We start from the raw sequence: 56,611 nt of genomic DNA, 5'->3' as shown, positions 1-56,611 counted from the left end.
GACCAGCGCCCAGCCGCTGGCCGAGATCCGCGAGCCGCGCGCCTATCTGCTCACCGTCGGCAAGCGCTTGCTGAGCAACCTGCACCAGCGACGCAGCGTCGAGCGCGCCTACCTCGAGGCGCTGGCGCAGTTGCCCGAGCACAACCTGCCGTCGCCCGAGCAACGCTGGATTCTGCTGGAAACCCTGCAAGCGCTCGATGAACTGCTCGATGGCCTCAAGCCGCCGGTGCGCCAGGCCTTTCTGCATAGCCAGCTGGAGGGGCTGGGGTATGAGCAGATCGCCGAGCGCCTGGGTGTTTCGCTGCGGACCGTCAAGCGCTACATGGCCCAGGCCTACGAGCACTGCCTGCTCGCAGAGCTGCTGTGAGCGGGCCATCGGCGCACACGCGCGAGGTGGTGCGCGCCGCCGCTCGCTGGTTGGCCCTGGTGGAGTCTGGTCAAGCGAGCCCCGGCGATCTCGATCGATTGGCGCAATGGCGCGCCAGCGATCCGCTGCATGAGCAGGCCTGGCAGAAAGCGCAGGTGCTGCGCCAGCGCTTCGCCCAGCTACCCAACGCCGTGGCCATGGCGACCCTCGATCGTGGCCAGGCCAGCCGCCGCGCGCTGCTCAAGCAGGCCTTGGCGATCGCCGCCGTGGCGCCCAGCGCCTGGCTGCTGAGCCAGCAGGTGCCGCTGCAGGCCTGGACCGCCGATGTGCATACCGCGGTCGGCGAGCGGCGTCAGTGGACGCTGGCCGATGGCACGCACGTGCAGCTCAACACCGACAGCGCCGTCGATATCGACCTTGCGGCTCGGCAGGTGAAGCTGATCCGTGGCGAGTTGGCCATCAGCATGGCGCAAGGGCTGACGATGACCGTGCAGGTTCCTGAAGGTCACGTGTCGCTGCGCGGTGCTGAGGTGTGCCTACGGCTGCGCGATTCAACCTGTCAGGTCTCGGTCATCCGCGGCGCGGCGACCTTGCAACCGCTGCGCGGCAGCGCGAGGGAGCTTGCAGGTGGCCAGCAGGCCAGCCTCGGCGCCATGGCGGCAGGGCCGGTCAGCGCCACCGATGACCTGCTGCTGGGCTGGCGCGACGGCGTGCTGCGTGTCAATGACCGGCCACTGGACGACCTGCTGCGCGAGCTGCGTCGTTATCGGCCCGGGATACTGCGATGGCCACCCGAGCTTGCGCGCCTGCGCGTTACCGGCACCTTCCGTCTGGACGACACCGACCGCGTACTGGATTTGCTGGCAGCCAGCCTGCCGCTGCAGGTGCAGCGCCGTACGCGATACTGGGTCACGCTGGTCGTGCGCGATAATCACGCGTGAGCCTGTCCCCTTTTCTGGCCTCGCCGGTCATTACCGGTAGAAGACAATAAAGGGAGCGTTCTCGATGCCTGCTGTATCGCCTTTTAACACCCGCCGGTTGCGGTCTACCGGCTTGGCCATGAGCCTTTGGCTTGCGGCGATCCCCGGCGCCGTCAATGCCGTGGAGGCCACGCGCAATTACCAGATACCCGCCGGCAGCCTGGGCGCGGCACTGACCCGTTTTGCCGATCAGGCCGGCGTCAGCCTGTCACTGGATCCGGCACTGCTCGGCAATCGGCAGAGCGCCGGCCTTGCAGGTGACTACAGCGTCGATCAGGGCTTCATGCAGCTGCTGCGCGGCAGCGGTCTGCAATTGCAGGCGGTAGGCGAGGGTGCCTTCACCTTGGTGCCGTCTGCGCAGGGGCAGGGCGTGCTGGAGATCGCCCCGACCAGCATCGTCGGCGCTCAGGCCATTGCTGGCGAGAGTTCGCCCTACGCGGGCGGGCAGGTCGCCCGCAGGGGCGCCCAAGGTCTGTTGGGCGCTCGCGATTTCATGGACACGCCCCTGAGCATGACCAGCTATACCCACGAACTGGTCAAGAACCAGCAGGCCCGAACCCTCGGCGACCTGGTCGCCAGCGACCCGTCGGTGCGCGCCACCAACCCCGCAGGCGGGCGCTTCGAGCAATTCACCATTCGCGGCTTCAGCCTGTTCAACAGCGATGTGTCCTACAACGGCCTCTACGGAATCCTGCCGACCTATTCCATCGACATGGAAATGGCGGAGCGCGTCGACATCCTCAAGGGCCCTAGCCAGTTGATCAACGGCATCTCGCCGCGTGGCAGCGTGGGTGGTGCGATCAACGTCGTGCCCAAGCGCGCCGAAGCACGTCCTGTCACCGAATTCACCGGCAGTTATGCCTCGGACGGCCAGGTAGGCGGTGCGGTGGATGTCGGGCGACGCTTTGGCGATCAGCAGCAGTTCGGCGTGCGCCTGAATGCAGTCAAGCAAGCCGGTGACACTGAGTGGGACCACCAGCGTGTGGAGCGTGAAATGGCCGTGCTGGGCCTGGATTTTCGCGGCGAGCGCCTGCGGCTGTCGGCTGACCTGGGCCACACTGAGCGCGACACCGATGCGCCTCAGGAGCGCGTCCTGGTAGGGGCCAATGCCAAGGTGCCAAAGGCCGACGATGTGCGCCACAACTATGCCCAACCCTGGAGCAAGGCACGCACCAACGACACCTTCGGCGCGTTGAATGCCGAGTACGACCTCAGTGATTCGCTGATGGCCTATGGCGCCGTGGGTGCGCGCGAGAGCAACCACGATTTTCTGCGTCACAATGTCTCGATCAGCAACGACGCCGGCGATTTCACCGTGCAACCTCGTGACTTCACCCGCGATGAATCGGTGCGCACGGCCATGGCCGGTCTGCGCCACTGGTTCAGCACCGGGCCGGTCAGCCATGAGCTGAACCTGGCCGCCAGCTATTTCTACATGGACTTCACCAACGGCGGTGCGCGCTATGCGTCGGCACCGAGCAATCTTTACAACCCGGTGGTTACACCGACGCCCGGCAGGCCAACCCGCCTGGACCCTAAGGTCTACACCGAGAACCGGTTCTCCGGCGTCGCCCTGGCCGATACCCTGGGCTTTTACGACGATCGCCTGCTGCTGACCCTCGGCGCGCGCTGGCAGCGGGTTCAGGTCGATGACTGGAGCGATGGGGTAAAGGGCGAAACCGCCTACGACGAAGAAAAGCTGTCGCCTTCAGCCGGTGTGCTGCTCAAGGTCACCGATCAGCTGTCGCTGTACGCCAACTACATGGAGGGTTTGAGCCAGGGTAAGATCGCACCCTCGACCTCGATCAACGAAGACCAGATCTTCGCCCCGTTCATCAGCCGCCAAGTCGAGGTAGGCGCCAAGTATGACCTGGGCCGGCTGGCCTTCACCGCCAGTGCCTTCCGCATTCGCCAGCCCGCTTATGAAACCAACCCGCTGACGCGCATCTTCGGTCCCAACGGCAAGCGCGACAATCGCGGTGTCGAACTCAGTGTGTTCGGTGAGCCGCTCGATGGCGTGCGCCTGCTCGGCGGCGTGATGTACATCCACAGCGAGCTGACCGATACCGTCAACGGCGCCTATGACGGCAACCGAGCGCCCGCCACGCCGGAATACAACGTCAACCTCGGCGCCGAATGGGATATCCCAGGGGTCAACGGCCTGACCCTGACCGCGCGCGGCATTCATTCCAGCTCGCAGTACCTGGACCAGAACAACAGCAAGCAGATCGACGGCTGGGAACGCTTCGACCTGGGCGCGCGTTACGCCTTCAAGGTCGATGCTACCGATGTCACCGTGCGCGCCAGTGTCGAGAACGTGATGAATGAGCGCTACTGGGCATCGGCTGGCGCATCGGATGACAGCGAGCCGGGGCTGACCTTATCGACCCCGCGCACCTATCTGTTGTCGGCGACGCTTGGCTTCTGAGTCTCGGGCGGCGCGCTGGGGCCACGGCTAGCGACTCAGATCGGCCTACGGCAAGCCATTGCGGCCATGGGCCAGATAGCCTGGTCTGAGGCTAAGGCGCTCGTAGTAGGCCGTGACCGCCGGTAGGCGCGGTTGCTCGAAGGGCGTGGCGAACCAGCGCTGGACCGACAGGCCGATAGGGATATCGGCCAGGGTGAAACGTTCACCGGCCACGAATGCGCCGGTGCGCGTCAGTTGCTGCTCCAGCATCGCCATATGGCGTGCCCATGAATTGAGGGCCAGAAACGCCGGGGTCTCGGTCGACGCATAGCCCTGACCCCAGTCCTCGCGTTGGTAGGCAATGTCGAACTGGGTGCAGGCCCACAACACCTTGCGCACGTTGATTGAAGAAGCCCTGCCCAGTATGCGTAACATGCCGTCGTCCATGCCCAAGTGAGCGCTGATCGTCGATCAGACGATTGCCGCCAGTCAAGCAGGCCGCGCCGGTGAGCGACGATACCCTGGCACGCCGTTCAGGCGCTTGCCTGACGACGCGTAACTTGGCACCCTTGGCCCGCATCGATCCTCTGTGCCGTCATAAAAGGAAGCGCACCGTTGAGTTGGGATAAAGTCGGCAAATTCTCGGTAGCCCTGGTGCTTGGCCTGGTGCTGGTGCTGGTGGCGTACCTGCTGCTCAGAAATCCGCCACGTCTCGAGGCGACCCTCAACTATGCCTACCTGACCTATCCCAGCCAGTTCAGCGAACGTATCAGCAAAGCCAATGACCAGCTCAAGTACGAGCAACTGCAGCCGCGCGTCAATCGCATTGGCGAAGGTGTGCTGAGCCAGTATCAGGTCGACAAGCTCATCGAGCTGGCCCAGGCCCCGTACGTGCAGCTGTTTGCCAAGCCGTTCGAAGCCGGGTTGGTCGACCACCGCACGGGGCTGGTGATCGATCTGCACAACCGTGGCGACAGCGAGGTGCGCGAGGTCAAGGTCCGGCTGCCGGCCAAGGGCCTGGTGCAGGTGCGCGATGCGGCAGGCAATGACACGCTGTATGAAGCGGCCACCGCCCAGGTAGAGATCGCTGCCATCGAACCGGGCGCCGCGTGCAAGATCTGGGTGTATTTCGACGCCGATTATTCGCAGATCCGCCAAGGGGGCATCAGTGTCAATTTCGCCGGGGGCGAGGCGCAGTTGCAGGTCTACCGCGAATTCATCGGCTTCCCGGCAATGGTGGCGCGCTACAGCCACGAACTGGTGGCCCTGCTCGGGCTGGCGCTGCTGGCCTTGCTGATACTGGGGTTTGCCTGCCTGCGCCGGCGGCGGGTGCCAGCGCACTAGGCCTCGGTCAGGCCGGCACCATCGCAAAGCCCACGCCGAAACGGTTCCAGGCATTGATGGTGGCGATGGCCAGCGTCAGGTTGGCCACCTCGGCCGGCTCGAAGTGCGCGTGCAGGGCTTGGTAATCGGCCTCTGGCGCGCCGCGCTCGGGCAGGCGCGTCAGGCATTCGACCCAGGCCAGTGCCGCACGCTCCCGCGGCGTGAAGTAGGCGGTCTCCTGCCATACCGACAAGGTCTGCAGGCGTGCTTCGGTCTCGCCGGCCTTGCGTGCATCGTTGGCGTGCATGTTCACGCAATAGGCGCAGCCGTTGATCTGCGAGGCGCGCAGACGGATCAGCTCCAGTAGCGAAGTCTCCAGGCCACTGTTGGCCAGCGCCTGTTCCAGGCCGATCATGGCCTTGTAGGCCTGCGGCGAGTGTTTGGCCCATTCGATCCGGTCGTGCATGAGGTGCTCCAGGGTGCGTGGTGAAGGTGTCGCTACCTTACGCCCGGCAGCGCCCAGGCTCGATAGCCAATCGGGCAGTTTGCCGGGAGGCCAATTGCCCAGTGGGCCGGCCACTGACCTGCATCCAATCTCTTCATTTCTACCCTGGCTGGCTGGACGGGATAATGGCCCGATCTTGGGTGGAGTGGCGTTGTGTGATGAGAGGGGCAATCAATCTGCTGCTGGTGCTGATGCTGGCAGTCAACCTGCGGCCGCTGTTGACCAGCGTCGGCCCGTTACTCGAGCCAATGCGCGCCAGCACCGGCCTGGGTTATCAGCAAGCGGCCTTGCTGACCGCCTTGCCGGTGCTGTGCATGGGGCTGGTACCCTTGCTGCAGCCTTGGCTGCGCCGCTGGATCAGCGAACATGGCGGCATGCTGGGCGGGCTCGGCGCGATCGCCCTGGCTTGCCTGTGGCGTCTGCAGCTCGATAGCGCCTGGGCGCTGATCGCCAGCGCGGTGCTGGGCGGGCTTGGCGTCGCGGTGGTGCAAGGCATGATGCCAGGGCTGGTCAATCGCTGGTTTCCCAAGCGTCTGGCGCCAAGCATGGGCCTGTACTCAGCGGCATTGATGAGCGGCGGCGGCTTGGCGGCAGTGCTCGGGCCGCGAATCAGCGAGCATGTTGGCCAATGGCAGGCAGGCTTGGGGGTGTGGGCCGCGCCGGCGCTACTGGCGGTGCTCGCCTGGGCCGCGTTGCGTCCTCGCCACTCGGTAGCGTCACTTGGCGGTGGCGGCGGGGGGCATTGGTTTGGCACCCGTCGCGCCTGGTTGCTGGCGGTGTACTTCGGCCTGATCAATGGCGGCTACACCAGCATGGTTGCGTGGTTGCCGGCCTACCACCTTGAGCATGGCGGTACGGCGCAGGGCGGTGGTGACTTGGTCGGGGTGATGACCCTGTTGCAGATCACCGGCGCCCTGGGCCTGCCGCTGCTATTGCGCCGCTTTGCCGATCGGCGCCCAGGCCTTTGGTTGGCGCTGACGGTCCAGCTGGTGGGCTTTGCGGGGTTGCTGCTGGCGCCCGCGCAGGCCATCGAACTGTGGGTCGGCATGATCGGCTTCGGCCTGGGCGCCTGCTTCAGCCTGAGCCTGACCTTGACCCTGGAGCACCTCAAAAGCCCTGGCGAAGCCGGCAGCCTGGCGGCCTTCGTTCAGGGTATCGGGTTCATCATCACCGGCATCGTGCCGTACATCACGGGGTGGTTGCGCGACAGCAGTGGCGATTTCCAGGCTTCCTGGATGCTATTGACCGCCACCGTGCTGGCCATGTGGCTGGTGACCGCCTGCTTCGCGCCGCGCGGCTATGCCACCGCCATTGCGCGGCCGGCCGCCGGTGGCCAGGCGGCGCGGCTCAACTGAGCTGCTGCAAGGTGTCGCGCACCCGATCCAGCGCCGGGTCGATATCCAACAGCTCGATGGCACCAAAGCCCATCAACAACCCTGGCCGCAGTGGCGCTTCGCTGAAGAACGGCGCCAGTGAGTACAGGCCGACTTCGACCTTGCGCGCCAGGCTGATCAGCAGCTCGACGTCCACCCCGGGGCGAGCCAAGGCGCTCAGATGAAATCCGGCGCTGGCGGGCACGGCGCTGAACCACGGCGCCAGGTCGCCGTCCAGGCGGGTCAGGATGCGCTCGCGGCGGGCGCTGTAGATGTCGTGGCAGCGGCGAATGTGCTTGTTCAGATGGCCTTCGCCAATGAACCGCGCCAAGGCCCATTGCAGCAAGGGCGGGCTGTGCCAGTCGCTCAGGTGCTTGGCCACGCACGCCGCACCCAGCACTGCTGCAGGGAGCACCGCGTACCCCAGGCGCAGCTCCGGCAGCAGGGTCTTGGAGAAGGTCCCGACATAGGCGACCAGGCCGTGCCGATCAAGGCGCTGCAAGGCGTCTGGCGCTGGGCCTTGGTAGCGAAATTCGCAGTCATAGTCGTCTTCGATGATCAGCGCACCAAGCTCGGCGGCACGCGCCAGCAGGGCATGGCGGCGCGCCTCGCTCATCGGCATACCCAATGGAAACTGATGCGAAGGTGTCACGTAGATCAGCTGTGTGCCATCGGCAATGGCGTCGACGCACAGGCCTTCGCCGTCTACCGGAATGGACTGCAGCGTGGCGCCCAGCGCCAGAAACAGCTGGCGTGCAGGTGGGTAGCCTGGGTCTTCCATGGCCACCTGGCAGCCGGGTTCGACCAGCACCCGAGCAATCAGGTCGAGCGCCTGCTGGGCACCATTGCACACCAGCACATCGGCAGCGCTGCAGCGCACGCCCCGGCTGTAGGCAATGTGATGGCTGATGGCTTCGCGCAGCTCGTGCAGGCCCTGGGCGGCAAAATGCCGCTCTGGGTGGCGCTGGCTGCGGCGCAGGGCGTAGTTCAGGCAACTGCGCCATTGATCGAACGGAAACTGCGACTTGATCGAGGCGCCGCCGACGAAGTCATGGCGCGAGGGCGCCTGCGTGGCACGTGCCGCCAACACCGTGGCACGCTGCTGCCAGCGTTCGAGCGCGGCGGCTGCGGCCAGGGGTACTGCTGGTTCGGCGGGGTTCTGCAAGGGCTGGCGCGAGGCAATGAAGGTGCCGCGACCGACCACGGCGCTGAGCAGGTTGTCGTAGCTCAGCCGCGAATAGGCCTCGGCGACGGTCTTGCGCGATACGCCCAATTGTTCGGCCAGCAGCCGGCTCGGCGGCAGTTGCGTACCGGCCGCCAGGTGACCGCTGTCGATGCCCGCGCGCAGCTGCTGATAGAGCTGGTCGGCCAGGCCCTTGCGGCCTTCGAGGCGAATGTGCAGTTCCATGGTCATCGTCCGCAACACGAAACGGCTGAGGATAACGGATCAGAACCGCGCCGTGCTCACCGTGATGTAGCCCTTGGCGGCGAGGTCGATCCGGACGACGGTCTCATCGGCCGGGACCTTGCGCTTTTGCTTGATGCACACGCCCTTGACGCCAATGGCGCGCATGCGGTGGGCGATGGCGCGGCCGGTGGGGTCAAAGAAGATTTCGCTGGCAAGCAGTTCGATGCGCTCGACCAGCTGACGGGTGCGTTCATCGGTGGCGCAGAAGAACAGTACACCTGACAGGTGGGGGTCGTCGTCCGGGTTACTGACTTGGTGAGCCAGCAGTTCGCGCAGGGTGCTGCGCAGTTCGGCGGTGGTGCGGGTATCTGGGTGCATACGCAGCCTCCTGGGATCGCAGGCTTCGATCTTGTTTCCAGGGGCCCTTGGCGACAAGTAAGACACTTCCTAACAAGCTATAGGATTCTTCCGAATCCCATACTGCTTTGCCGTGTATCCAGCCTGACTATTTACGCTCAGGTGGTTGATCCAGGGCTGCGTCGACAATCTCGATCCAGTGCCGCACCGGCAAGCGTGCGGCAGCGCCCAAGTGCGCCTGGCAACCGATATTGGCCGTGGCGATGAGCTGCGCAGCGCCGCTTTCCAGCGCCTGCAGGCGGTCGGCACGCAGTCGCCGCGACAGCGCAGGCTGGGTCAGCGAATAGGTGCCGGCCGATCCGCAGCATAGGTGGCCATCGGCCACTGGGGCAAGGCTGAAGCCCAGGCGCAGCAACAAGGCCTCCACCTGCCCCCCGAGCTTGAGCGCATGCTGCAGCGTACAGGGGCAATGAAACGCCAGGCGCTGCTCAGCGCACACCGCCAATGGCTCGACAGGTTCGGCGCGTAGCACTTCCACCAGATCGCGCGACAGTGCGCTGACCCGTGCCGCTTTGGCGGCGTAGTGCGGATCGTGTTGCAGCAGATGCCCGTAGTCGCGCACGAAGGCCCCGCAGCCACTGGCGGTCTGCACGATGGCCTCGGCCCCGGCCTCGACAGCCGGCCACCAGGCATCGATGTTGCGCCTGGCGCGCCGCAGCCCTTGCTGCTGGGCATCGAGGTGATAGTCCAGGGCGCCGCAGCAGCCGGCCGCAGGAGCCGGCTCGACACTGATGCCCAGGCGGTCCAGAACCCGCGCGGTGGCGGCATTGGTATTGGGCGAGAGAGCTGCCTGCACGCAACCTTCGAGCAACAGGATGCGCCGGGCGTGACGCGGTGGCGGACGGATTCCGGCGATGCTTGCTGGCGCCGGCAGTTTGCGCTCGAGCGGCGCCGGCAATAGTGGCCGCAGCACCTCGCCGACACGGCACAGCGCCTTGACCAAGGCAGGGCGTGGCAGCACTGCGCGCAGGCCTTGGCGCAGCAGGCGCTGGCCGAGCGGGCGCGGAACCTGTGCATCGACCACGGCGCGACCGATGTCCAGCAGATCATGGTACTTGACCCCGGATGGACAGGTGCTCTCGCAGCTGCGACAGCTCAGGCAGCGATCCAGATGCAATTGGGTACTGGCGGTTACCGGCGCGCCTTCGAGCACTTGCTTGATCAGGTAGATCCGCCCTCGCGGCCCGTCCAGCTCGTCGCCCAGCAGTTGGTAGGTCGGGCAGGTGGCGGTGCAGAAGCCGCAGTGCACGCAGCTGCGCAGGATGCTTTGGGCTTCATCACCGCGGGCCAGGCGCTTGCTGCTGTCGCTTAGATGAGTTTGCATGAGCGCGGCCTCAAAGGTCTGGGTAAAGTCGGCCAGGGTTGAAGATGCCCTGGGGGTCGAGTTGACGCTTGAGCGCGCGGTGATAGCGCAACAGTGCCACCGGCAGGGCTGGCATGCTCAGGTCGCTGGCTGCGTAGCAGGTCGCGTGACCGCCGAGCAGGGCAACCTGTTCGCGAATCGCTTGCGCGGATGCGGTGGATTTCAGCCAGCGCTGGGCGCCGGCCCAGTCCACTAACTGCCGACCCGCTAGCGCGGGTTCGCCACTGGCGGTCGGCAGTGACAGCCGCCACAATGGTGCCGGGTCTTCGAAAAAGGCCAGGCGCTGCTCGCGCAGATCGCGCCAGTAGGCGTTGTCGAGGAACTCGCCGCCCAGACGCTGGCGTGCTGACTGCACCGAGCCCGGACCGCCTTCCAGGCGCAGGTGCAAGGCCTCGCCGTCATGACAGGCAGCGCTGATCGGCAAGGGCTGCTGACCCCAAGCGCGCAACTGCTCGAGCGCCTCGGCGCGCGCCAACGGCAGGCGCAGGCTCAAGCATTCGCGCGGCCGTGGCAGCACCTTGAGCGACACCTCGGTCAGCACCCCCAGGCAACCGAAGCTGCCGGCCATCAGGCGCGCAACGTCGTAGCCGGCGACGTTCTTCATCACCTCACCGCCAAAGCGCAGCAGCTTGCCGTGCCCGGTGATCATGCGTATCCCCAGCACGTAGTCGCGTACCGCGCCCGTCCAAGGCCGCCTGGGCCCAGACAAGCCAGCCGCCACCATGCCGCCGACGGTCGCCGCAGGCCCAAGGTGTGGCGGCTCGCAAGCCAGCATCTGCCCGGCCTCGTGCAAGATGGCCTCGACTTCCACGAGCGCTGTGCCGGCCCGAGCGGTGATTACCAACTCGGTCGGATCATAACTGACGACCCCTCGATGGATACGGGTATCGAGCGCCTCGCCTGACACCGTGCGGCCCAACATGGCTTTGCTGCCACTGCCCTGGATGCGCAGTGGTGTCGTGCTGTGCAGGGCCTGGGTGACCTGCTCGAGTAAAGCCTGGCTGGCATCTCGATCGAGGCTCATCAGAAGCGCTCCAATTCAGGAAACGGCAGTTGGCCTCGGTGCACATGCAGCGCGCCGTATTCCGCGCAGCGTTGCAGGGTCGGAATGTGCTTGCCAGGGTTGAGCAGGCCTTGCGGGTCGAATGCCGCCTTGATGGCGTGGAACAAGGTGATTTCATCACCGTTGAACTGAGCGCACATCTGATTGATCTTCTCGCGGCCTACGCCATGTTCCCCGGTGATGCTGCCGCCCACTGCCACGCACAATTCGAGAATTTGCCCACCGATGGCCTCGGCACGCTCGAGTTCACCCGGTACGTTGGCGTCGAACAGTATCAACGGGTGCATGTTGCCGTCACCGGCATGGAACACGTTGGCCACCTGCAAGCCGTACTGCTCGCTCAGTGCGCCGATGCCCTCGAGCACTTGGGGCAGGGCCCGGCGCGGGATGGTGCCGTCCATGCAGTAGTAGTCCGGGGTCAGGCGCCCGACCGCCGGGAAGGCGTTCTTGCGCCCGGCCCAGAAGCGCGCCCGCTCGGCTTCGTCACAGGCCTGGCGGACTTCCACGGCGCCGGCCTGACGCAGCACGGCGGCGACCCGCTGACAGTCGTCCTGCACGTCCGCTTCCACGCCGTCCAGCTCGCACAGCAGGATCGCCGCCGCTTGCAGCGGGTAGCCGGCATGGATGAAGTCCTCGGCCGCGCGGATCGCCAGGTTGTCCATCATTTCCAGGCCCGCGGGAATGATGCCGGCGGCAATGATCTGGGCAACCGCGCGCCCGGCGTCTTCGACGCAGGCGAAACTGGCCAGCAATACCCGCGCCACGGGCGGCTTGGGCAGCAATTTCACCGTCACCTCGGTGACGATGCCCAGCAGCCCTTCGGAGCCGGTGAACAGCGCCAGCAGGTCGAAGCCGGGGCTGTCCAAGGCATCGCTGCCCAGGGTCAGGCGTTCGCCTTCGATGGTCAGAACCTCCACCTTCAGCAGGTTGTGCACGGTCAGGCCGTATTTCAGGCAGTGCACGCCGCCGGCGTTTTCGGCGACATTGCCGCCGATCGAGCAAGCGATTTGCGAAGAAGGGTCGGGTGCGTAATACAGGCCGTGAGGCGCCGCCGCCTGGGAAATCGCCAGGTTGCGCACACCCGGTTGAACGCGGGCGTAACGCCCCTGCGCGTTGACCTCCAGGATCCGGTTCAAGCGCGCCAGGACCAGCAGTACGCCCTTGGCCAGCGGCAGCGCGCCGCCAGACAGCCCGGTGCCGGCGCCCCGTGCGACCACGGGCACCCCGTACTGATGGCAAAGCTTCAGCACGCCCTGGACCTGTTCGAGGCGCTCGGGCAGCACGGCCAGCAACGGCTGGGTACGGTAGGCCGACAGGCCGTCGCACTCATAGGGCGCGAGGTCCTCGCTGCGGTGCAGTATCGTCAGGTCCGGCATGGCCGCCTGTAGCGCCTGCAGTAATGCCGGAGGGTCGACGGTAGGCAGGGCGCCGTCGATACGCTCGTCATGAAGGATGTTCATCGGGCTCACTCGGCAGCATGGGTAGGGTACCGACGCCTTGCGCCGGCACCGTCAGTGCATCATTGGGCCAGATGGCGGATCATCGCGACGGTCAGATACAAGCGCGGCGCGATGCTGTTCAGCTCGATGTATTCATCGTCGCCGTGCAGCCCGGCGCCAACTACGCCCAAGGTTTCCAGGACGGCGGGTTTGTCGCTGCCTGGCACGTAGGCATAGCCTGCGTCTGTGCCGAAACGCATGGCGATCGGCTCGATCTTGTGATCGATCTGTCCATACAGCTGCTGCGCGGTTTCAGCCAGTTTCGCCGAGGCGGGGTTGCGTGCCAGCGGCGGGCGACCTTTTTCGACCACGACCGAAGCCTGGGTATCGGCGACCAGCTGGTTTTTCACCAGACGCTGGGCATCGGCTTGTACCCGCTCGGTTTCGCTCAGGTCCGAATAACGCATGTCCGCCTCAGCAGTGGCCAGTGCCGGGATGATATTGGCTTTTTCGCCTGCCTTGGCCAAGGTCCAGTTCACCGTGGTGCCCTTGCCGGCATCGCCCAGGTCCTTGAGCTGCAACAGCTGATGCGCCAGTTCGGTCAAGGCGTTGCGGCCCTCATCGGGGGCAGAACCTGCGTGGGATGCGCGGCCTTTCACCTCAAGCTTGAGGCGGTTGATGCCGTTGGTGGCAACCGTTACCGCGTCTTTGTCTGGCGGCTCGTAGGAGAACACGTAGTCGTGTTTGCGGGCGAGGTCCGCGATCACCTGCCGGGAACCCGCCGAGCCCATTTCCTCGTCCGGGTTGAACAGCACGGTAAGGGTGCGGTAGCCCTTGAATTGCTGGGCGTCGAGCAGCTTCAGTGCATGCAGGATCATCGCCACGCCGCCTTTGGCGTCTGCCACGCCCGGCCCATAGGCGCGCGCGCCGTCCACGCGAAACGGCCGTTTGGCGACCGTGCCCGGCACGAACACCGTGTCGTAATGCACCATGAGCAGAAAATCCTTGCTGCCTGTGCCCTTCAAGGTACCGATGATGTTGTCGCCCACCGAAGGCGTGGCCGGTTGCGTATGGACCTGCGCGCCCAAGGCCTTGAGCCGTTGCACCAGCTCGGCGCTCACTTGCTTGAGGCCGGGTTCGGTACCGGTGCCTGTGTCGACCGATACCAGCGTTTCGAGGGTTTTCAGGTACGCGGGTTGCTCAGCCTTGGCTTGGCCGAGCAAGTCCGTGGCGCTGACGTCGGCGGCGCTGGCTTGGGTGCAGGCGAGCAATAGCGCCAAAGCGATGGCGTGGGGAGGGCGGGGCAATGGCATCAGGGCTTCCTTGTTGTTGTCTCAAGCCTTTGAGACTAGCCACTGAGCGAAATCCTGCCCGGATTAAAGCAGCAGATGCGACCGCGCCACCGCCGTGCAAACCGGTGGCGCGGGGAAAACGAGCTTCAGTGATGAGCGACAGGGTCGTCCTGGGACAGGATGGCCCGGGCCAGTTCTTCGTCGCTGGCCTGCAGGCCTGGATTGTCCTGGCGTGCCTGTTGCAGCGCCGATTCTACGTAGGCACCGCGAATGGCACCGCCGCTGGCGACGAAGGCAGACAGCTCGTCCTGGGCGGGGATAATTCGTTTGTCATCCTTGAAGGTCGAATACAGCGAGGCGGAAACACCTGCCGAGGTGGCAACGTCGCCCGCATCGACGCGGGCCAATGCCGCACCGGCCGGGAGCAGAAGCAGCAGAGCGGGGGCGATGAATAGGTGGCGCATGTCGTTTTCTCCAGTAGCGTGCAGCACAAAGGAAAAGAAACCACTCAACGCATCAGATGGGCAGTTGCTGGCGGTAGTTCCCTGGGCCGACGCACGTACAGGCCCGTCGCTCAGCTGGCGCGGCCCATGAATGCCAGAATGCGCTCGCGCAGCCACCGCTCGGCGGGGTCATTGTCATGGGCGCCGCTCCATACCATCGACAGTTCAGCTTCGGTGATCGCGAAGGGCGCGGGGTCGGCGCGCAGGTAGCCGTCGTCGGCCAGGGCGCAGGCAGCGTAGTCCGGCACTGTCGCGATCAGCTCGGAGTTACGCAGCAGGGCGCGCAGGCTGCCAAACTGCGGCACTGCCAGCACCACCTTGCGGCAACGGCCGATGCGCGCCAGGTCCAGGTCGATGTTGCCGCTCATGTCACCGGAGAACGACACCATCACATGCGGCCGTGCGCAGTACTCGTCGAGGCTCAGCGGGCCGGGCCGGTCGTCGGCGCGCAGCACCCGCACACCGATGTCGCGCAGCTTGCGGCGCTTGGCCGTGGCCGGCAGGTCGGTGGTGTAGCTCACGCCCACCGAGATCTCGCCACTGGCCAGCAAGCCGGGCATCAACAGGAAATTGGCGCGACGCACCACCACGCTGATGCTAGGGGCTTCCTCGCGCAGCGCTTGCAGCAGGGCCGGGAACAGGCCGAACTCAGCATCGTCGGAAAGCCCCAGGCGAAACTGATTGCAACTGCTGGCCGGATCGAAGTCCCGCGCGCGGCTGATGGCCGAAGAGATCACGTCCATGGCCGGCCCCAGCTCGGCGAAGATCTGCATGGCCCGAGGCGTCGGTTCCATGGCCCGGCCACTGCGGATCAGCAGCGGATCGTCGAACAGTTCGCGCAGGCGGGCCAGGGCAGCGCTGACGGTTGATTGGGTGATGAACAGCTTTTCGCCGACCCGGGTCAGGTTGCGTTCGATCATCAGGGCTTCGAAGAGCACCAGCAGGTTCATGTCGACGCGGCGCAGGTCGTTGCGGTTCATGGGCGATGGTCCATCACGGTGGCGGGATTGGCGCTGTATTGAAGCACGCGGGCCACGGCTGTGCCTTGTATGAATGTGCCACCGCTATCAGGCCGCAAGAGCCGGTCTATTAGACCTGCGCTCAAGCTCGGCTAGTCTTTCCTCTGGCCATGCGCATTCCCAGGCACACCCGGCACAGACCGGAACTCTGGATAATCGACCCAAAGGTAACAGCAGATGTCGAACGAATCGAAATGCCCGTTCCATCAAACCGCAGGTGGCGGAACCGCCAACCGTGATTGGTGGCCTGACCAGCTCAACCTCAGAATTCTCCACCAGCATTCGTCCAAGTCCAGCCCGGACCCGGCCTTCGATTATCCTGCGGCGTTCAAGCGCCTCGACTTTCAGGCCCTGAAAGCCGACCTGACCGCGCTGATGACCGATTCTCAGGACTGGTGGCCAGCTGACTTCGGTCATTATGGGCCGCTGTTCGTGCGCATGGCCTGGCACAGCGCCGGCACCTACCGCATCGGCGATGGGCGCGGCGGCGCAGGCTCCGGGCAGCAGCGCTTCGCGCCGCTCAACAGCTGGCCGGACAACGTCAGCCTGGACAAGGCGCGGCGCCTGCTGTGGCCGATCAAGCAAAAATACGGAAACACGATTTCCTGGGCTGACCTCATTGTCCTGACCGGCAACGTCGCACTGGAGTCCATGGGCTTCAAGACCTTTGGCTACTCAGGTGGGCGGGTTGATGTCTGGGAGCCGGACGAAGACGTGTATTGGGGCTCGGAAAAGGTCTGGCTTGGCGGCGACACGCGCTACGGCAAGGAGCAGGTCAAGGCGCAGCCGCCTGGCCAGGGCGATTTGGTAGCAGAACCTGAAAAACACCCCGAGGAGCAGAGCCGCGACCTCAGTGGCGAGCGTAACCTGGAAAACCCGTTGGCCGCCGTGCAGATGGGCCTCATCTACGTCAACCCCGAGGGCCCGGAGGGCAACCCGGATCCCGTGGCGTCGGGCCGCGATATCCGCGAAACCTTCGGCCGCATGGCCATGAATGACGAGGAAACCGTGGCCTTGATTGCCGGCGGTCACGCCTTTGGCAAAACCCACGGCGCCGCGCCGGCCGACAACGTCGGTGCCGAACCGGAAGCAGCCGGCCTTGAACAGCAAGGCTTGGGTTGGGCCAATAAATACGGCACCGGCAAAGGTGGCGACACCATCACCAGCGGCCTGGAGGTGACCTGGACATCGACACCGACCCGCTGGAGCAACGAATACCTGGAAAACCTGTTCAACTTCGAATGGGAGTTGACCAAGAGCCCGGCCGGTGCTCACCAATGGCGACCCAAGGACGGCAAGGGTGCGGGCAGCGTGCCCGACGCTCATGACCCGAGCAAGCGCCATGCCCCGTCCATGCTCACCTCCGACCTGGCGCTGCGCTTCGATCCGATCTATGGCCCCATCGCCCTGCGCTTCAAGGAGCATCCCGAGCAACTGGCCGATGCCTTCGCCCGCGCCTGGTACAAGTTGATTCACCGCGACATGGGCCCCCTGGCGCGCTACCTCGGCCCTGAAATGCCCGATGAAGAACTGCTTTGGCAGGATCCGCTGCCCAAGCGTGAACAGCCGCTGATCGAGCAGCAGGACATCGCCGCACTGAAGGCCAAGATCCTGGCCAGCGGCGTCAGTGTCGCCGAGCTGGTCACCACCGCCTGGGCTGCCGCGTCGACGTTCCGCGGTTCGGACAAGCGCGGCGGTGCCAATGGCGCGCGCCTGCGCCTGGCGCCGCAGAAGGACTGGGTCGCCAATCAGGGCACGGACAACGTGCTGGCGGCATTGCAGCGCATCCAGGACGAATTCAACGCGGGCGGCAAGTGGGTATCGCTGGCCGATCTGATCGTGCTCGGCGGGTGCGCCGCCGTCGAGCAAGCAGCCAAGGATGCTGGGCAACAGATTGAGGTGAGCTTCCGCCCAGGTCGTGTCGATGCCTCGCAGGCGCAGACCGACGTCGAGTCGTTCGCCGTGCTCGAACCGCTGGCCGATGGCTTTCGCAATTTCAGCAAGGCGCGCTATAGCGTCAAGGCCGAGAGGCTGTTGCTCGACAAGGCGCAGTTGCTCACCCTCACCGCACCCGAGCTGACCGTATTGATCGGCGGCCTGCGCGTGCTCGGGGCCAACCATGGCGGCAATCAGCAAGGGGTGTTCACCGATCGGCCTGGGCGGCTCAGCAACGACTTCTTCCGCAACCTGCTGGACATGGGCGTGGAATGGAAGTCGACCTCGGCCGACGATGACCGCTTCGAAGGTCGCGACCGCAAGACCGGGCAGGTGAAGTGGACGGCCAGCCGCGTCGACCTGGTGTTCGGTTCCCATGCGCAGCTGCGCGCCTTGAGCGAGGTGTACGGCAGCGACGACGGCAACGACAAGTTCGTCAACGATTTCGTGGCGGCCTGGGTGAAAGTCATGGAACTCGATCGCTTCGATCTGGTGTAACGTCTGCAGTCTCAGCGGGGCAATAGCGCCCCACTTCGTGCGTAGCGCCGGGCAGGTGCCTGATAGTGGCCTGCCCGGCGCGGCCCACCTGATTGCAGACCGAAGGTGATCTATTTGAATCCTCACTCCCTGCTCGCGGCATTGCCCGGATTTGCCATCGCCCCACACGCCATTCAGGTGCTGCCCGATGCTGCGGCCTACCGTACCTGCCTGCTCGAGCGTATCGCCAGCGCCACCCGGCGCATCGTCATTGTCGCGTTGTACCTGCAGCAGGACGAGGCCGGCCAGGAAGTGCTCGATGCGCTCTACCAAGCCAAGGCAAGGCGGCCGAGCCTGGAGATCACCGTCGTGGTCGACTGGTTCCGCGCCCGCCGTGGCCTGCTCGGGGCGGGGCGTCAGCCGGGTAATGCCGCGTGGTACCAGGCCCAGCGCGAACTGCACGGCCTGGACGTGGTGATCCACGGCGTGCCGGTGCAAACCCGCGAACTGTTCGGCGTCCTGCACCTCAAGGGCAGCGTGATCGACGATTGCGTGCTGTATACCGGGGCCAGCCTTAATAACGTCTACCTGCACCGCTTCGAGCGCTACCGTCTGGACCGCTACCACCTGTTCGATTGTCCGGCCTTGGCCGATGCCATGGTCGATGTCGTGCAGCGCTTGTTGCATCACACTGCCACACCGCGCCTGGACCTGCCCGACGCACCACCCACGCGGCGGCTGCGTGGCGATATCCGGCGCTTGCGCGCCCGCTTGCGGCGCATGCTCTATGACGCGCCGGCGGCCACCCCAGGGCAGGTCCTGCGGGTCATTCCGCTGCTCGGGGTAGGCCGTGGCAACCCGCTAAACCGTACCGTGTGCGCCTTGCTCGCAGCCGCCGAAAGCCAGGTCATCATCAGCACACCGTATTTCAATCCGCCGCGTCTGGTGATGCGCGAGATCGACCAAGCCCTGGCCCGTGGCGTGAATGTCGAGCTGATCGTCGGCCACCGCACGGCCAATGACTTCTACATTGCCCCTGGCGAGCCGTTCAGTGCCAGCGGCGCGTTGCCGTACTTGTACGAGGACAACCTGCGCGGCTTTGCTCGCCGACGCCAGGCGGCGATCGCCAGCGGCCAGTTGCAAGTGCGCATCTGGAACGATCCTGGCCACACCTTTCATGCCAAGGGCGTGTGGGTCGATCTGCGCTACTCGCTGCTGACCGGTAATAACCTCAATCCACGGGGGTTCAACCTGGACTTGGAAAACGGCCTGCTGATCGACGATCCGCACGGGCAATGGCTAGCGCCACGGGCGCAGGAGCTGGACGGCTTGCGCCGTCACGCGCCGCTGCTCACCTCGGCAGCGCAGCTTGGCGAAAAGGCCGAGCATCCCAAGCAGGTCACCAAGCTGCTGCGGCGTCTGCGCTACAGCCGGCTCGAGCCGTTGATCAAGCGGGTGCTGTAGACGCCCGGTCGTCAGGTGGGCCGATCATTGCCGGCCAGGGTCAGTCAACGTAGATGAATCCCTGGCAGAAGGCTGGCCTCGAATGGAAGCAACCTTTGGCAATGGCTCGCCGCGCAGCCGGGTGGTGCGCAAGCTCACCCTGACCTTTGCAGGGTTGCTGCTGCTGGCGCTGGCTTTGGCTATGGTTTCGCTGTATCGCATCGCCCAGTCATTGGACGAACGCGAGCGGGCACAAAGCCGCTTTCATGCCGAATCGGCGTTGGCCCAGTTGCAGAAAAATGAGCGCAGTTTTCTGCTGACCCACGCGCTCTGGCAGGCCGCCTTCGACCACATGGCCGGCCCGGTCGACCGTCACTGGGCCTATGACGAGGACAACGTCGGCGCCACGCTGTACAGCGAGGACGGCTACGAAGGCGTTTTCGTGATCGATGACGACGGTACCCACTATGCGGTGCTTGAAGGGCAGCTGAGCGAGCGTGCCTTTGAACGCCTGACCCCGAGCGCTGCCAGCGTGCTACGGCAGGCTCGGCAGGCGGGCGAACAGCAACAGGCCGCGTCGGGCTACCTGCTGTTCCAGGGCCGGCCTGCAGTGTTCAGCGCAGCAGTGATCCGACCGCCCACCATGCCTCATCACCTGCCAGCGCCCAGCGCAGTGCTGGTGTTCGTGCGTGTGCTTGACCCGGCGATGCTGAAAGCCCTGGGCGAGTCCGTAGGCCTGTCCGGCTTCGCTGTGGCCAAGGCCGGCGACGTGCCGCGTGAGGGCGTGTCACTGCCACTTGCCGGTATCGACCAACGATTGACCTGGCATGTCGAGCAACCGGGCCAGCAGCTGGTACGCCGAGTGTTGCTGCCTGCCGGGCTGGCGCTTGCGGTGATCGCCTTGCTGATGCTTGCCGTCGCGCGCCAGGCGATGCGCGCCAGCGCGGCCATTGACCGCAGCCACCGGCAGCTGGCGGCCTCCAAGAGCGCCCTGGAAACCAGCGAAGCGCGCTTCAAGGCAGTCGCCGAGGCTGCCTCTGACTGGATATGGGAAACCGACGCGCAACAGCACCTGACCTACCTGTCAGCGCGGTTCGCCGAGTTGACCGGCCACCCGGTCGAGCATTGGCTCGAGCAGCCGCTGCAGCAACTCCTGGCATGCGACACCTGCCAGATCGAGCACTGGTTACAGGGGCTGGCGAGCACCGAGTCCACCGGCAGCCTGCGCTGCCAGTACCGAGATCGCCTTGGGCAGCTGCGCGAAAGCCGAATCGCGGCGCGCGCGATCATCGAGCAGGGCATCTGCAAGGGCTTTCGGGGCACCTGCAGCGATATCACCGACGAGGTGGCCGCCCATGCGCAGATTCAGCACCTTTCGCTGCACGATGCCCTGACCGGTCTGCCCAATCGCAACAAGCTGTTTCGCTTTCTCGAGCGCGACGAGCCGATGCCGCTGGCCTTGCTCATGCTCGACCTGGACAACTTCAAACCCATCAACGACAGCATGGGCCATCCCGCCGGCGATACCGTGCTGATGGAGGTGGCCACGCGCCTGGGTCAGGTCACCCGCGAAAGCGACCTGGTGGCGCGCCTGGGCGGTGATGAGTTCATCCTGGTACTGGCCCGTCCCAGGCATCGTGAAGAGATGGACCGTTTTTGCGCACGCTTGATCGAAGCGCTGCGCCAGCCCATCAAGCTCGACGGTCACAGCGTGCAGGTCGGTGCCAGCATCGGCGTGGTATTGTCCGCCGAATATCCAGGTACGCCAGGCGATCTGATTCGCTACGCCGACGTCGCCCTGTACAGCGCCAAACAGGCGGGTAAGAACACCTGGCGCTATTTCTCGACGCAACTCAATGCAGCCTTGCTGGAAAAACGCACCTTGGAGGGGGAATTGCGCGAAGGCATCGCCCGCGGCGAGTTGCTGTTGCATTTCCAGCCACGCTTCAAGGTCGATGGGGTCACCGTGGCCTGCGCCGAAGCGCTGGTGCGCTGGCGTCATCCTCGCTTGGGGCTGCTGCGTCCGGACAGCTTCATCACCCTGGCCGAGGAGTCGGACCTTATCGTGCAGCTGGGTAACTGGGTGCTCGAGGAAGCCTGCAGCCGAGCCCGCGCCTGGCCGCTGCAAATCATGGTCTCGGTCAATATGTCGCCGGCGCAGTTCAGCCGCAGCGATGTGGTGCGCGATGTTGCCGATGCCCTCAGGCGCACCGGGTTGCCGGCTCACCGCCTGGAACTGGAGATCACCGAGAACGTCATGCTCAACGATGTCGAAGGCGCCCTGCATACCATGAATGCCCTGAAAGAGCTGGGGATACGGCTGAACATGGACGACTTCGGCACTGGCTATTCATCGCTTGGCTATCTGCGCACCTATCCCTTCGACAGCATCAAGATCGACAAGCGCTTCGTGCAGTCGCTGGGCAAGAGCGAGAGCGATCGCAGTGTGGTGCAGGCCATCATCAACCTCGGCAATGCCATGGGCATGACGGTCACTGCAGAGGGGGTCGAGACGGCCGAACAACTGGCCCTGCTCAGCGACGATCAGTGTCATGAAGTGCAGGGTTTTCTGCTCAGCGAGCCGGTAGAGCACGCGGCGCTGATGCGCCTTATGCAAGCCGGTGCCATGGCCGCTCATCCGTTGCCTTGAATGGTTACACTCATTTGCGTGCCACGTGGCAGTTCGCCCCTCTGAAAAGTTCTGGCAAGCGAATACAATCGGCCTTTTTCCACGTTAACCAGACAGGCCAATCCATCCATGGCGCTTGATCCACCCACGATGCTGACGATCACCATCGCTCTGGCGGCAGCCGCTGCGCTGTACCTGGCGATCGAGTGGGGCAGTGTGCGCGAACCGTCCCTGCTGTTCTGGAGCGCAGGTTTCGCCACCATCACTATTGGCTCGACCTTGGCGTTGCTGCGCGGTATCGGCCTGTTGCTGATCGGCATCTGGTTCGCCAATGGCCTGCTGGTGGTCGCGCACGCCTTCTTCCTGATGGGCGTGCTGCGCTTCACCCAGGCGCGGCTGTCGCGGGCGTGGTTACTGATGATCCTGGTGTGGCTGGGCCTGCTGGTGCTGCCGGTCGGTCCGCAGTGGTCGAAGGTCATGCTGATGGTCAACTCGTTGCTGGTCGCCTTGCTGACCCTAAAGGCCAGCTTTCTGCTACGCCCGCACGGCAAATCGCTAAGCGTCGGCGCGGTGCAGTTGCGTTACGTGCTGCTGGTCCATGGCAGCTTCTACCTGATCAAGGCGCTGGTCGCGGTGACGCCTGGCACGCTCATCGACCTGGCCAGCTTCGGTGGCCTGATCATCCAGATCTCCCTGGTGGAGGGCGCGATGGCGATCATGCTGATTGCCCTGTCGATGACCGGCACCGTGCGTTACCGCCGGGAAGAGCGCATCGCCCGCCTGGCTGCACGTGACCCACTGACCGCGCTGTACAACCGCAGGGCCCTGGAGGTGCGCGCTACCCACCTGCTCAAGGCCGTATGCCCGCTGCGTCCAGGCGCATTGCTGCTGATCGACATCGACAATTTCAAGCTGGTCAACGACCTGCACGGCCATGCAGCAGGGGATCGTCTGCTGATTGCCTTGAGCGAAATGATCCGCACCGTCCTCCCGGAGCGCTCGTTGGCGGCGCGCCTGGGCGGCGATGAGTTCGTGATCTTGCTCAGTGAGGCCAGCCACGAACGTGTGGTCAGCCTGGGCAGCCAATTGCGCGAGCATTTCCAGGCCTATGCGCGCGAGACGATGCCGACCCCGCAGGCGGTGACCTTGAGCATTGGCGCCAATCTGTTCGATCAGCCGCCGGCAAGCCTGGCGGCGCTGATCGAGCAGGGTGATGTGGCGCTGTACCAATCCAAGCGCGGCGGGCGCGACAGTATTCGCCTGGTGGACCGGACCGTGTAAGCGCGCCGTTCAGGACCGAGGCCGCAGCGCGGCCCCAGCGGTTTTCAGGTCACTACCTGGTAGCAGGGCACATAGGCCGCGCCCCCTGGCAACTTCATCCGATGCTGGTCGACGAAGGCCTGCAGCAAGTGCCCCAACGGCTCCAGCACCGCCGCATCTCCGCGGATCTGGTACGGACCGTGTTCTTCGATCAGGCGGATGCCCTTGTCCTTGACGTTGCCAGCGACGATCCCGGAAAACGCCCGCCGCAGGTTGGCCGCCAGTTCGTGCGGCGGCAGTTCGCGGCGCAGGTCCAGTTCGGCCATGTTGGCGTGGGTCGGGTCGAACGGGTGCTGGAAGCCCTCGTCGATCTTCAACAGCCAGTTGAAATGGAAGGCGTCGTTGCGCTCGCGGCGGAATTGCTTGACCTGCTTGAGCCCCTCGACCATCTGCCGGGCCACCTCTGCCGGATCGTCGATGATGATCTGGTAATGACGCTGCGCCGCTTCACCCAGGGTCGCACCGACGAAGGCGTGCAACTGTTGCAGGAACGGCTCGGCGCTGCGCGGCCCGGTCAGCACCACGGGGAACGGCAGGCCTTGGTTGGCCGGGTGCATGAGAATACCCAGCAGGTAAAGGAACTCTTCGGCCGTGCCGGCACCGCCTGGGAAGATGATGATGCCGTGGCCAACCCGCACGAACGCCTCGAGGCGTTTTTCGATGTCGGGCAGGATCACCAGTTCGTTGACGATCGGGTTAGGCGCCTCGGCAGCGATGATGCCTGGCTCGGTCAAGCCCAGGTAACGACTGCCATGCATGCGCTGCTTGGCATGGGCGATGGTGGCACCCTTCATTGGCCCCTTCATGACCCCAGGGCCGCATCCGGTGCAGATATCGAGCTTGCGCAGCCCCAGTTCGTGGCCGACCTTCTTGGTGTACTGGTACTCCTCGCTGCTGATCGAGTGCCCGCCCCAGCACACCACCATTTTCGGCTCAACGCCGGGGCGCAGGGTGCGGGCGTTGCGCAGCAGGTGAAAGACGTAATCGGTGATGCCCTGGGAGCTTTCCAGGTCGATGCGCTGGCTGGCCAGTTCGCTTTCGGTGTAGACGATATCGCGTAGGGCGCTGAACAGCATCTCGCGGGTGCTGGCGATCATTTCGCCATCGACGAAGGCATCGGCGGGTGCGTTCAGCAGTTCCAGGCGCACCCCGCGGTCTTGCTGGTGGATGCGCACTTCGAAATCTTTGTACGCCTCAAGAATGGTCTTGGCGTTGTCGACATGGGCGCCGGTATTGAGAATGGCCAGGGCGCACTGGCGGAACAAGGTGTACAGCGTGCCGCTACCGGCTTCACTCAGTTGCTGGACTTCACGTTGCGACAGCGTCTCCAGGCTGCCTTTGGGGCTGACGGATGCATTGATGACATGGCGTTGAGGCATCTAAGTCGTTCCTGTGCAGGTAAAAACATCCTTGCAAGACAACACCATACGGATCAGTGCGCGTCAACCTAAAAGACTTTGCACGCTCACGGTGATGGCCCAGCCGCCGCCGACCAGCCACAGGTTGAGGATCGCCCCGGTGGCCAGGGCCCGAGGGCCGGCCTGGCGGATTTGCGCCCAGCGCGTCTCCATGCCCAGTGCGGTCATGGCCATGGTCAAGGCAAACGTGTCCAGACCGTTGAGCGTGTGGATCAGGCCAGCGGGCAGCACGTGCAGGGAATTGATCGCCACCAGCGCCAGAAAGCCGAAGGCGAACCAAGGCATTGCCATGCGCCCCTTGCCCTGAGCCTGGCCCGGCAGCGGCGAGCGACTGATCCACAGGCCAACCAGCAACAGCACCGGCACCAGCAGCATCACGCGGGTCATCTTGACGATGGTGGCGATGTGCGTAGCTTCAGGGCTGACGTTGCTGGCCGCGCCTACGACCTGGGCCACTTCATGCAAGGTGCCGCCCATGAACAGCCCGGCGCCCAGGGTATCGAGGTGCAGCCAGCCAGCATTGATGGCCACGGGGTAGAGCAGCATCGACAGGGTGCCGAACAGCACCACGCTGCCGACCGCCATGGCGCTCTTGTGCGGCGCGCTGCGCAGCGCCGATTCGAACGCCAGTACCGCTGCCGCGCCACAGATGGCGCTGCCCGCTGCGGTGAGCAGGGCAGTGTCGCGGTCGAGCTTGAGCAGCTTGATGCCGCACCAGACACCGATCAGCAGGGTACTGCCGACCACCAGCAGCGACACGCCAAGGCCTGCCCAGCCGACTTTGGCGATCTCCTGCATGCTGATCCGCAACCCGAAGAACGCCACGGCGATGCGCAACAAGCCGCGGGCCGAGAAGTTGATTCCGCCAGCCCAGCTGGCAGGTACGCCCTCGCGCAGCGCGTTACCGTAGATAGCACCCGCCACGATGCCGACGATCAATGGGCTGATGCCCAGGTTGGCGATTGCTGGAATTGCCGCAAGTTGTGTAACAGCGAGCGCGAACAGCGCGACGAACAAGATGCCATTGAGCCGCCCTCGGGTGCTCAGGGTGGGTGCAGGGGCGGGCTGGGAAGTTGCCGTGGCCATGTGATTCTCCGAAAAGTGCATCAACATGGCTTACGTTAATCGGGTTATAAGCTTAGAAAAAATCGTAATTTGGAATGGAAAATATCCGTATTGCTGATATTTTTGCAGCATGACCCCAGAACAACTGATAACTTTCGCCACCGTGGCTGAGCATGGCAACATCAGCCACGCCGCCCAGGCCCTGCATCTGTCCCAGCCGGCGGTCTCGGGGCAGTTGAGGCTGCTGCAGGACGACTTCGGCGAGCCGCTGTACCAACGCGCGGGCCGGGGTGTGCGCTTGACGGCCGCTGGCGAGCAGTTGCTGGCGCATGCCCAGCGGCTGCAAGAAACCTTTCGTCAGGCCCAGGCGCTGCGCGAGGCCATGCGCGGTCTTGAGCGCGGCACACTGCGCATCGGCGCCAGCACCACGCCGGCGAGCTATCTGCTGCCGTACCTGATCGCTGATTTCCATGGCCAATACCCTGAGGTCACGGTAGCCACGTCACATGGCAACACCACCGAGATCCTGGCAGACCTGGCCAGCGTCGACATCGCACTGATCGAAGGCCCTGCCGGGCACGAACTGCCCCTGGGCAGCGAAATTACGCCCTGGCACGAAGATGAAATCGTCGCGATCGTGCCCCAAGGCCATCCCTTGGCTGACACCCCTGAACAGACCTTGGCCGCGCTAGGGCGCTACCCGTTGGTGCTGCGCGAAAACGGCTCGGGCGTGCGCCAGATCGTCGAGCGCGCCTTTGCTCGGCACGGGGTGGCAATGCGCGTGGCTCTGGAGATCGCCGGCGTGGAGGGCGTCAAGGAAGCGGTACGCGCCGGGATGGGCATCGGTTTCGTCTCGGCGATGTCTATTCGCCACGAAGCGGGGTTGCTGCGGCAACTGCGTGTGGCGCCGCAGCCGCTGATCAGGCGCTTTTCCATCGTGCTGCCACATGCTGCCGCGCCCTCGCGCGCGGCGGCGCGCTTCCTGCAGCTGTGCATGGCGTCGTCGAGGCTCGACCCGCAGCGCGACTAGCGCAATCTGCAGGCTCAGGCGCGCGGGCTGCCATTTAACGCGAAGACGTGTTTCAAGTAGCTGACGAAGTTTTCATCGCGGCATTGGGTCTTGCCCGGACTGTCGGAGATTTTCGCCACCGGGGCGCCGTTGCAGGCGGTCATCTTGATCACCATGTTCATCGGCTCCACGCCTGGAATGTCACAGGTCAGCCGCGTGCCGATGCCGAAACTCACGTTGATCTGCGTGTGCAAGGCCCGGTACAGCTCCAGCGCCTTGGCAAAGTCCAGGCCGTCGGAGAAGATCAGCGTCTTGCTCTGCGGGTCGATGCCCAGCCGCTCATAGTGCGCGATGGCCTTGCGCGCCCAGGCCAGGGGGTCGCCCGAGTCGTGGCGCAAGCCGTCGAACAGCTTGGCGAAGTACAGGTCGAAGTCGCCCAGAAACGCATCCATGGTGATGCAATCGGTCAAGGCGATGCCGAGCAGCCCGCGGTATTCGCGGACCCAGCATTCCAACGCCGCAGCCTGGCTGTCGACCAGGCGCGGGCCGAGCTGCTGGTGAGCCATGAACCATTCGTGGGCCATGGTGCCTAGCGGCTTGAGTTCCAGCTCGCGGGCGAGGTGGACATTGCTGGTGCCGACGAAGCGACCGGGGAAATCGTGCTTGAGGATGTTCACCACTTCTTCTTGCACCCGGTAGGAAAAACGCCGCCGGGTGCCAAAATCGGCAAGCTGGAAACCGGCGAGCTCCTCGGCACTGGCTTCGCGCTTGAGCCAGTCGAGCTTCTGGTACAGCCGCTCGCCGACCTGCTCGAGCACCACCTCGCGGTAACGGTAGCGGTTGCGGACTTCGCTGATGATCGCCAGCAGCGGGATTTCATAGAGGATCACGTGCAACCAAGGGCCGCGGATGCGAATCGCCAGTTGCCCGGCATCGTCCAGGCCGACCTGCAGATAGCGCAGGTTGAAGCGGAACAAGCTGAGGAACCGGATGAAATCGGGTTTGAGAAAGGGGATTTTTTCCAGATAGGCGAGCTGGTCGTGGGTTACGCTGACTTCAGCCAATTGCTCGATCTGGTAACGGATTTCCGCCAAGTAGGGTGCCAGGTCTTCACTGTTGCGGCAGCGAAACTCCCATTCCACCTCGGCATTGGGATAGTTGTGCAGCACCGCTTGCATCATGGTCAGCTTGTAGAAGTCGGTGTCCAGCAGGTTCTGGATGATACGCGGGGCAAATACGCTCTCGCTCATGGGCGGTCCTCCTTGATCAGGGCGAGCTGATGGTCAAGTGCGGCCTCGTCACCGCATAGGATTACCCCTTCAGCGGCCAGGGCGCCGCAGGCTTCGATTGCACCCGATTGGGTCAGTGCACGGCAGGCGGGCAAGTACAGCAGCACCTGAAAGCCGGCCCGGCGCAGCTGCTGGGCGGTGGTCTTGACGCAGTAATCCAACGCCAGGCCACCGACGATCACCGCGCCCACCTGCTGCACCGTGAGGTATTCGATGACGCCGGTGGAGCGTCGCTCGGCCAGGTCGTGGTAGCAGGCGCCGTAGGGGTGCAGATCGGGTTCGACGCCTTTCCACACGAAGTAGTCGTAGTCGATAGGGGCGGGCAGGCCTGGCAGCAATTCGAAGCCTGGTGTGCCGGGCACGCAGTGGCTCACCCAGGTCAGGTCGGCGTTGGCCAGTTGCAAAGGCTGCAGCATTTGCCCAGGGTCGCCAACCACCCAGGCGGCGTTGGCAGGGTGAGCGTCCTTGCTGCCCAGGCGCAGGTCGGCGCGCAGGGCCATGGCATTGAGGTCGGGGGTAATTTCCTCGCCCTGCGGAACAGGCAGCTCGTGCGGCGCGTTGTCGGTGAAGCCGTTCTGGGCGTCGACATCGAAGCTGGCGATTTTCATCTGCAATTCTCCTGGCTGGATCTGGTCACATAATCCACCTGGTGTCGTAAGTGTGTCAAGACCAACCTATGGTGGGTTCTTTATTTGCCTTACTTAGCCGACCTGGTGGATTATTGCGTGATTTGAAAAGGAGTGGGTCTGTTGAGTAGAGCCGAAGTCCTGGCCAGTGTCGACATCGTCGCCCTGCGCCTTGCGCCTGATGTCCAGCATCTGCAAGTGCTCCTGCACCGCCGCGCGCGCGAGCCGCACCTGGGGCAGTGGGCGCTGCCGGGCGTGATCGTCAATGGCAGCACGCCCGATAACAACCTTGAAGCGGCCGCTGAGCGCGCGCTGCGGGAAAAGGCCCAGTTCGTGCCGCGCTACTTCGAACAGGTGGGCACTGAAGGTAATGCGTTTCGCGACCCGCGCGGCTGGTCGCTGAGCACCTATTACCTGGCACTGCTCGATCCGAGCTCGACTGTAGAGCACGAGCAACTAACGTTCGTTGACCTGGACAGCCTGGTGACGCGCAAATTGCTATTGCCGTTCGATCACAACCTGTTGGTCGAACGCGCGCGTGAGCGCTTGGCGGCGAAGACCGTCTACAGCAGCCTGCCGCTGTACCTGCTGGCGGACACATTCACCGTGCTGGAGGCGCTGGGCGCGGTACAGGCGTGCTTGGGCCAGGCGGTCAATGCCACTTCGCTGCGCAAGCGGCTCGAGCGCCTGCGCGAACTGGGGTGGATACGTGACACTGGCGAGAAGCATCAGCCGAGGCTGGGCAGGCCGCAGCAGTTGTACCAATACACGCCGCCTGGCGAACGGGCCTTCATGTTCGACCGTAGCCTGGCGCCAGAAGGCGTCTGAGCCGCAGGCAACGCGCCTGCGGGCCAATGGTCATGCCCAAGCCGCCGCGTCATGCGGGTGCAGGCTTTCCAGATGGCGAACGTGAACCTGCACGTCGCGCCTGCCGTCAAGCGCTGCGCGGATGCGCCGCGCAGCGTCCTCCACGAACATCAGGTTCTGGCCGTTGAGCGCGGCGAAGGCTTGTTCATCCGCCCGCTTGACCGCGGTCTGGACTGGCGTGCCCAAGGCGCTTTCCACCGTTTCGATCAACCCCAGTAGCCCCAGGCTGGGTGCTTCAGGCTCGACCGCTACCCGCACCCGGGCTTCGCTGCGCTGGCTGTGAGGTGTTGCCAGTGAAGCGTTGGCGGCCAGCCAGTCGGCGACGCGATCGGCATCGAGCTGAGACGGTTCGGCGAATGCTTGGCGAAAACGCGCCTCGACCAGCTGGCGCGACAGCGCCGCTGAACAAGGGCAGGTCGATGAATAGCCGATCAGGCATTCGACGCTGAGCGCCAACGCCCCCGCGCGCAGGGTGGCGTCCAGCTGCACGCGGTAGGCTTTCCAGCCCGACAGCCCTTGGGTGACCAATGCCGGGCGGCGTACGAGCAAGTCGAACACCAGGCGCAGCCTCGCGCTCTGGCTGTCACAATCCTGGTGGCTGGCAACCATCTCGCGCAACAGGCCATGCACCTGCGCAGGTGCAAGGGGCGCTGCATCTGCCCAACTGTCCAGGAGCCGATACAGCCGCGACATATGGATGCCTTTGACATGCGCGGCGGGCAGGTCGACTTGCACATCGGCCTTGGCATGCAGCTCGCGGTGATAGCCCGGCTCGCTGAGCGTGACGGCAAGGTCGATGCCCTGCATGCCGACCCAGGCCAGAGGCCCAAGGGTCGGTGCGGTATCGGTGACGCAGATGTCGGGAAGTGCTGCACTCATATTCGTGATCCACAGGTTTCGGTCCCTCGCCTGGCGTGGAGGGCATACGCGACGTATTCATACCCACCGGCTTGGATAGGCCGGCGCAGTATAAACTTAAACGTTACGTTATAACACTGTAGTGCCGCGTGCGCCTCGGCCTGGCGCTGCGCGCAATGCTGCTTCGTCCCTGGCCTCAGTGACCCATTGCCAGCTTGGCGCTGGTCTGCCGACGACGATATGCGCTGTCACGACTGGCCAGCCACCAGTACAGCGGCGAGGTGACGGCCAGGCCCACCAACCAGGAAAGATCAGCGCCATTGATATGCGCCGAGATCGGCCCGACATACAGCGGCGTGTTCATGAACGGTATCTGCACCACGATTCCCACCCCATAGGCGATCAGTGCTTGCGGGTTGTACCGCCCGTAGATGCCACCATCGACCTTGAAAATGGATTGGATGTCGTAGTCGCCTTTATGAATGGCGTAGAAATCGATCAGGTTGATCGCGGTCCATGGCACCAATACCACCAGCAGCACCAGCACCATGTCGACGAAGTGGCCGATGAAGTCGGCCGAGGCGAATACCGCCACCACGCAGCAGGCCGCCAGCACGATCAGCGACAGCACTGCACGGCTTCTGGCCGTAGGGATCCAGCGGTAGGCGAAGGTCTGCACCAGGGTGATGATCGACAGCACCGCGCCGTACAGGTTGAGCGCGTTGTGGCTGATCACGCTGAGCAGGAACAGCACCAGCATCAGCGGGCCGAGCGTGCCGGTGGCGAGCTTGACGGCGTCCATGGTATCCATGCCGGCCGGAATCGCCAGCACGGCCACCGCGCCGAAGATGAACGACAGACTCGAACCCAAGGCAGAGCCCAGGTAGGTGGTCCAGAACGTCGAGCTGACCTTCACATCGGCCGGCAGGTAGCGCGAGTAGTCCGATACATAGGGCGCGAAGGCGATCTGCCAGAGCGCAGCCAGCGACACCGTCGCCAGCCAGCCGGCGAGGTTGAAACTGCCACGGCTGAGGAAGTCGTGGCTCTGCACGTGGGTAAAGATGTAGCCAAAGCCGACGACGATACCGATGCCCAGTACCCAGGTGCCGATACGGTTGAGCACATGGATGAACCGGTAGCCAATGATGCCGATGATCCCCGACCCCAGCGCGCCGATGACGATACCGACCGGTACTGGCACGGCGTCGACCACGCCATGCAGCGACTTGCCCGCGAGCACGATGTTGGAGGCGAAGAAGCCGATGTACATGACCCCGGCGATCACCACCACCAGCAGCGCGCCGAGGGTACCGAACTGGGCGCGGCTCTGGATCATCTGCGGGATGCCCATCTGCGGGCCTTGGGCCGAGTGCAGTGCCATCAGCACGCCGCCGAGCAAATGGCCGACCAGAATGGCGACGATGCCCCACAGCAGGTTCAAGTGAAACAGCTGCACGCCCAAGGCGCCAGTGACGATCGGCAGCGGTGCGATATTGCCGCCGAACCACAATGTGAACAAATCCCTGACCTTTCCATGGCGATCTTCCGGCGGTACGTAGCCGATCGTGTGTTTTTCTATGAGGGGTGCCGAATTGGCTGCACTGGTCATGATTGACTCCAAGGCAAGGTGGGGCATCGGGTGCTGCCCAGGTGCGTGCCGGCGAAGGGCCACGCGTTCTTGTTGGAGGGATGATGCGGCGCACGCGGATAACGAGAAATTAGTAAATATGTACCCATAAACCTTAAAAAACCTAAGGCTGACAAAAGCTTAAGCGGTAGCTCTGTGCAAGGGCAGTGCCAGCCGGACGCAGGCCCCGTGGTAGAGCAGGCGGCACGTGTAGCAGCGACGCCTGCTGCGCCAGCAAGGTGCGGTGCGCCTGGAAAGGGTGCAGCGAACCGCCAGCCTCTGCGATCAGGTGATGTATGGATTCGGGTTTGATCCACAGGATCGACACCGTGTCGCGGCGCTGAATGGATACACCGTTGATCATCCAGCATAATTCGGCGGAACAATCTGTTTGGAGTTGATCTCCTATCAACAGATGGATCACCACGTGCCCGGGATTTCCCAGACATGAAACCGCTTCAGCAAAATTCCAAAAAACCTGCCCATCCGCCAGCGCACTTTCTGCTAAACGGTGGCCACGTTGGCAGCTTGCTGCAATCGCTAGACTGGAGCAGCTCGCCTCTGGGGGCGCCGCAGGGCTGGTCGCCGCACCTGCAGGCGGTGATGGCCACGTTGTTGCCTGCCCAGGCGCAATTCGTGCTGTTCTGGGGAGAGGCGTACGTCGCGCTTTACAACGACGCCTATGCGCCGACCATCGGCCTGAAGCACCCGCACGCCTTGGGCCAGCCTGCGCAAAGCTATTGGAGCGAACTGTGGGACGATCTCGAACCGCTGTTGCGCGCTGTGCGCGAGACGGGCGAGACGTTCTCGGCCAAGGATCGACCGTTCTACATCGAGCGTCGAGGCTTGGGCGAAACCGTTTACTTCGATGTGTCCTATTCCGCCGTGCGCGAGGCCGATGGCAGCGTCGGCGGAGTGCTGTGCCTGGTCGCCGAGACCACCGACCGAGTACGCTTCCAACAGCGCCAGGCGTTCTTGCTGGAGCTGGGCCAGACGCTACCGGGTTTGGGCGAAGCGGATCGAATCGAAGCCTACGCCGTGCAGCGCCTGGCCAAGGAGCTGGGGGCGGCGCGGGTCTGCTTTGGCGAAGATGAAGGCAACGGCCGCGGCTTTCGTGTGGCGCACAACTGGGTAGACGGTCTGCCTTCGCTGGTCGGCCAGCACGACTACGCCACATTCGGCGCCTCCCTGCGCGAACAGCTGGCGGCGGGTCAACTGGTGCAGGAGATCTACGAAAACCAGCGCGACGGCGTCAACACCGTTCTTCACGCACCGGTGGTGCGCGCCGGGCGGCTGGAAGCGATGCTTGGGGTGCACTTCAATACGCCCCGCCAGTGCTTCGAAGACGAATGCCAGCTGATCGAGGAAACCGCCAAGCAGGCGTGGGCGGCCATCACCCACGCGCGCGCCGAGAGGGCCTTGCACCTGCTCAATCAAAGTCTGGAAGAGCGAGTGGCCGCTGCCTTGGCCGAACGTGAAGCGGCCATGCTGCAACTGCACGAGGCGCATAAGCTGGAAATGATCGGCCAGTTGACCGGCGGCATCGCCCACGACCTGAACAACATGCTGACGCCGATCATCGCCTCGTTCGAGCTGCTGCATCGACATCCCCAGACTGAACGCGCGCCGCGCTTGATCGACGGTGGGTTACAAGCGGCGGAGCGCGCGCGCAATCTGGTCGGTCGGTTACTCAGTTTCGCCAGGCGCCAGACCCTCAAGCCCCAGCCGGTGTCACTTGCCGCCTTGGTCGCTGATATGCGCGAGCTGATGGCGCGCTCGCTGGGCCCGGCGATTGCGGTGCAGACGCACATCGACCCGACGCTGCCGGCGGTCGTAGCGGACCCCCATCAACTGGAATTGGCCTTGCTGAATCTGGCGGTCAATGCCCGCGATGCCATGCCCGAGGGCGGCACCCTGGAAATCGCCGCTGGCCGCGAGGGCGAAGGCCCGGCGCGGCCGGCCGATATCGTTGCTGATCAGTTGCTGTGGATTCAGGTGCGCGACCGCGGCTGCGGCATGAGCGAAGAACAACTGCGGCGTTGCCTTGAACCGTTTTATTCGACCAAGGGCGTGGGCAAGGGTACTGGTCTGGGCTTGCCGATGGTCCAAGGGCTGGCGGTGCAGTCCGGCGGAGGTTTTGCCATCGACTCACAGCCCGGACTTGGCACTACTGCGACCTTGTGGCTGCCTGCCAGCAGTGCTGCGGTAACCTGCAAGCATGCCGATTTGGCCGATGCGCCGCATGCCGAGCGTGCGTGTCGGGTGTTGCTGGTCGATGACGAGGAGCTGGTGCGCCAGGCCACCGCTTCGCAGTTGCGCGACCTGGGATACGAAGTGACTGAGGCCGGTAACGCGGCGGCCGCGCTGCACCTGGTCAGCCAAGGCTGGCTGCCGGATGTGCTGGTGACCGATCATGTCATGGCAGAAATGACCGGGGTGCGCCTGGCACAGCAGATGCGCGCACAGCGTGCAGAACTTCCGGTGCTGATCATTACCGGCTATGCCAACCTGACGCCGCGCGAACTCAATGGTTTCGAGGTCTTGCGCAAGCCGTTTCGCCAGGCCGAACTGGCCCAGAGCGTGGCGCAGCTGCTGGCCTCAGCCCACTGATCAACTGAGCAGCTTGGCCAGCATCTGGCACAGCTGGGTGGCCGAATACGGCTTGGCCAGAAAACCGTAGCCCAGATGCCCGCCTTCGGCGAACGCCTCGCTATACCCGGACGTGAGAATGACCGGCAGGTGAGGATGCTGCTCGCGCAATGCCTTGGCCAAGGCCAAACCGCCCATGCCGGGCATCACCACATCGGAAAACACCGCATCGAAGGCTTCGTCGGCGTGTTCCAGATGCGCGAGCGCGTCTTCGCCCGAGCTGGCCCAGCTGATGCAGTAGCCGTGGTCTTCCAGGATCTGCGCGGTGAAGCTGCCGACGTCCGGATTATCTTCGACGATCAAGATGCGCCGTGGCCGGGTGAAGCGTGGCGGCGGCGCATCCGTGGGCTCAAGGTCTGCCGCTGATTCCGTCGGCGGTGCGGACTCCTCAGGCAGATACAGGGTGAAGCACGTACCTTGCCCAGGCACGCTACTGACCTTGACATCGCCGCCCGACTGCTTGGCGAAACCGAACACCTGGGACAGGCCCAGCCCGGTGCCCTCGCCGGGTGCCTTGGTGGTGAAGAACGGATCGAAGATACGCTCCAGCAGCTCTGGAGCGATGCCGACACCGCTGTCACGCACGGTGATCGCGGCGAAGGTGCCGGGTTGGCCTGGCATCTGCTGGTCGGCCAGCAGGCACAGGCGCAAGGTGCCTTCGCCGCCCATGGCGTCACGGCCATTGAGCATGAGGTTGATGACCGCGGTTTCCAGTTGGCTCAGGTCAGCGCGGATGTAGCAGGGCGCTGCCGGCAGTTGCAGTTCTACCTGTACCCGCGCGCCGGTGGCCGTGTCGAGCATGTCGGCCATGGCCTCGAGCCTGGAACCGGCTTCGAACAGCTGCGGGCTGAGGGCCTGGCGCCTGGCGAAAGCCAGCAGCTGAGCGGTCAGCTTGGCGCCCCGGTCGACGGAATCGGCAATGGTTTTGAAGTAACGTTCGCGGCGCTGCTGATCGAGGGCAGGGCGCTGCAGAAAGTGCAGGGATGAACGGATGATGGTCAGCAGGTTGTTGAAGTCGTGGGCCACACCGCCGGTCAACTGGCCGATGGCCTCGAGCTTCTGGGTTTGACGCAGCACCGCTTCGGTGTGCAGCAGCTGGCTGGTGCGTTCTTCGACGCGATGCTCCAGGTTGGCGTTGAGCGCTTCCAGCGCCGCCATCGCCGCACGCACCTCGGCATGGGCCTGGACGCGCTGAATGTGCGCCCACGACCGTTCCGTCACCTCACTGATCAATGCCTGTTCGTACTGCGTCCAGTGCCGCGGCGCCTTGTCATGGATGGCCATCAGCGCGGTCAGCCGGCCTCCCTTGATCAGCGGCATGCAGATGGTCGCAGTGATGCCGATGGCCTGGAACGTGGCGGCCTCTTCAGGGGCCAATTCGCGCAGGTTGTCGTTGATCACCAAGGGCAGGCCGCTGCGTAGACGGCTCACCGCCAGGCGACCGAAATCATGCAGCGAATAGCGGCCGAGCAGTCGCTGCGAGCCTGGCGCCACCGCATCGCCACAGATCACGAAGCCGTCCTGATCCGGTTCCATGACCGCATAGGCGCAGCTCGACAATTGCAGGTGCTCGACCATCATGCCGGTGGTGATGGCAAGTATCTGATCGGGGTCGGTGGCATCGGTGACGGTGCGGTTGAGGTCATCGAGAAACTTCAGGCGCTGGTTGACCACTACGCCGTGAGTAGTCTCGACAACGGTATCGACCATGCCGACGATGGTGCCTTGGTGGTCGCGTATGGGGCTGTAGCAGAACGTGAAGTAGGCCCGCTCGGGTGCGCCGTTACGGGAGATCATCAGCGGAAAATCCTCGATGAACACCGCTTCGCCGGCCATGGCGCGGTCCGCCATGGCACCGATATCGTCCCAGGCCTCGGCCCAGACCTCGCTGAAGGGTTTGCCCAGGGCCGAGGGTTTCTGCCCCAGGATCGGCAGGAAGGCATCGTTGTGGAACGTCAGCAGCTTCGGTCCCCATAGCACCGCCTGCGGAAAGCGCGAGGCCAGGCACTGGGCCACGGTGGTTTTCAATGGATCGGGCCAAGCGTCGAGCGGGCCCAAGGACGTTGCGTCCCAGTCATGGTTGCGGATGAGCTCAGCCATCATGCCGCCGCCGTCTAGCCATTTAGCCATGTGCCCAACCAGCCCCTACCCAAAAATGCGTTAAGGGTGCACCGAGAATGGCAGCTTGGCGAGACATTTGTGCGCTCACTGACGCAGCGATGACTGGCCAATCAGGCGATGGCCCGGATCAACGCATGAAGTGCACCTTGCCGGTGTCGTCATTGCCCATGTAAATGCCGTATACCCCAGCCTGGCGCTCGAGGATATAGCGTTCGAGAATCTGCCGGATCGCTGGATAATAGATTTCGTCCCAGGGGATTTCATCCGGTTCGAAGAATTTGTAAGCGGAGGTTTCCGGGCCGTATTGCCCGGTTTCTTCGATGACCACGGCGCGGAAGATGATGTACACCTCGCTGATCGTCGGCACGCTGAAGATCGAGTAGGGCGAGACGATGTCGCCGCGCACCCCGCTTTCTTCCCAGACCTCGCGCAGGGCCGCCTGCTCGGTGGTTTCACCGGCTTCCATGAACCCGGCCGGCAGCGTCCAGGTGCCTGGGCGCGGGGCGATGGCGCGCTGGCACAGCAGGTACTTGCCGTCGCGCTCGATGATGCAGCCAGCGATGATCTTCGGGTTGATGTAGTGCACGTAACCGCAGCCGGTGCAGTGCAGGCGTTCGTGGGTATCGCCAGGCGGCACGCCCCGGGCCAGTTGCGTGGTGCAGTGCGGGCAGTAGCGCGGGACGTTGGGCATGTCAGGGCCTATGCGGGGTTCAGATGCGTGGATCCTTCAGGGCCAAAGGCTCGACCATGTCGCGCACCTTGGGGTTGTCATCCTGCTTCTGGCGCAGGTAATCGAGCGCGACCTTGGCGGCGGCACGCACATGGTCGACCGAGGCCTGGTGCGCTACCAGCGGGTCGCCACCTTTGATCGCCTCGACCATCTTTTCCATTTCCCGGTTGCTGGCACCGCGACGGTTCTGCTGCGACACCGAGGTGGCGCGCAGGTAGCTGATGCGTGCTTGCAGCTGGCGCAGCTGCTGCGCCGCCACTTGGTTGCCCGAGCCTTCGAGCAACACGTCGTAGAAGCCTTGCACCGAATCCAGCACCTGTTGCAGTTCGCCTTCTTCAAGCGCTTCGCGGTTGACTTCAAGGGCGCGTTCCAGGGCACGGATGTCCTTGGCTTTGGCGTTGAGGGTGAACAGCTGGACGATCAAGCCTTCGAGCACGCAGCGCAATTCGTAGATATCGCGGGCATCTTCGAGGGTGATGATGGCCACCCGCGGGCCCTTGGCGTCGGCGAATTCCACCAGCCCTTCGGACTCCAGATGGCGCAAGGCCTCGCGCACCGACGTGCGGCTGACGCCGAGGCGGTCGCAGAGGTCGCGCTCGACCAGGCGGTCGCCTGGCAGCAGGTGGAAATTCATGATCGCGCCGCGCAGCTTGTCGAGCACGATTTCACGCAGGGTAACGGGGTTGCGGTTGACCTTGAAGCTGTCGTCGAGGGGCTGGCGTTTCATCGAAGGCGCTCTGAATGAGGCTGTCTGCGCCCACGTCATGCAACACCACGAACCGCGGGTGCTCCTTGCGTGGGTTCGAACAGCCCGCTGTTAACGGGTTGACTCCGCATCGGCTTCGGCGAACGCTTCGCGGGCCAGGCGGAAACTGTCCACCGCCGCCGGTACGCCGCAATAAATGCCGACCTGGAGCAGGATCTCGCGAATTTGCTCACGGCTCAGGCCATTGCGCAAGGCGCCGCGAATATGCAGCTTGAGCTCGTGGGGCCGGTTGAGCGCGGAAATCATGGCCAAGTTTATCATGCTGCGCTCTTTGAGCGACAAGCCTTCACGGCCCCAGACATGACCCCAGCAGTATTCGGTAACCAGCTCCTGCAGCGGCTTGGTGAAGTCGTCGGCGTTCTGGATCGAACGGTTGACGTAGTCCTCGCCCAGCACCTGAGTGCGAATCTCCAGGCCTTTGTCGTACTTCTCGTTGCTCATGCGCAGTGCTCCGCAATAAAACAGGGGCCGCAACCGAGGGTGAGACGATGTGCGCAGCCCCCAAAAAAAGGTGGGTGGGTGCCGTCAGCCCAACGGTGGCAGGGCGCCCAGCTTGCCTTTGTGGTAGACCATCGGCGTCACCGGCTCGGCCGGCAGCACCAGGTTCTTCACGGCGCCGACGATGATCGCATGATCGCCACCGTCGTACTCGCGCCACAGCTCGCATTCGATGATCGCGGTGGCCTTGGCCAGCAACGGGTTGCCCAGCTCGCTCAGGTGCCACTCCACGCCCTTGGCCTTGTCCTTGCCCTTGCCGGCAAAGGCGTAGGCTTCGGCGGTTTGCTCGGCCGACAACAGGTGAATGGCGAACTGCTTGCTGTCACGCAGGATCGGGTAGGTGTCGGAGGCGTAGTTGGGGCAGAACAGCACCAGCGCCGGGTCGATCGACAGCGCGCTGAACGCGCTGGCGGTGATGCCGACGATGCCGCCGTCGGCATCCAGGGTGGTGACCACGGTGACGCCGGACGGGAACGAGCCCATCACGTCTTTGTAGATGCCTGGTTCGATCATCTCGTGCTACCTCTCAACGCATCACAAACGGGTCGGGCATCGGCGCGGTGGACAGGTTGATCCACACGGTCTTCAGCTCGGTATAGGCCAGCACCGAATCGATGCCGCTTTCACGGCCGTAGCCGCTGTTCTTGAAGCCACCGATCGGCGCCATGGCCGACACGGCGCGGTAGGTGTTGACCCAGATGATCCCGGAACGCACGTCGCGGGCCAGGCGGTGGGCGCGGCCCAGGTCGCGGGTCCAGATACCGGCGGCCAGGCCGAACTGCGAGTCGTTGGCAATGGCCAGGGCCTGCTCTTCGGTCTTGAAGCGGATCACCGCGGCAACCGGGCCAAATACTTCTTCCTGCATGATGGTCATCGAATTGCTGTCGCATTCGAACAGCGTCGGCTCGTAGAACCAGCCGTCGCCCTCGACCTCGGCACGCTTGCCGCCCATGTGCAGCTTGGCACCTTCGGCCTTGGCCGCTGCGACCAGCCCTTCGACCACGGCCAGTTGCTGGGCCGTGGCCATCGGGCCCATTTCGCTGGCGTCGTCTTGCGGGCTGCCGATGCGGATGCGCTTGGCGCGGGCGATCAGGCGCTCGACGAACTCATCGAAGATCTCATCCTGCACCAGCAGGCGCGAGCCGGCCACGCAGCTTTGCCCGGAGGCGGCGTAGATGCCCGCTACCGCGCCGTTGATGGCGCTGTCCAGGTCGGCATCGGCAAAGATGATGTTCGGCGACTTGCCGCCCAGCTCCAGCGACAGCTTGGCGAAGTTCTCGGCACTGCTGCGCACCACGTGACGGGCGGTGGCGGCGCCGCCGGTGAAGGCGATCTTGCGTACCAATGGGTGGCGGGTGAGCGCAGCACCGGTACTTGGACCGTAGCCAGTCACCACGTTGACCACCCCAGCCGGGAAGCCGGCTTCCAGGGCCAGGCGGGCCAGCTCGAGAATGGTAGCCGAGGCGTGCTCGGATGGCTTGAGCACGATGGTGTTACCTGCAGCCAGGGCAGGGGCCAGCTTGATCGCGGTCAGGTACAGCGGGCTGTTCCACGGGATGATCCCGGCGACCACGCCGATCGGCTCGTGCACGGTGTAGGCGAACAGATCAGGCTTGTCCAGCGGCAGGGTGCCGCCTTCGAGCTTGTCGGCAAGGCCTGCGGTGTAATGGAAGAATTCTGGCAGGTAGCCAACCTGGCCGCGGGTTTCGCGGATCAGCTTGCCGTTGTCGCGGCTCTCCAGCTGGGCCAGGTGTTCCTTGTTCTCGGCAATCAGATCACCCAGGCGGCGCAGCAGCTTGCCGCGTGCGGTCGCGCTGATGCTGCGCCATTGGGCGCTGTCGAAGGCGCGCTGCGCAGCCTGTACGGCCAGCTCGACATCGGCTTCGCCGGCATCGGGCAGTTGCGCCCAGGCCTGCGCCGTGGCCGGATTGAGACTATCGAAGGTCTTGCCGCTCTGGGCATCGAGCCACTGGCCATCGATGCACATCTGGAAACGAACGAGGGTCATGCAACAATCCCCTTGGCAGATTCGGAAAGGCTGCGAGCTTGGGCGAGGAAGTCCAGCAGCATCTTGTTGACTTCACGCGGGGCTTCCACGGGCATCATATGCCTTTGCTCGGCGAGGACCACACTGCGCGCGCCAGGAATGCAGGCAGCGAGCTGGCGGGTCATGGCCGGGGTGGAGCCGGAATCGAGTTCACCGGTGGCGATCAGCGTCGGCACCTGGATGTTGCCAAGGTCGGCGGCGCGATACATGTCCTGGGTGGCGAACAGCGAGTAGGTGGTGTGGTAGCCCTGCGGGTCGTTGCTGGCCAGCACCTGGCGGATGGCGGCGACCTGGGCAGGGTTGGCGGCCTTGTACTCGCGGCTGAACCAGCGATCCAGGGCTGCATCGACGTTGGCATCGGGGCCGAGCTCGGCGGCCTGGGCGGCGCGGGCGATGACCCCGGCGCTCTGCTCGGGGGTGCGGTTGAACACGCTGTTGAGCACCACCAGGGCCGACAGGCGCTGCGGATAGTGCAGGGCAAAGGCCCGTGCGACCAGGCCGCCCATGGAGAAGCCAATCACGTTGGCTTGGCTGATCTGCAGGTGGTCGAGCAATTCGGCGAGCTGCGCGGCGTACCCCTCCAGGCCGATATCGGCGGCGGGCAGGGCGCTCTGGCCATGGCCGAGCATATCGTAGGCGATGACGCGGTAGCCGCTGGCCAGGCCAACGATCTGACCGCCCCACATTTCCTTGTTCAGGCCCACGCCGTGGATCAGTACCACGGGTTGGCCCTGGCCGACAGACAGGTAGCTGGTGCCGGCGGGTGTACGTTCAGCGACAGGCTGAATCATGAAGGGCGCTCCTTGAAGGTCGGGCGCGGCGGGTAAGCACGCCACGCCCCGGCCCGTCTTGGTTGTTGTTATTGAGCGTTGGCTTTTTCGGCAGCCAGTTCTTCCAGGTCGATGTAGCGGTTGCCAATACGCGGGTGCAGGCGGCCGCCGTCGGCAGCGCCGAGCACGACGACGATTTCATCGGCACGCGGTGCGTCTTCGATCTGCATTTCCAGGGTGATGTAGTGCGAGCGCAGGCCTTCGTCGTCTTTCTGCATCATCGGGATCTGGATCGAGGTACCCGGGCCGCCGCGCTTGTTGGTGAAGCTCAGGTAGCTCTTGGCCTGGACCGCTTCACGGTAGTGGTTGCCGAAACGCAGGGTGTGGATCACGGCCGAGGCGTGTTCGATCTCGCCGTCGGCACCGATCACGGCAGCCTTGCCGTAGGCTTCGATCTTGTCGGCACCGCCGATGGCGGCGGTCAGGCGTTCGACCATCAAGGCACCGAGCGCGGAGCAGTTGGCACGGATCTCCGGCTTGAGGTCGTCAACGAAACCGCGACCAGCCCAAGGGTTCTTGATGACCACAGCCAGGCCGACCATGGTCACTGGCTTGTCGGTCGCCTTGCCGCCTTCGATGCGGGTCTCTTCGGAGTAGGTGACGATCTTGCGGATTTCGAAACTCATGGATGGCTCCTGGTGAGGGTTATCAGCTCTTGTTGTCTGATGGTATACCATAATATTTGTTGTGCAAGAGGTGGCCGAAAATTTCTCTCTCGGCAAAGACGAAAGGGCCTCTCTCAGCGAGCTGCAAGCCAGGAAGAAGGCTTCTTCAGGCGCCTGGCATTCGCGCCTTGCAGCTAAAAAAAAGCCCGCTTGCGCGGGCTTTGGAGCGATACCGTCTCACGCGAACGCTGGCACCACTTCCTTGATGAACAGCTCCAGCGACTTTTTCTTCTCGGCGTGCGGCAGGCTGTTGTCGCACCAGAAGCTGAATTCGTCGACGCCCAGCTCCTGGTAGTACTTGATCCGCGCGATGATTTCTTCGGGCGTGCCAATCATGGTGTTCTTGCGGATGTTCTCCAGCTGGAACGCCGGCACTTCAGCGAACTTCGACTCGGGACTCGGTTCGAGGAAGCCATTGACCGGCACGGTCTTGTTGCCGAACCAGGCATCGAAGGTGCGGTAGAAGCGCGAAATCGCCTGGGCGCCGACCTTCCAGCCTTCAGGCTCGGCCGGGCTGTGCACATGCGTGTGACGCAGCACCATCAGTTGCGGGCGCGGCACCTCGGGGTTGTTGTCGCAGGCGGCCTGGAACTTGTTTTTCAAATCCAGCACTTCTTCGTCGCCCTTCATCAGCGGCGTGACCATCACATTGCAGCCGTTGGCCACGGCAAAATTGTGCGAATCCGGATCGCGCGCGGCGATCCACATCGGTGGAGTGGCGTTGAACGGCTTCGGCACACTCGTCGAGGTCGGGAATTTATAGACCTCGCCTTCATGGGCGTAATCGCCTTCCCACAACTTGCGCACCACCGGCACCATCTCGCGCAGAGCCTTGCCGCCGTCGGTTGCCGGCATGCCGCCAGCCATGCGGTCGAATTCGAATTGATAGGCGCCACGGGCCAGGCCTACTTCCATGCGGCCGTTACTGATTACATCGAGCAGGCCGCACTCGCCGGCCACCCGGATGGGGTTCCAGAAGGGGGCGATGATCGTCCCGGCGCCCAGGCGGATCTTCTCGGTGCGGGCGGCGAGGTACGCCAGCAGCGGCATCGGGCTTGGCGAGATGGTGTATTCCATGGCGTGGTGTTCGCCGATCCATACCGTGCTGAAACCACCGTTCTCGGCCATCAGGGTCAGTTCGGTCAGGTCTTCGAACAGCTGGCGGTGGCTGACCTGTTCATCCCAACGTTCCATGTGCACGAACAACGAAAATTTCATGGGGCTTTTCCTCAACGCTTGAAAGTGTCTGGTACCGCGCAGGCGGCACCAGGTGTCTCGATTGACAATGGGCTTCAGGCAAAGGCCGGCAGGCTGGCCATCTTGCCGCGGCAATAGATCATCGGCCGTGGCGCCTGCTCGGGTACGATCAGGTTGTGCACCTTGCCGACCATGATGGCGTGGTCGCCACCTTCATATTCACGCCACAGTTCGCACTCGATGACGGCGGTGGCGCCAGCCAGGATCGGGTTGCCCAGCGCGCTCAGTGTCCACTCGATACCCGTGGCCTTGTCCTTGCCTTTTTTTGCGAAAGCATAGGCTTCAGCCTGCTGTTCACCGGAAAGCAGATGGATGGCGAAGCGCTTTTGCTTGATCAGTACAGGGTAGGAGTCGGAGCTGTAGTTGGGGCAGAACAGCACCAGCGGCGGGTCCATCGACAGGGAGGAAAAAGCGCTGGCAGTCAGTCCGACGACCGAGCCGTCGTCGTCCAGCGTGGTGATGACGGTAACGCCGGAGGGAAAGGAGCCCAGGACGTGCTTGTAGACGGTTGCGTCGATCATCAAAGGTACCTCTGAAAAGGCTGCGGTGGTCCGCGGTTTTTATCGTTGATGTGTCTGATGGTATACCGTAATACCTATTTTGCAAGCAGAATTTTCACCGCTGATTTTTCACGATGAATTGCTGAAAGCAACGAATTCCGTGGCTTTGCGCGGTGAGTCGGTTTGTCGCAGGGGCGTTCAAAGCAGATCAGTGGCGGTTTTTTCCTGCGGAGCAGTGTTGTCAAAAGCTTGGAATACCATAATATGGTCCGCAGCTGAGAGGCCGCCTAGATGCGGTTTCCTTACAACGATAAAAACGACCTTTCGAGCTGAATCCTATGTCCCAACCGTCGTCGCAACACCAGTTTGTCGAGAATCACACGGTCGATTACGTTCCACCTGCCGAGCGCCATGGGAAGGCGCGCGACCTGTTCACCCTCTGGTTCAGTACCAACATCGCGCCACTGCCAATCGTCACCGGCGCCATGGTGGTCCAGGTGTTTCAGCTGAACCTGCTGTGGGGGCTGGTCGCCATCGTCATGGGTCATCTGATCGGGGGCGTGTTCATCGCCCTGGCCTCTGCGCAGGGACCGCAGCTGGGCATTCCGCAGATGGTGCAGAGCCGTGGCCAGTTCGGCCGCTATGGCGCCTTGCTGATCGTGTTCTTCACTGCGCTGATCTATGTCGGCTTCTTCATTTCCAACATCGTGCTGGCGGGCAAGACCATTCACGGCATCGCCCCAGGCGTGCCGATGCCCAGTGCCATTGTGATCGGCGCGTTGAGCGCCACGGCCATCGGCGTGATCGGCTACCGCTTCATCCATATCCTCAATCGCATCGGCACCTGGGTCATGGGCTCGGCGCTTTTGGCCGGCTTCATCATGATGTTCGTCCAGGAACTGCCCGCCGACTTCTTCAGCCGCGGCGCTTTCAACCTGTCGGGCTTCATCGCCACGGTATCGCTGGGCATCATCTGGCAGATCAGCTTCTCGCCCTACACCTCGGACTATTCGCGGTACCTGCCGCGCGAAGTAGGCATCGCCAAACCTTTCTGGGCGACCTATTTCGGCGCGACGCTGGGTACTATCCTGTGCTTCAGCTTTGGCGCCATCGCTGTCTTGTGCGTCCCCCAGGGCACTGATGCAATGGACGCAGTGAAGCAGGCTACCGGCTGGCTGGGCCCGATCCTGATGGTACTGTTTCTGCTCAACATCATCAGCCACAACGCGCTCAACCTGTATGGCGCGGTGCTGTCCATCGTCACGGCGATCCAGACCTTCATCGCCGAGTGGACCCCGAGCGTCAAGGTCCGCGTGGTGCTCGCCTCGATCATCCTGGTCGGTTGCGCGCTGGTGGCGCTGAACGCCTCGGCGGACTTCATCGGCCAGTTCATCGGCCTGATTCTGGCGCTGTTGCTGGTCCTGGTGCCGTGGGCCTCGATCAACCTGATCGACTTCTACCTGATCAAGAAGGGCCAATACGACATCGCTTCGATCTTCCGTGCCGACGGCGGCATCTATGGCCGCTTCAATCACCACGCGATCATCGCCTACGCCTGCGGCATCCTGGTGCAGCTGCCGTTCGCCAACACTTCGCTGTATGTCGGGCCTTATTCGAACCTCGTCGAAGGGGCTGACTTGTCGTGGTTGTTCGGTTTGTTGGTGACGGTGCCGCTGTACTATTGCCTGGCGACCCGTGGCAAGGCTGCCGACAAGGCAGGGCGGGTGGTCAGCGTCAACGAATGAGCGCCGGGTAGCTGTACGAAGGGGCCGCGCTGCGGCCCCGATCGTTTCTGCTCAGACCTTGAACTGCGCGACCATGGCGTTGAGGTCTACCGCCAGGCGCGACAGGTCCTGAGCCGCCGCGCTGGTCTGGTTGGCCCCGGCCGAGGTCTGCATCGACAGGTCGCGAATGTTCACCAGGTTACGGTCCACTTCCCGGGCCACCTGCGCCTGCTCCTCCGAAGCGCTGGCGATCACCAGGTTACGCTGGTTGATCGAGGCGATCGCCTCGGCGATCACTTGCAGCGCACCGCCCGCGCCTTGTGCCACTTCCAGGGTGCCATTGGCGCGGCCGCGGCTGTTGTGCATCGCCGCAACTGCGCGTTCGGTGCCGGTCTGGATGCCGGCGATCATCTGCTCGATCTCGGCCGTCGACTGCTGGGTGCGGTGGGCCAGTGCGCGAACCTCGTCGGCAACCACGGCAAAGCCACGTCCGGCCTCGCCGGCGCGGGCCGCTTCGATGGCGGCGTTGAGCGCCAGCAGGTTGGTTTGCCCGGCGATGGCGCCAATCACATCCAGCACCCGGCTGATCTCGTTGGCATTGTTGGCCAACTGCTCGATCTCAACCGAAGTACCGGTCACGTCGTTGACCAATTGCTCGATGGAGGCCAGCGCCTGGTTGACCTGATCGCGACCGTCGCGGGTGGTCTGGTCGGCGCCTTTGGACGCGTCCGCGGTGCTCACCGCATTGTTGGCCACCTCTTCGACGGCCGCGGTCATCTGGTTGACGGCGGTGGCCGCCTGGTCAATCTCCGCGCTTTGCTGATGCAGGCCACGGCTGGTGTCCTCGGTCACGCTGTGCAGCTCTTCGGAAGCCGACGCCAGTTGGTCGGAAGACGCAGCGATCTGCCGAATGGTGTCACGCAGGCTGGTCTGCATACGATTCAAGGCGCCGAGCAGCAGTGCTGGTTCGTCTCGACCGGTGGCTTGAATTTGCTGGGTGAGGTCGCCAGTGGCCACACGTTCCGCGACGGCGACGGCCTCGCCCAGCGGCACCACGATACTGCGTGTAAGCAGGGTCGCCACGCCAGCCAGGGCCAGCAGGATCACCGCCAGTGCCACCAGCACCGCAGTAAAGGCCTGGTCGGCCACATCGCTGCTGCGTTGCGATGCATCTTCAGCGCCCTTGCCGTTGTAGGCGATCAGCGCGCCCAGGGTTTTCATCATGGTGTCGGCGTATTGCGACAGGGGTCCGCCGATCTGTTGCTTGGCTTCGAGCATGCGGCCGGCCGCGATATCTTGCAGCACCAGCAGTTGCAAATCGAGGTATTGCTGATAGGCACCCTGGAAGGTCGTGAACAACGCACGGTCATCGGCGTCGATGATCGTGTCATCGTAGGCTTTGAGCCCGGCCTTGAGCTGATCGTTGATGGTCTTGACCATGTCGATGCTGCGCGCGCGTTCGCTGGGGCTCTCATCGAGCGCGGCGCGCAACGTGACGGCGCGGGCTCGGCCGAGGTTGGTGCTGATTTCGCTGAGCGACACCACCGCGGGCATCCAGGTCACGCGGATTTCGTCCGTGGCTTCGTCCATCTGCTGGGTTTCATAGAGCGCGATCAGGCCCATGGCCAAGACCAGCAGGCCCAAGAGGGCGAACACGCTGGTGGCACGGGTGCCGATCTTCATATTCCTTAAGTGCATCGATTGCTCCTTGACGTTGGCGTGCAGGCGTCAAGAGCATGGACGAAAGGCCGGGTCACCGGGGTGGTGCCAAGCTCTCGATGCGCTGCGGATTTAGATGTGTGCCTCACCCTCGCGAATGCGTTTTTGATTTCGATGATGCCATATGGCCACTAATATTGACCAGTCATTCAATGTAAAAACAATGCCTGGTAAATCGTCGTTTTCTGACGGATCTGTCAGGAAATGGTCGTTAAACGATGGCAATTAGCCGATTATTGTCGGCCGAATTGAAGCAACAGGTCAGTCGCTGGATCAGCGAGCGGCGCACGGGCGCTGGGGCAGGGGAGATACGCTCGAGGTAATCTGCTTTACACCCGCCTGATCCGGCCTGAGTTGCCCCTCAGCGCTGTTCATGCTGGCGTCGGTACGCCCCCGGTTGCACGCCAATGGCCTTGGCAAAGGCGCGGGTGAAGGCAGCTACCGATTGATAACCGACCTGCGCACCGACTTGCTCTACCGTGTTGCCCGCTTGCAGCAAGTGACGGGCATGGCGCATGCGCAGGGCCAGAAGCACTTGGCCCGGCGACTGCCCGGCGCAGTCGACGAAACGCTTGAAGAACGCCGAGCGCGAAAGTCCGGTCAGCGCCGCCATGGTTTCCAGGCTCCAGGCTTGTCCAGGCTGATCGATCAGTTGCTCCAGCAGGGCACTGAAACCAGGCTGGCGCGCCAGGGCCACGAGCCCGCGCAGCGGCGTGCCGGCATTCACCTGCTGGCGCAGGACGTAAAGAAACAGCAGGTGCGTCAGGCGCTCGAGCAAGGTCTGGGACGCAGTGCCTTGGCACTCGTCCAGAATCAGGCCGAACAGGGTCCTGGCCGCATGCCCGGCCGGCTCATTGGCGCGCAGCACGATCCAGTCGGCCAGTCCCTCGACGATCAGCGACGACAAGCCCGGGCGAAAGTCGAAAAAACCGCACACCAGGCCTACGCCATCGCTTGCAGCGGGGGCCAGCGCCTGCATGGTTTGCCGCGGCTGTGCACAGGCTGTGGCGGGATCCTGATCGCTGGAAAGCCGATATCCCAGGTCGCGCAACAGAAACACCGCATCGCCAGCTTCCAACCGTTCGGGCTGATCGTGGCCGTCGACATGCAGCCAGCAGTGTCCTTGAACCACCAGATGAAAGCTGGCACGGCCCATGCCGTGGGTGCTGGCACGCCAGGCACCGCAGTAGCGGCCCACGTGAAACAAACTGGTGTCGAGCTCCAGGCTTTCTAATAACCAATCGACGAGATGGCTGGATGAAATCATCTAATGCAAAGACTCAGGAGCAAGAAAAAGCGACTGATGAATATGGAGAGCGGTTCTTATAACCAACAGACTATAGCCACTTCTCACTCAAGGACACCTCTCCATGACCTCGCGCATTACTCTACACACTCTGCAGAGCGCCCCGGAAGCGGCTCGCCCATTCCTTGAAAACGCGCAAAAGAACTCCGGTTTCATCCCCAACTTGCTTGGCGTGCTGGCCAATGCGCCAGCGGCGTTGGAAACCTACGTCACGGTATCGGCGTTGAACGGCAAGTCCCAACTCACCCTGGCCGAGCGTGAGGTGGTGCAGCTGATCGCTGCCACCGAGCATGGCTGCGATTTCTGCGTCGCCGGGCACACCGCCGTTGCGCTGAACAAGGCCAAGTTGCCTGCTGAGGTGGTCGAGGCGCTGCGCGCACGTGGCCAATTGCCTGACGCCCGCTACGAAACCCTGGCCGCCTTCACCCGCGAAGTCATCGCCACCCGCGGCAATGTCAGCGCCGCTACTTATCAAGCACTGCGCGACGCCGGCTTCACCGAAGGCAACGCCTTGGAAGTGATTCTGGGCGTGAGCCTCGCAACCTTGTGCAACTTTGCTAATGTGTTCGCCCAGACGCCGCTCAATGACGAGCTGAGCAAGTACCGCTGGCAGCCAACCACATGATGTCGGCCTGGCGCCGGTAGCGCCTGCGATCAAACAAGGAGTAGGGACATGCTTGATAATGCATTTCGTCAGTGGCTGGATGCCCATGCCGAAGCCATCGACCAGGGGCAGTGCGAGCCGCAGCAGGTGCTCGCGCACATCGCCGAATCACAGCTGCTGCGCATCGGCGTGGATCCGGCCATGGGCGGCAGCGGCGGCGCGGTCTCCCATGCGGTCGAGGCCATCGCTGCCATCGCCAGCCGTTCATTGGCCGCAGCGTTCGTCTGCTGGGGCCAGCGCGCGTTCATCGAATACCTGCTGCAAAGCCCCAATCAAACCCTGCGCGAGCGCTTGCTGCCCGGTCTGCTGACCGGCGAGCTGGCCGGTGCCACCGGGCTGTCAAATGCCATGAAATTCCTCTCGGGCATCGAGTCGCTGCAAGTGCGCGCTCGCCCAAGCGCAACGGGCTGGACCCTGGACGGCCGCCTGCATTGGGTGACCAACTTGCGCAAAAGTGGCTTCGTCGTCGCCGCCGCGATCGAAGACGAAGCCGGCGGGGCGCCGTTCGTCACAGCCATCCCCTCTACCAGCCCTGGCCTTGAGCGCTCCGACGACCTGCAGCTGATGGGGCTGCAATCGAGCAATACCGCCGCGCTGGCGTTCCATGAGGTGGAACTGGGCCGCGACTGGCTGTTGCACGATAATGCCCGCCAGTTTCTGCCCAAGGTGCGGCCTGCGTTTCTGGCGTTGCAGTGCGGTATGGCAATTGGCCTGGCGCGGCGCTCGCTGCAGGAAGTCCACGAGCACCTGCATGGGCGCTTGTCGTTCCTTGAGGAGCACCGCCAGGTGCTCAAGGAGCGTTTGGAAAACACCGTGGCCGAGCTCAAGCAGGGCTTGCTCGAAGGTCGCTTCGAAGGCCAGCCGGCGGCGCTGTTCAAACTGCGCATCACCCTGGCCGAAAGCGCCGCCGATGCCGTTCAGCTCGAACTGCAGGCCAGTGGCGGCAAGGCCTACCTGGATGAGTTCGGCGCAGGCTTCGCCCGACGCTGGCGCGAGTCGGCGTTCGTGCCGATCGTCACGCCTAGCCTGGTCCAGCTCCGCGCCGAACTGCACCGCCAGGCTGCCAGCGCATGAGCCAGGCGTTGCTGCATGCCCAGGGCATCAGCCTGGGTTATCCGCGTGAAGGGGGGTGGCAAGCGGTGCTGGCGCAGTTCGATCTGCAACTGGTGCCCGGTGAGGTGGTGAGCATTCTTGGCCCCAGTGGCGTAGGCAAGTCCAGCTTGCTGCGGGTGCTGGCCGGCCTGCAACAGCCCTGCAGCGGCAGCGTGAGCCTGCATGGGCTGCCACTGCAAGGCCCGCACCCGCGCCTGGCGGTGGCCTTTCAAGACCCCAGCCTGCTGCCCTGGCTGAGCCTGGAGAAAAACGTCGCCTTCGGCCTGGACTTCGCCCGGCAACCCAAGCTGGCGCCGGCCGAACGTCGCGCCCGCATCGACCATGCGATCAGCGCCGTGGGCCTGGATCGCGCACGTGGCCAATATCCTGCCCAGTTGTCCGGCGGCATGGCCCAGCGCACGGCACTGGCCCGCTGCCTGGCACGCCAGCCGCAAGTGCTGCTGCTCGATGAGCCCTTCGGTGCCCTGGATGAGGTCACCCGTGCCGACATGCAGCAACTGCTTTTGCAGTTGATCGCCACTCACAACACCGCTGCGGTGCTGATTACCCACGATATCGACGAAGCCCTGCTGTTGTCCGACCGCGTGCTGTTGCTGGGCGATCAGCCGGCGCGTGTGCTCGGCCAATGGTCCATCGACCTGCCGCAACCGCGGGCGCAGCGGGTCGAGGAGCTCGGCGCGCTGCGTATCGACATTCTGAAAACCCTGCGGCAGGCCAGCGGCAACGCTGAGCCTCGCCCCTGCTCGTTGCCTTTGGAGCCTGCACATGTGCATGGATGACTGCTGTTCCTCTACCTCGCGTCGTGATTTTCTCAAGCTCAGCGCCATGCTCACCGCCGCCGGTGCCGTGCCGCTACTGTCCAGCTTGCAGGCCCGCGCCGCCGCCGAGCCGGACGCACCGGTGCGCATCGGCTACCTGCCGATCACCGACGCCACGCCGTTGCTGGTGGCGCACAACAACGGACTGTTCGAGGCCGAGGGCATCAAGGCGGAGCGACCGGTTCTGCTGCGCAGCTGGGCACAGGTGATCGAAGCGTTCATCTCAGGCCAGGTCAACGTCATCCACCTGCTGTCGCCAATGACCGTTTGGGCGCGCTATGCCAGCAAGGTGCCGGCCAAGGTCGTAGCCTGGAACCACGTCGGCGGCTCCGGCCTGACCGTGGCCCCGGACATCGCCGACATCAAGCAACTCGGCGGCAAGACAGTGGCGATTCCGTTCTGGTATTCGATCCACAACGTGGTGCTGCAGCAGATGCTCAACGACAATGGTCTGACCCCGGTGTCCAAAGCGGCCAACGCGCAGTTGGCCGCCAACGAGGTCAACCTGCTGGTGCTACCGCCGTCGGACATGCCGCCGGCGCTGGCGAGCAAACGCATTGCCGGCTATATCGTCGCCGAACCGTTCAACGCCCTGGCCGAGAACCTCAAGGTCGGGCGGGTTCAGCGCTTCACCGGAGATGTCTGGCGCAATCATGCCTGCTGCGTGGTATTCATGCACGAGCATGACCTGAACAATCGCCCTGAGTGGTCACAGAAGGTGGTCAACGCCATCGTCAAGGCACAGCAATGGACCCGCGAGCACCGCGCAGAGGCGGCGGCTTTGCTGTCCAAGGCCGGGCCGAACAAATACACCCCGCATGAGCCGGCCGTGCTCAGCAAAGTCCTGGCCCCGCCCGCCGAGGACCGCGCCGCTTATCTCGCCAGCGGCGCGATCGTGCACCAGCAGTGGGACGAACAGCGCATCGACTTCCAGCCCTATCCGTACCCCAGCTACACCGAGGAGCTGGTCAAGCGACTGAAGCACACGCTGATCGAGGGTGACAGTGCGTTTCTCGCAGGTCTGGATCCGGCCCATGCCGCGCGCGACTTGGTGGATGAGCGTTTCGTGCGCAACGCCATTGCCGCCGTAGGCGGGCCGTCGGTGTTCGGCATTGCCGAGGACTTGCGGCGCAGCGAGGAGTTTGCGGTCTGATGCGCACGCACGTGATACACGCAGGCCTTGGCCTTGTCGGTTTGCTGGGCTTGTTGCTGCTGTGGTGGGCTGGGGTGCAGCTGTTCGGCGAGGCCGACGGCCTATCGGCACGCTTCGCGCCGCAGGCGACCCTGGCAAGCCTGGTCGAGTTGCTCGGCCAGGCCGAGGTCTACGGGCATATCTGGGTCAGCCTCAAGCGTATTCTCGTCGGCCTGCTGCTGGCGTTGCTGATTGGCGTGCCACTGGGCCTGCTGGTGGGCAGTTATCGGCATCTGGAAGCGGCCACCACGCCGGCGTTTCAGTTTCTGCGGATGATCTCGCCGCTGTCGTGGATGCCGGTGGTGGTGATGCTGATGGGCGTGGGCGACCAGCCGATCTACTTCCTGCTGGCATTCGCGGCGCTCTGGCCGATCCTGTTGAACACCGCAGCCGGCGTGCGGCAGCTCGATCCGCGTTGGCTGCAGCTCAGCCGCAGCCTGAGCGCCACGCGTTGGGAAACCCTATGCAAGGTGATCGTTCCTGGCGTCATCGGCCATGTGCTGACCGGTGTGCGCCTGGCCATCGGTATCCTGTGGATCGTGCTGGTGCCGTGTGAAATGCTCGGTGTCAGCGCTGGGCTAGGTTATTTCATCCTCGATACCCGCGATCGCCTGGCCTACTCGGAGCTGATGGCCATGGTGCTGCTGATCGGTGTGCTGGGCTTCATGCTCGATGCCCTGGCGCGCGCGCTGCACAGGCGTTGGGTACACGCCTGACCGGGTTCAGTGCACGGACCTTCGCGCCTGAACGCAGGCATTGGCTTGCGCGGTCAGCGCATCGAGCCTTTCATCACGCTGCTGCTCGGCTTCGAGCATGGCGTCCTCACCTTGCTGGTTGAGCAGGTAGGTGTGAATTTGCAGCACTTCGGCGCTCTGGTAGATCGGCGCGATGTCCACGCGTCCGATCAGCGCGCCGCTGGCCTGGCCGGTGCTGCTCATCAGCACTTGCGGTCCGCTGGCAGCTAGCACTTGCATGCCCATGTTTTCGAACCACGCCACCTGGTGCGCAAAGGCATTGAGCTCGACGCTGGCGTAGCGTGCCTGCAGATCGCCCAGCAAGGCCCGGGCGATGCCTCGACGACGGTGGCTTGCAGCCACGGCCAGAAACGCCAGGGCGCAGGCCTGGGGATTGTCCTGCGCCGGCAATGCCAGGGCAAAACCAAGCAACTGATCCGGGGCGTCGGCATCCAGGGCCAACAGCACCTCCACTGCCAGGCCGCCGCTGGCGCCCATGGCGTCCAGGTAATGATGGACTTCCATGCCCACACCGTATTGGTACAGCGGGTAGAGCGGGTTGTCCGCCTGGATGGCAACGCTGCTCAATTCGCCGACATTGTGAATCACCAGTTCGCGGATCTGGTTCTGGAAGGTTTCGGGCACCACGCTGTCGAGGCGGCTGAGAATGAACATCGGTGCAAGGACTCCGGCTGCGGTTGGATCACCCCATACCTGACTGGCGTGGGGGCACAGTCTAACCCCTTTTTAGTCGCGCATCGCCGCGAGCATGAGGTCGAGGTTCTGCACCGCCGCGCCCGAGGCGCCCTTGCCCAGGTTGTCGAACACGGCGGTCAGCACGACCTGGCCGTGCTCCGGGTTGGCGAACAGCGCCAGGCGCAGGTCATTGCTGTCATTCAGGGCCTGAGGGTCAAGCAGTGCCGCTGGACCGTGCTGGTGCAGGGGCATGACCTGCACATGGCGAGCACCTTCGTAGTGCTGTTCGAGGCAAGCCTGCAACTGTTCGGCGCTGGCTTGACCAGGCAGCAGCCGCAGTTGCAGTGGGATGCTGAGCACGATGCCTTGGCGATACGCCGCGTAGCCAGGCAGAAACACCGGGCGCGCCGCCAGCCCGCTGTGCAACTGAATCTCCGGAACGTGCTTGTGGGCCAGTTCCAGGCCGTACATCTGCAATTGTGGCGCCTGCTGCGCGCTCGAGCCTTCGTGCCGCTCCACCGCCGCGCGACCGCCCCCTGAGTAGCCGGAGACGGCATGAATGCTCAATGGATAGTCAGCCGGCAGCAGGCCTGCATGGATCAACGGGCGTAGCAGGGCGATGGCGCCGGTCGGGTAACAGCCGGGATTGCTCACGCGCTTGGCCCGGGCGATGCGTTCGGCCTGGCCGCTGTCGAGTTCCGCCAGGCCGTAGACCCAGCCCGGCGTGGTGCGGTGCGCAGAGCTGGCGTCGATGACCCGCACCGCTGGATTGTGGATGGCCTGTACAGCCTGCCGGGCAGCATCGTCGGGCAGGCACAGCAGGGCGATGTCGGCACTGTTGATGGCCTCGGCGCGGCGCTGCGGGTTCTTGCGCTCGTCGGCAGGCAGGGTGAGCAGGCGTACATCCTCGCGGCCGTGCAGGCGAGCGTGGATTAGCAGGCCGGTGGTGCCTTGGTCGCCATCGATGAAAACCAGTGGGGTATGCATGGTCGATTCCGCTCGTAGAGATGTGACCTATGCTCGCTTGCCTTCGATATAAAGAAAATTTGAATATCGTGAAGCGCACGTTCATATTTTCTGAATCGTATGCAATCCCCGCCCCCCGGACGCCACACCAATGCGAGAACTCAGCCTTGACCGCCTGCGCACGTTGGTGGCGATAGCCGACCTGGGCTCCTTTGCCCAGGCGGCACGCCAGCTCAATCTGGCGCCGCCAACCATCAGCCTGCATGTGGCGGAATTGGAGTCGCGGGTCGGTGCCACGCTTCTGACCCGCAATCGCCAGCAGGTGCGGCCCACGGCTATCGGTGAAACCCTGCTGGCCCGTGCCCGCTGCCTGCTGGCCGATGCCGACCTGGCGCTGGACGAGGTCCGCAGCCAGGTCGAGGGCCGCAGCGGTCGCGTGCGCCTGGGGGCGTCGACCGGCGCTATCGCGCATCTGTTGCCACAAGCGCTCGAGCAACTGCGCCTTACCCATCCCGGCATCGATGTGCAGGTGCAGGTACTCACCTCCCAGGCGTCGTTGGCGCACCTGCGGCAAGGCGTGTTGGACATCGCCCTGGTGGCGCTGCCCCAGGTTGCGCGTAAAGGTATTGCCCTCACGCCTTGGCGGCGCGATCCGATCCTTGCCTATGTGCCGGCCGATTGGCAGCCACCCGCCAGGGTCACACCGGCATGGCTCGGCCAGCGTGCATTGATTCTCAATGACAGCAGCACGCAACTGTCGCGCGTGACGGGCGAGTGGTTCGCAGCGGCAGGGTTGTTTCCTGAGCCGCGCATCGAGTTGAACTACAACGATGCCATCAAAAGCCTGGTCGGCGCGGGCTACGGCGCCACGTTGTTACCCCAGGAGGGCGAGGCAGCGCAATTGGACCGGCGTATCGTGCGTCGCCCGCTGCGCCCAGGCTTATGGCGTCAGCTGGGTATCGCTTGCCGGGAGGGGCCAATCGAACAAGCCACCGCGCGCGTGCTGGAGGCATTGCAGGGCGTGCGGCAATAGCCCGGCAGCGAGCTTGCTGGGCTCAGCTATGCTGCTGTTTGCATTGAGCTCGATGCACCAACACGATCCATTTGATTTCCAGGAGAACGCTCCATGAAACCCATGAAATATGTGCCTCTGCTGGTGATTGCGTCTGTACTGAGTTTCACCGCTCACGCCGATCCCGCGAGCAACTGCGCGGCCAAGATCAAAGAGCTGGAAGACATCCACAAGGCCGATGGTCCGGGGCTGCATGGCGGCATGGCGCATGACTTCAAAGCGCTATTGAAGCAGGCCAAAGACGGCCAGAAAGCAGGCGACATGGAAAAATGCCAAGCGTCGGCCGATCGGGCCAAGACCATTTACAACAAGGCACGCGGCAAGTAGAGGGTCGGCTCGGCGGCTTCTTCCCGGCTTGATCACGAAGAAGCCGTCATGCCGGCTTGGCTAAGCGTTCAGAACCAACGGTCGTTCTTCTTACGTCCACGGGTCAGCGCCGGCAGGATCAAGCCTGCCAGCAGGCCGGCACCAGCGATGCTGCCGCCGTAGACCATGTAGCGCATCATCACTTGCTTGTTCTCG

Annotated in this window: 50 protein-coding genes and 1 pseudogene (2 of these 51 cut by a window edge); 20 read left to right on the top strand and 31 right to left on the bottom strand. The window is 64.0% G+C overall.

Features of this window, described 5'->3' with window-relative positions; all coding sequences use genetic code 11:
* From FS665_RS09770 to FS665_RS09760, 3 genes are all read left to right on the top strand, one after another.
* Positions 1 to 367 carry the 3' portion of a sigma-70 family RNA polymerase sigma factor gene (locus FS665_RS09770; protein WP_145186990.1) on the top strand. Its footprint begins 146 nt before the window's first position, so the window shows 367 of its 513 coding nt (coding positions 147-513); its start codon lies off the left edge, out of view; it ends in the stop codon at positions 365 to 367.
* Positions 364 to 1,308 carry a FecR domain-containing protein gene (locus tag FS665_RS09765; protein WP_145186987.1) on the top strand — a complete coding sequence of 315 codons (945 nt, stop codon included), beginning with the start codon at positions 364 to 366 and terminating at the stop codon, positions 1,306 to 1,308. Before FS665_RS09770 ends, FS665_RS09765 begins: the two co-directional genes overlap by 4 nt.
* A 64-nt stretch (positions 1,309 to 1,372) precedes the next feature.
* Entirely contained in the window at positions 1,373 to 3,775 is a 2,403-nt protein-coding gene (locus FS665_RS09760; protein ID WP_145186984.1) for a TonB-dependent receptor, read from the top strand.
* Between the two features lie 45 nt (positions 3,776 to 3,820).
* Here the strand turns inward: FS665_RS09760 and FS665_RS09755 are convergent, their stop codons facing one another.
* Positions 3,821 to 4,189 (bottom strand): glutathione S-transferase C-terminal domain-containing protein, encoded by a 369-nt coding sequence (locus FS665_RS09755; RefSeq protein WP_145186982.1) that lies wholly within the window; start codon positions 4,187 to 4,189, stop codon positions 3,821 to 3,823.
* Positions 4,190 to 4,369: 180 nt separating this feature from the next.
* Here FS665_RS09755 and FS665_RS09750 point away from each other — a divergent pair, with 180 nt between their 5' ends.
* Entirely contained in the window at positions 4,370 to 5,098 is a 729-nt protein-coding gene (locus FS665_RS09750) for a hypothetical protein (RefSeq protein WP_145186979.1), read from the top strand.
* A 7-nt stretch (positions 5,099 to 5,105) separates the two neighbouring features.
* Here the strand turns inward: FS665_RS09750 and FS665_RS09745 are convergent, their stop codons facing one another.
* The gene (locus FS665_RS09745) at positions 5,106 to 5,543 is read right to left on the bottom strand and encodes a carboxymuconolactone decarboxylase family protein (RefSeq protein WP_145186975.1); all 438 of its coding nucleotides are present in this window, start codon (positions 5,541 to 5,543) and stop codon (positions 5,106 to 5,108) included.
* Positions 5,544 to 5,740: 197 nt separating this feature from the next.
* On the opposite strand from FS665_RS09745, the gene FS665_RS09740 reads away from it, so the two are divergent.
* A complete protein-coding gene (locus FS665_RS09740) occupies positions 5,741 to 6,937 on the top strand; it encodes a CynX/NimT family MFS transporter (protein WP_145186971.1) in 1,197 nt (398 codons plus the stop codon).
* Here the strand turns inward: FS665_RS09740 and FS665_RS09735 are convergent.
* The 8 genes from FS665_RS09735 to FS665_RS09700 all read right to left on the bottom strand — a co-directional run bounded on the left by FS665_RS09735 (position 6,930) and on the right by FS665_RS09700 (position 15,420).
* A complete protein-coding gene (locus FS665_RS09735; protein WP_145186968.1) occupies positions 6,930 to 8,363 on the bottom strand; it encodes a PLP-dependent aminotransferase family protein in 1,434 nt (477 codons plus the stop codon). The genes FS665_RS09740 and FS665_RS09735 overlap by 8 nt on opposite strands.
* Before the next feature lie 39 nt (positions 8,364 to 8,402).
* Entirely contained in the window at positions 8,403 to 8,741 is a 339-nt protein-coding gene (locus tag FS665_RS09730; protein ID WP_145186965.1) for a hypothetical protein, read from the bottom strand.
* Between the two features lie 127 nt (positions 8,742 to 8,868).
* Complete coding sequence (gene glcF, locus FS665_RS09725; protein WP_145186962.1) at positions 8,869 to 10,104, bottom strand: glycolate oxidase subunit GlcF; 1,236 nt, start codon at positions 10,102 to 10,104, stop codon at positions 8,869 to 8,871.
* 10 nt (positions 10,105 to 10,114) lie between these two features.
* Entirely contained in the window at positions 10,115 to 11,167 is a 1,053-nt protein-coding gene (gene glcE / locus FS665_RS09720) for a glycolate oxidase subunit GlcE (protein ID WP_145186959.1), read from the bottom strand.
* The gene (gene glcD / locus FS665_RS09715) at positions 11,167 to 12,666 is read right to left on the bottom strand and encodes a glycolate oxidase subunit GlcD (protein ID WP_145186955.1); all 1,500 of its coding nucleotides are present in this window, start codon (positions 12,664 to 12,666) and stop codon (positions 11,167 to 11,169) included. The genes glcE and glcD overlap by 1 nt, the downstream gene beginning before the upstream one ends.
* Before the next feature lie 59 nt (positions 12,667 to 12,725).
* The gene (locus FS665_RS09710) at positions 12,726 to 13,958 is read right to left on the bottom strand and encodes a M20/M25/M40 family metallo-hydrolase (RefSeq protein ID WP_145186952.1); all 1,233 of its coding nucleotides are present in this window, start codon (positions 13,956 to 13,958) and stop codon (positions 12,726 to 12,728) included.
* Positions 13,959 to 14,083: 125 nt separating this feature from the next.
* Entirely contained in the window at positions 14,084 to 14,401 is a 318-nt protein-coding gene (locus tag FS665_RS09705; RefSeq protein ID WP_145186950.1) for a DUF2388 domain-containing protein, read from the bottom strand.
* Positions 14,402 to 14,511: 110 nt separating this feature from the next.
* Positions 14,512 to 15,420, bottom strand: a complete 909-nt coding sequence (locus tag FS665_RS09700) for a LysR family transcriptional regulator (RefSeq protein ID WP_145186946.1) — start codon at positions 15,418 to 15,420, stop codon at positions 14,512 to 14,514.
* Positions 15,421 to 15,636: 216 nt separating this feature from the next.
* Here FS665_RS09700 and katG point away from each other — a divergent pair, with 216 nt between their 5' ends.
* The 4 genes from katG to FS665_RS09680 all read left to right on the top strand — a co-directional run bounded on the left by katG (position 15,637) and on the right by FS665_RS09680 (position 23,224).
* Positions 15,637 to 17,892, top strand: coding sequence for a catalase/peroxidase HPI (gene katG / locus FS665_RS09695; RefSeq protein WP_145186944.1), 2,256 nt, complete (start codon positions 15,637 to 15,639; stop codon positions 17,890 to 17,892).
* A 114-nt stretch (positions 17,893 to 18,006) separates the two neighbouring features.
* Positions 18,007 to 19,335 carry a CDP-diacylglycerol--serine O-phosphatidyltransferase gene (pssA, locus tag FS665_RS09690; protein ID WP_145186940.1) on the top strand — a complete coding sequence of 443 codons (1,329 nt, stop codon included), beginning with the start codon at positions 18,007 to 18,009 and terminating at the stop codon, positions 19,333 to 19,335.
* Positions 19,336 to 19,417: 82 nt separating this feature from the next.
* Positions 19,418 to 21,964, top strand: a complete 2,547-nt coding sequence (locus FS665_RS09685) for an EAL domain-containing protein (RefSeq protein WP_145186937.1) — start codon at positions 19,418 to 19,420, stop codon at positions 21,962 to 21,964.
* A gap of 129 nt (positions 21,965 to 22,093) precedes the next feature.
* Positions 22,094 to 23,224 carry a GGDEF domain-containing protein gene (locus FS665_RS09680; protein ID WP_256675075.1) on the top strand — a complete coding sequence of 377 codons (1,131 nt, stop codon included), beginning with the start codon at positions 22,094 to 22,096 and terminating at the stop codon, positions 23,222 to 23,224.
* A gap of 44 nt (positions 23,225 to 23,268) precedes the next feature.
* On the opposite strand, the gene ppnN is transcribed toward FS665_RS09680, so the two are convergent.
* Both ppnN and FS665_RS09670 read right to left on the bottom strand, forming a co-directional pair.
* On the bottom strand, positions 23,269 to 24,642 hold the full coding sequence (ppnN, locus tag FS665_RS09675) for a nucleotide 5'-monophosphate nucleosidase PpnN (RefSeq protein ID WP_145186931.1): 1,374 nt from the start codon (positions 24,640 to 24,642) through the stop codon (positions 23,269 to 23,271).
* A gap of 63 nt (positions 24,643 to 24,705) precedes the next feature.
* The gene (locus tag FS665_RS09670) at positions 24,706 to 25,767 is read right to left on the bottom strand and encodes a YeiH family protein (protein WP_145186928.1); all 1,062 of its coding nucleotides are present in this window, start codon (positions 25,765 to 25,767) and stop codon (positions 24,706 to 24,708) included.
* Between the two features lie 109 nt (positions 25,768 to 25,876).
* Here FS665_RS09670 and FS665_RS09665 point away from each other — a divergent pair, with 109 nt between their 5' ends.
* On the top strand, positions 25,877 to 26,776 hold the full coding sequence (locus tag FS665_RS09665; protein ID WP_145186925.1) for a LysR family transcriptional regulator: 900 nt from the start codon (positions 25,877 to 25,879) through the stop codon (positions 26,774 to 26,776).
* 14 nt (positions 26,777 to 26,790) lie between these two features.
* Here the strand turns inward: FS665_RS09665 and pncB are convergent, their stop codons facing one another.
* A complete protein-coding gene (gene pncB, locus FS665_RS09660; protein ID WP_145186922.1) occupies positions 26,791 to 28,005 on the bottom strand; it encodes a nicotinate phosphoribosyltransferase in 1,215 nt (404 codons plus the stop codon).
* Positions 28,002 to 28,652 (bottom strand): nicotinamidase, encoded by a 651-nt coding sequence (locus FS665_RS09655; protein WP_145186920.1) that lies wholly within the window; start codon positions 28,650 to 28,652, stop codon positions 28,002 to 28,004. The genes pncB and FS665_RS09655 overlap by 4 nt, the downstream gene beginning before the upstream one ends.
* Positions 28,653 to 28,793: 141 nt before the next feature.
* Between FS665_RS09655 and FS665_RS09650 the strand changes: the two genes are divergently transcribed.
* Positions 28,794 to 29,498: an NUDIX domain-containing protein gene (locus FS665_RS09650; RefSeq protein WP_145186917.1), complete on the top strand. Its 705-nt coding sequence runs from the start codon at positions 28,794 to 28,796 to the stop codon at positions 29,496 to 29,498.
* A gap of 30 nt (positions 29,499 to 29,528) precedes the next feature.
* Here the strand turns inward: FS665_RS09650 and folE2 are convergent, their stop codons facing one another.
* Complete coding sequence (folE2, locus tag FS665_RS09645; RefSeq protein WP_145186914.1) at positions 29,529 to 30,416, bottom strand: GTP cyclohydrolase FolE2; 888 nt, start codon at positions 30,414 to 30,416, stop codon at positions 29,529 to 29,531.
* A 175-nt stretch (positions 30,417 to 30,591) separates the two neighbouring features.
* Positions 30,592 to 32,004, bottom strand: a complete 1,413-nt coding sequence (locus FS665_RS09640; protein WP_145186911.1) for a cytosine permease — start codon at positions 32,002 to 32,004, stop codon at positions 30,592 to 30,594.
* Positions 32,005 to 32,469: 465 nt separating this feature from the next.
* On the opposite strand from FS665_RS09640, the gene FS665_RS09635 reads away from it, so the two are divergent.
* Positions 32,470 to 34,632, top strand: a complete 2,163-nt coding sequence (locus FS665_RS09635) for a response regulator (protein WP_145186908.1) — start codon at positions 32,470 to 32,472, stop codon at positions 34,630 to 34,632.
* On the opposite strand, the gene FS665_RS09630 is transcribed toward FS665_RS09635, so the two are convergent.
* The 10 genes from FS665_RS09630 to FS665_RS09585 form a co-directional block, all read right to left on the bottom strand.
* Positions 34,633 to 36,801, bottom strand: coding sequence for an ATP-binding protein (locus FS665_RS09630; RefSeq protein ID WP_145186905.1), 2,169 nt, complete (start codon positions 36,799 to 36,801; stop codon positions 34,633 to 34,635).
* A gap of 118 nt (positions 36,802 to 36,919) precedes the next feature.
* Complete coding sequence (locus FS665_RS09625; RefSeq protein WP_145186902.1) at positions 36,920 to 37,483, bottom strand: NUDIX hydrolase; 564 nt, start codon at positions 37,481 to 37,483, stop codon at positions 36,920 to 36,922.
* Positions 37,484 to 37,502: 19 nt separating this feature from the next.
* Complete coding sequence (locus FS665_RS09620; protein WP_145186899.1) at positions 37,503 to 38,249, bottom strand: GntR family transcriptional regulator; 747 nt, start codon at positions 38,247 to 38,249, stop codon at positions 37,503 to 37,505.
* Between the two features lie 90 nt (positions 38,250 to 38,339).
* Positions 38,340 to 38,729: a carboxymuconolactone decarboxylase family protein gene (locus FS665_RS09615; protein WP_145186896.1), complete on the bottom strand. Its 390-nt coding sequence runs from the start codon at positions 38,727 to 38,729 to the stop codon at positions 38,340 to 38,342.
* An 84-nt stretch (positions 38,730 to 38,813) separates the two neighbouring features.
* Positions 38,814 to 39,299, bottom strand: coding sequence for a flavin reductase family protein (locus FS665_RS09610; RefSeq protein WP_145186893.1), 486 nt, complete (start codon positions 39,297 to 39,299; stop codon positions 38,814 to 38,816).
* A gap of 13 nt (positions 39,300 to 39,312) precedes the next feature.
* On the bottom strand, positions 39,313 to 40,794 hold the full coding sequence (locus FS665_RS09605) for an aldehyde dehydrogenase (protein WP_145186890.1): 1,482 nt from the start codon (positions 40,792 to 40,794) through the stop codon (positions 39,313 to 39,315).
* Positions 40,791 to 41,624 (bottom strand): alpha/beta fold hydrolase, encoded by an 834-nt coding sequence (locus tag FS665_RS09600; protein ID WP_145186887.1) that lies wholly within the window; start codon positions 41,622 to 41,624, stop codon positions 40,791 to 40,793. Before FS665_RS09600 ends, FS665_RS09605 begins: the two co-directional genes overlap by 4 nt.
* A 68-nt stretch (positions 41,625 to 41,692) precedes the next feature.
* Entirely contained in the window at positions 41,693 to 42,289 is a 597-nt protein-coding gene (locus tag FS665_RS09595; RefSeq protein ID WP_145186884.1) for an amino acid synthesis family protein, read from the bottom strand.
* A gap of 216 nt (positions 42,290 to 42,505) precedes the next feature.
* Positions 42,506 to 43,546 (bottom strand): LLM class flavin-dependent oxidoreductase, encoded by a 1,041-nt coding sequence (locus FS665_RS09590; protein WP_145186881.1) that lies wholly within the window; start codon positions 43,544 to 43,546, stop codon positions 42,506 to 42,508.
* A 74-nt stretch (positions 43,547 to 43,620) separates the two neighbouring features.
* Entirely contained in the window at positions 43,621 to 44,106 is a 486-nt protein-coding gene (locus FS665_RS09585; RefSeq protein ID WP_145186877.1) for a flavin reductase family protein, read from the bottom strand.
* Positions 44,107 to 44,423: 317 nt separating this feature from the next.
* Here FS665_RS09585 and FS665_RS09580 point away from each other — a divergent pair, with 317 nt between their 5' ends.
* On the top strand, positions 44,424 to 45,830 hold the full coding sequence (locus FS665_RS09580; RefSeq protein ID WP_145186874.1) for a cytosine permease: 1,407 nt from the start codon (positions 44,424 to 44,426) through the stop codon (positions 45,828 to 45,830).
* Between the two features lie 51 nt (positions 45,831 to 45,881).
* On the opposite strand, the gene FS665_RS09575 is transcribed toward FS665_RS09580, so the two are convergent.
* Both FS665_RS09575 and FS665_RS09570 read right to left on the bottom strand, forming a co-directional pair.
* Positions 45,882 to 47,492, bottom strand: coding sequence for a methyl-accepting chemotaxis protein (locus FS665_RS09575; protein WP_371921256.1), 1,611 nt, complete (start codon positions 47,490 to 47,492; stop codon positions 45,882 to 45,884).
* Positions 47,493 to 47,889: 397 nt separating this feature from the next.
* The gene (locus FS665_RS09570) at positions 47,890 to 48,795 is read right to left on the bottom strand and encodes an AraC family transcriptional regulator (protein WP_145186868.1); all 906 of its coding nucleotides are present in this window, start codon (positions 48,793 to 48,795) and stop codon (positions 47,890 to 47,892) included.
* A gap of 103 nt (positions 48,796 to 48,898) precedes the next feature.
* On the opposite strand from FS665_RS09570, the gene FS665_RS09565 reads away from it, so the two are divergent.
* The 5 genes and pseudogenes from FS665_RS09565 to FS665_RS09545 all read left to right on the top strand — a co-directional run bounded on the left by FS665_RS09565 (position 48,899) and on the right by FS665_RS09545 (position 53,337).
* Positions 48,899 to 49,459: a carboxymuconolactone decarboxylase family protein gene (locus tag FS665_RS09565; protein WP_145186865.1), complete on the top strand. Its 561-nt coding sequence runs from the start codon at positions 48,899 to 48,901 to the stop codon at positions 49,457 to 49,459.
* 42 nt (positions 49,460 to 49,501) lie between these two features.
* A pseudogene (locus FS665_RS09560) lies at positions 49,502 to 50,572 on the top strand (acyl-CoA dehydrogenase family protein); the annotation flags it as partial.
* Positions 50,569 to 51,390, top strand: coding sequence for an ABC transporter ATP-binding protein (locus tag FS665_RS09555; protein WP_145186860.1), 822 nt, complete (start codon positions 50,569 to 50,571; stop codon positions 51,388 to 51,390). The pseudogene FS665_RS09560 and the gene FS665_RS09555, both read left to right, overlap by 4 nt.
* Positions 51,377 to 52,582: an ABC transporter substrate-binding protein gene (locus tag FS665_RS09550; RefSeq protein ID WP_145186857.1), complete on the top strand. Its 1,206-nt coding sequence runs from the start codon at positions 51,377 to 51,379 to the stop codon at positions 52,580 to 52,582. Before FS665_RS09555 ends, FS665_RS09550 begins: the two co-directional genes overlap by 14 nt.
* On the top strand, positions 52,582 to 53,337 hold the full coding sequence (locus FS665_RS09545) for an ABC transporter permease (RefSeq protein ID WP_145186854.1): 756 nt from the start codon (positions 52,582 to 52,584) through the stop codon (positions 53,335 to 53,337). The genes FS665_RS09550 and FS665_RS09545 overlap by 1 nt, the downstream gene beginning before the upstream one ends.
* Positions 53,338 to 53,343: 6 nt before the next feature.
* Here the strand turns inward: FS665_RS09545 and FS665_RS09540 are convergent, their stop codons facing one another.
* Together FS665_RS09540 and argC are read right to left on the bottom strand one after the other, a co-directional pair.
* The gene (locus FS665_RS09540; RefSeq protein ID WP_145186851.1) at positions 53,344 to 54,030 is read right to left on the bottom strand and encodes a GNAT family N-acetyltransferase; all 687 of its coding nucleotides are present in this window, start codon (positions 54,028 to 54,030) and stop codon (positions 53,344 to 53,346) included.
* 72 nt (positions 54,031 to 54,102) lie between these two features.
* Positions 54,103 to 55,038, bottom strand: coding sequence for an N-acetyl-gamma-glutamyl-phosphate reductase (argC, locus tag FS665_RS09535; RefSeq protein WP_145186847.1), 936 nt, complete (start codon positions 55,036 to 55,038; stop codon positions 54,103 to 54,105).
* A gap of 130 nt (positions 55,039 to 55,168) precedes the next feature.
* Between argC and FS665_RS09530 the strand changes: the two genes are divergently transcribed.
* Together FS665_RS09530 and FS665_RS09525 are read left to right on the top strand one after the other, a co-directional pair.
* Positions 55,169 to 56,050: a LysR family transcriptional regulator gene (locus FS665_RS09530; RefSeq protein WP_145186844.1), complete on the top strand. Its 882-nt coding sequence runs from the start codon at positions 55,169 to 55,171 to the stop codon at positions 56,048 to 56,050.
* 93 nt (positions 56,051 to 56,143) lie between these two features.
* The gene (locus FS665_RS09525; RefSeq protein WP_145186841.1) at positions 56,144 to 56,416 is read left to right on the top strand and encodes a hypothetical protein; all 273 of its coding nucleotides are present in this window, start codon (positions 56,144 to 56,146) and stop codon (positions 56,414 to 56,416) included.
* 68 nt (positions 56,417 to 56,484) lie between these two features.
* On the opposite strand, the gene FS665_RS09520 is transcribed toward FS665_RS09525, so the two are convergent.
* Positions 56,485 to 56,611, bottom strand: the end of a protein-coding gene (locus tag FS665_RS09520) for a TIGR04211 family SH3 domain-containing protein (RefSeq protein WP_145186838.1). 527 nt of this gene lie beyond the right edge of the window; 127 of the gene's 654 nt are visible here — the last part of the coding sequence; its start codon lies off the right edge, out of view; it ends in the stop codon at positions 56,485 to 56,487.

The organism is Pseudomonas sp. URMO17WK12:I11, assembly GCF_007677725.1.
GTDB lineage: Bacteria > Pseudomonadota > Gammaproteobacteria > Pseudomonadales > Pseudomonadaceae > Aquipseudomonas.
The sequence above is the reverse complement of the archived record's forward strand: the minus strand, read 5'-3'. Positions and strand labels throughout refer to the sequence as shown.

Excerpts from the sequence above, each read along its gene's own strand:
- FS665_RS09760 (WP_145186984.1), top strand. The coding sequence starts at position 1,373 with ATGCCTGCTGTATCGCCTTTTAACACCCGCCGGTTGCGGTCTACCGGC.
- FS665_RS09755 (WP_145186982.1), bottom strand. The coding sequence starts at position 4,189 with ATGTTACGCATACTGGGCAGGGCTTCTTCAATCAACGTGCGCAAGGTG.
- FS665_RS09745 (WP_145186975.1), bottom strand. The coding sequence starts at position 5,543 with ATGCACGACCGGATCGAATGGGCCAAACACTCGCCGCAGGCCTACAAG.
- FS665_RS09740 (WP_145186971.1), top strand. The coding sequence starts at position 5,741 with ATGAGAGGGGCAATCAATCTGCTGCTGGTGCTGATGCTGGCAGTCAAC.
- FS665_RS09735 (WP_145186968.1), bottom strand. The coding sequence starts at position 8,363 with ATGGAACTGCACATTCGCCTCGAAGGCCGCAAGGGCCTGGCCGACCAG.
- FS665_RS09730 (WP_145186965.1), bottom strand. The coding sequence starts at position 8,741 with ATGCACCCAGATACCCGCACCACCGCCGAACTGCGCAGCACCCTGCGC.
- glcF (WP_145186962.1), bottom strand. The coding sequence starts at position 10,104 with ATGCAAACTCATCTAAGCGACAGCAGCAAGCGCCTGGCCCGCGGTGAT.
- glcE (WP_145186959.1), bottom strand. The coding sequence starts at position 11,167 with ATGAGCCTCGATCGAGATGCCAGCCAGGCTTTACTCGAGCAGGTCACC.
- glcD (WP_145186955.1), bottom strand. The coding sequence starts at position 12,666 with ATGAACATCCTTCATGACGAGCGTATCGACGGCGCCCTGCCTACCGTC.
- FS665_RS09710 (WP_145186952.1), bottom strand. The coding sequence starts at position 13,958 with ATGCCATTGCCCCGCCCTCCCCACGCCATCGCTTTGGCGCTATTGCTC.
- FS665_RS09705 (WP_145186950.1), bottom strand. The coding sequence starts at position 14,401 with ATGCGCCACCTATTCATCGCCCCCGCTCTGCTGCTTCTGCTCCCGGCC.
- FS665_RS09700 (WP_145186946.1), bottom strand. The coding sequence starts at position 15,420 with ATGAACCGCAACGACCTGCGCCGCGTCGACATGAACCTGCTGGTGCTC.
- katG (WP_145186944.1), top strand. The coding sequence starts at position 15,637 with ATGTCGAACGAATCGAAATGCCCGTTCCATCAAACCGCAGGTGGCGGA.
- FS665_RS09685 (WP_145186937.1), top strand. The coding sequence starts at position 19,418 with ATGGAAGCAACCTTTGGCAATGGCTCGCCGCGCAGCCGGGTGGTGCGC.
- FS665_RS09680 (WP_256675075.1), top strand. The coding sequence starts at position 22,094 with ATGCTGACGATCACCATCGCTCTGGCGGCAGCCGCTGCGCTGTACCTG.
- ppnN (WP_145186931.1), bottom strand. The coding sequence starts at position 24,642 with ATGCCTCAACGCCATGTCATCAATGCATCCGTCAGCCCCAAAGGCAGC.
- FS665_RS09670 (WP_145186928.1), bottom strand. The coding sequence starts at position 25,767 with ATGGCCACGGCAACTTCCCAGCCCGCCCCTGCACCCACCCTGAGCACC.
- FS665_RS09665 (WP_145186925.1), top strand. The coding sequence starts at position 25,877 with ATGACCCCAGAACAACTGATAACTTTCGCCACCGTGGCTGAGCATGGC.
- pncB (WP_145186922.1), bottom strand. The coding sequence starts at position 28,005 with ATGAGCGAGAGCGTATTTGCCCCGCGTATCATCCAGAACCTGCTGGAC.
- FS665_RS09655 (WP_145186920.1), bottom strand. The coding sequence starts at position 28,652 with ATGAAAATCGCCAGCTTCGATGTCGACGCCCAGAACGGCTTCACCGAC.
- folE2 (WP_145186914.1), bottom strand. The coding sequence starts at position 30,416 with ATGAGTGCAGCACTTCCCGACATCTGCGTCACCGATACCGCACCGACC.
- FS665_RS09640 (WP_145186911.1), bottom strand. The coding sequence starts at position 32,004 with ATGACCAGTGCAGCCAATTCGGCACCCCTCATAGAAAAACACACGATC.
- FS665_RS09635 (WP_145186908.1), top strand. The coding sequence starts at position 32,470 with ATGAAACCGCTTCAGCAAAATTCCAAAAAACCTGCCCATCCGCCAGCG.
- FS665_RS09630 (WP_145186905.1), bottom strand. The coding sequence starts at position 36,801 with ATGGCTAAATGGCTAGACGGCGGCGGCATGATGGCTGAGCTCATCCGC.
- FS665_RS09625 (WP_145186902.1), bottom strand. The coding sequence starts at position 37,483 with ATGCCCAACGTCCCGCGCTACTGCCCGCACTGCACCACGCAACTGGCC.
- FS665_RS09620 (WP_145186899.1), bottom strand. The coding sequence starts at position 38,249 with ATGAAACGCCAGCCCCTCGACGACAGCTTCAAGGTCAACCGCAACCCC.
- FS665_RS09615 (WP_145186896.1), bottom strand. The coding sequence starts at position 38,729 with ATGAGCAACGAGAAGTACGACAAAGGCCTGGAGATTCGCACTCAGGTG.
- FS665_RS09610 (WP_145186893.1), bottom strand. The coding sequence starts at position 39,299 with ATGATCGAACCAGGCATCTACAAAGACGTGATGGGCTCGTTCCCGTCC.
- FS665_RS09605 (WP_145186890.1), bottom strand. The coding sequence starts at position 40,794 with ATGACCCTCGTTCGTTTCCAGATGTGCATCGATGGCCAGTGGCTCGAT.
- FS665_RS09600 (WP_145186887.1), bottom strand. The coding sequence starts at position 41,624 with ATGATTCAGCCTGTCGCTGAACGTACACCCGCCGGCACCAGCTACCTG.
- FS665_RS09595 (WP_145186884.1), bottom strand. The coding sequence starts at position 42,289 with ATGAGTTTCGAAATCCGCAAGATCGTCACCTACTCCGAAGAGACCCGC.
- FS665_RS09590 (WP_145186881.1), bottom strand. The coding sequence starts at position 43,546 with ATGAAATTTTCGTTGTTCGTGCACATGGAACGTTGGGATGAACAGGTC.
- FS665_RS09585 (WP_145186877.1), bottom strand. The coding sequence starts at position 44,106 with ATGATCGACGCAACCGTCTACAAGCACGTCCTGGGCTCCTTTCCCTCC.
- FS665_RS09580 (WP_145186874.1), top strand. The coding sequence starts at position 44,424 with ATGTCCCAACCGTCGTCGCAACACCAGTTTGTCGAGAATCACACGGTC.
- FS665_RS09575 (WP_371921256.1), bottom strand. The coding sequence starts at position 47,492 with ATGAAGATCGGCACCCGTGCCACCAGCGTGTTCGCCCTCTTGGGCCTG.
- FS665_RS09570 (WP_145186868.1), bottom strand. The coding sequence starts at position 48,795 with ATGATTTCATCCAGCCATCTCGTCGATTGGTTATTAGAAAGCCTGGAG.
- FS665_RS09565 (WP_145186865.1), top strand. The coding sequence starts at position 48,899 with ATGACCTCGCGCATTACTCTACACACTCTGCAGAGCGCCCCGGAAGCG.
- FS665_RS09555 (WP_145186860.1), top strand. The coding sequence starts at position 50,569 with ATGAGCCAGGCGTTGCTGCATGCCCAGGGCATCAGCCTGGGTTATCCG.
- FS665_RS09550 (WP_145186857.1), top strand. The coding sequence starts at position 51,377 with ATGTGCATGGATGACTGCTGTTCCTCTACCTCGCGTCGTGATTTTCTC.
- FS665_RS09545 (WP_145186854.1), top strand. The coding sequence starts at position 52,582 with ATGCGCACGCACGTGATACACGCAGGCCTTGGCCTTGTCGGTTTGCTG.
- FS665_RS09540 (WP_145186851.1), bottom strand. The coding sequence starts at position 54,030 with ATGTTCATTCTCAGCCGCCTCGACAGCGTGGTGCCCGAAACCTTCCAG.
- argC (WP_145186847.1), bottom strand. The coding sequence starts at position 55,038 with ATGCATACCCCACTGGTTTTCATCGATGGCGACCAAGGCACCACCGGC.
- FS665_RS09530 (WP_145186844.1), top strand. The coding sequence starts at position 55,169 with ATGCGAGAACTCAGCCTTGACCGCCTGCGCACGTTGGTGGCGATAGCC.
- FS665_RS09525 (WP_145186841.1), top strand. The coding sequence starts at position 56,144 with ATGAAACCCATGAAATATGTGCCTCTGCTGGTGATTGCGTCTGTACTG.